General features: G+C 69.6%; 47 protein-coding genes and 1 tRNA gene. 19 read left to right on the top strand and 29 right to left on the bottom strand.

Features of this window, described 5'->3' with window-relative positions:
• Positions 1-91 precede the first annotated feature (91 nt).
• The 8 genes from ABZ532_RS05680 to ABZ532_RS05645 form a co-directional block, all read right to left on the bottom strand.
• The gene (locus tag ABZ532_RS05680; RefSeq protein WP_361279823.1) at positions 92-1297 is read right to left on the bottom strand and encodes a DNA polymerase III subunit delta'; all 1206 of its coding nucleotides are present in this window, start codon (positions 1295-1297) and stop codon (positions 92-94) included.
• A 116-nt stretch (positions 1298-1413) separates the two neighbouring features.
• Positions 1414-4566, bottom strand: coding sequence for a dTMP kinase (gene tmk / locus ABZ532_RS05675; protein WP_361279822.1), 3153 nt, complete (start codon positions 4564-4566; stop codon positions 1414-1416).
• Positions 4567-4706: 140 nt separating this feature from the next.
• Positions 4707-7574, bottom strand: coding sequence for a type I DNA topoisomerase (topA, locus tag ABZ532_RS05670; protein WP_361279820.1), 2868 nt, complete (start codon positions 7572-7574; stop codon positions 4707-4709).
• A 644-nt stretch (positions 7575-8218) separates the two neighbouring features.
• Positions 8219-9745 carry a class I SAM-dependent methyltransferase gene (locus ABZ532_RS05665; RefSeq protein ID WP_361279819.1) on the bottom strand — a complete coding sequence of 509 codons (1527 nt, stop codon included), beginning with the start codon at positions 9743-9745 and terminating at the stop codon, positions 8219-8221.
• A gap of 199 nt (positions 9746-9944) precedes the next feature.
• A complete protein-coding gene (locus ABZ532_RS05660; protein ID WP_361280099.1) occupies positions 9945-10637 on the bottom strand; it encodes a small secreted protein in 693 nt (230 codons plus the stop codon).
• A 294-nt stretch (positions 10638-10931) separates the two neighbouring features.
• Entirely contained in the window at positions 10932-13328 is a 2397-nt protein-coding gene (locus ABZ532_RS05655; RefSeq protein ID WP_361279818.1) for a sodium-translocating pyrophosphatase, read from the bottom strand.
• 306 nt (positions 13329-13634) lie between these two features.
• Positions 13635-14078 (bottom strand): ATP-binding protein, encoded by a 444-nt coding sequence (locus ABZ532_RS05650; protein WP_361279817.1) that lies wholly within the window; start codon positions 14076-14078, stop codon positions 13635-13637.
• A 240-nt stretch (positions 14079-14318) separates the two neighbouring features.
• Complete coding sequence (locus ABZ532_RS05645) at positions 14319-14672, bottom strand: STAS domain-containing protein (protein WP_003967428.1); 354 nt, start codon at positions 14670-14672, stop codon at positions 14319-14321.
• Between the two features lie 81 nt (positions 14673-14753).
• Here ABZ532_RS05645 and ABZ532_RS05640 point away from each other — a divergent pair, with 81 nt between their 5' ends.
• Positions 14754-17249 (top strand): DEAD/DEAH box helicase, encoded by a 2496-nt coding sequence (locus ABZ532_RS05640; protein ID WP_361279815.1) that lies wholly within the window; start codon positions 14754-14756, stop codon positions 17247-17249.
• Between the two features lie 72 nt (positions 17250-17321).
• Here the strand turns inward: ABZ532_RS05640 and ABZ532_RS05635 are convergent, their stop codons facing one another.
• The 7 genes from ABZ532_RS05635 to ssd are packed head-to-tail and all read right to left on the bottom strand — an operon-like array spanning position 17322 to position 22187.
• Positions 17322-17666 (bottom strand): Rv3654c family TadE-like protein, encoded by a 345-nt coding sequence (locus ABZ532_RS05635; protein ID WP_361279814.1) that lies wholly within the window; start codon positions 17664-17666, stop codon positions 17322-17324.
• Positions 17663-18019, bottom strand: coding sequence for a TadE family type IV pilus minor pilin (locus ABZ532_RS05630; RefSeq protein WP_361279813.1), 357 nt, complete (start codon positions 18017-18019; stop codon positions 17663-17665). Before ABZ532_RS05630 ends, ABZ532_RS05635 begins: the two co-directional genes overlap by 4 nt.
• A gap of 55 nt (positions 18020-18074) precedes the next feature.
• Complete coding sequence (locus tag ABZ532_RS05625) at positions 18075-18317, bottom strand: DUF4244 domain-containing protein (RefSeq protein ID WP_361279812.1); 243 nt, start codon at positions 18315-18317, stop codon at positions 18075-18077.
• A gap of 45 nt (positions 18318-18362) precedes the next feature.
• Positions 18363-19154 carry a type II secretion system F family protein gene (locus ABZ532_RS05620; protein ID WP_361279811.1) on the bottom strand — a complete coding sequence of 264 codons (792 nt, stop codon included), beginning with the start codon at positions 19152-19154 and terminating at the stop codon, positions 18363-18365.
• Positions 19151-19948 carry a type II secretion system F family protein gene (locus tag ABZ532_RS05615; RefSeq protein ID WP_361279810.1) on the bottom strand — a complete coding sequence of 266 codons (798 nt, stop codon included), beginning with the start codon at positions 19946-19948 and terminating at the stop codon, positions 19151-19153. The genes ABZ532_RS05620 and ABZ532_RS05615 overlap by 4 nt, the downstream gene beginning before the upstream one ends.
• A gap of 47 nt (positions 19949-19995) precedes the next feature.
• Positions 19996-21141 (bottom strand): TadA family conjugal transfer-associated ATPase, encoded by a 1146-nt coding sequence (locus ABZ532_RS05610; protein ID WP_361279809.1) that lies wholly within the window; start codon positions 21139-21141, stop codon positions 19996-19998.
• Positions 21138-22187 (bottom strand): septum site-determining protein Ssd, encoded by a 1050-nt coding sequence (gene ssd, locus ABZ532_RS05605; protein WP_361279808.1) that lies wholly within the window; start codon positions 22185-22187, stop codon positions 21138-21140. The genes ABZ532_RS05610 and ssd overlap by 4 nt, the downstream gene beginning before the upstream one ends.
• 746 nt (positions 22188-22933) lie before the next feature.
• Between ssd and ABZ532_RS05600 the strand changes: the two genes are divergently transcribed.
• On the top strand, positions 22934-23776 hold the full coding sequence (locus ABZ532_RS05600; RefSeq protein WP_361279806.1) for an HAD-IB family hydrolase: 843 nt from the start codon (positions 22934-22936) through the stop codon (positions 23774-23776).
• A 352-nt stretch (positions 23777-24128) separates the two neighbouring features.
• Here the strand turns inward: ABZ532_RS05600 and ABZ532_RS05595 are convergent, their stop codons facing one another.
• A complete protein-coding gene (locus ABZ532_RS05595) occupies positions 24129-24953 on the bottom strand; it encodes an oxidoreductase (protein ID WP_361279805.1) in 825 nt (274 codons plus the stop codon).
• 102 nt (positions 24954-25055) lie between these two features.
• Between ABZ532_RS05595 and ABZ532_RS05590 the strand changes: the two genes are divergently transcribed.
• From ABZ532_RS05590 to ABZ532_RS05560, 7 genes are all read left to right on the top strand, one after another.
• Complete coding sequence (locus ABZ532_RS05590; RefSeq protein WP_361279803.1) at positions 25056-26063, top strand: ATP-binding protein; 1008 nt, start codon at positions 25056-25058, stop codon at positions 26061-26063.
• A 350-nt stretch (positions 26064-26413) separates the two neighbouring features.
• Positions 26414-28813: a SulP family inorganic anion transporter gene (locus ABZ532_RS05585; protein WP_361279802.1), complete on the top strand. Its 2400-nt coding sequence runs from the start codon at positions 26414-26416 to the stop codon at positions 28811-28813.
• A gap of 231 nt (positions 28814-29044) precedes the next feature.
• A complete protein-coding gene (gene acs / locus ABZ532_RS05580) occupies positions 29045-31000 on the top strand; it encodes an acetate--CoA ligase (RefSeq protein WP_361279801.1) in 1956 nt (651 codons plus the stop codon).
• A gap of 223 nt (positions 31001-31223) precedes the next feature.
• Complete coding sequence (gene nhaA / locus ABZ532_RS05575; RefSeq protein ID WP_361279800.1) at positions 31224-32645, top strand: Na+/H+ antiporter NhaA; 1422 nt, start codon at positions 31224-31226, stop codon at positions 32643-32645.
• Between the two features lie 84 nt (positions 32646-32729).
• Positions 32730-33245, top strand: coding sequence for a phage holin family protein (locus ABZ532_RS05570; protein WP_361279798.1), 516 nt, complete (start codon positions 32730-32732; stop codon positions 33243-33245).
• Positions 33242-34246 (top strand): alpha/beta hydrolase, encoded by a 1005-nt coding sequence (locus tag ABZ532_RS05565; RefSeq protein ID WP_361279796.1) that lies wholly within the window; start codon positions 33242-33244, stop codon positions 34244-34246. Before ABZ532_RS05570 ends, ABZ532_RS05565 begins: the two co-directional genes overlap by 4 nt.
• A gap of 110 nt (positions 34247-34356) precedes the next feature.
• On the top strand, positions 34357-34536 hold the full coding sequence (locus ABZ532_RS05560; protein ID WP_361279795.1) for a hypothetical protein: 180 nt from the start codon (positions 34357-34359) through the stop codon (positions 34534-34536).
• A gap of 83 nt (positions 34537-34619) precedes the next feature.
• Here the strand turns inward: ABZ532_RS05560 and ABZ532_RS05555 are convergent, their stop codons facing one another.
• The 3 genes from ABZ532_RS05555 to nth all read right to left on the bottom strand — a co-directional run bounded on the left by ABZ532_RS05555 (position 34620) and on the right by nth (position 37614).
• Positions 34620-35819 (bottom strand): MarP family serine protease, encoded by a 1200-nt coding sequence (locus ABZ532_RS05555; RefSeq protein ID WP_361279794.1) that lies wholly within the window; start codon positions 35817-35819, stop codon positions 34620-34622.
• Positions 35820-35888: 69 nt separating this feature from the next.
• Complete coding sequence (locus ABZ532_RS05550; protein ID WP_361279793.1) at positions 35889-36581, bottom strand: CoA pyrophosphatase; 693 nt, start codon at positions 36579-36581, stop codon at positions 35889-35891.
• 97 nt (positions 36582-36678) lie between these two features.
• A complete protein-coding gene (gene nth, locus ABZ532_RS05545; protein ID WP_361279792.1) occupies positions 36679-37614 on the bottom strand; it encodes an endonuclease III in 936 nt (311 codons plus the stop codon).
• 193 nt (positions 37615-37807) lie between these two features.
• Between nth and ABZ532_RS05540 the strand changes: the two genes are divergently transcribed.
• Positions 37808-38482: a Crp/Fnr family transcriptional regulator gene (locus ABZ532_RS05540; protein WP_108150862.1), complete on the top strand. Its 675-nt coding sequence runs from the start codon at positions 37808-37810 to the stop codon at positions 38480-38482.
• A gap of 129 nt (positions 38483-38611) precedes the next feature.
• Here the strand turns inward: ABZ532_RS05540 and ABZ532_RS05535 are convergent, their stop codons facing one another.
• The 5 genes from ABZ532_RS05535 to ABZ532_RS05515 all read right to left on the bottom strand — a co-directional run bounded on the left by ABZ532_RS05535 (position 38612) and on the right by ABZ532_RS05515 (position 42209).
• Positions 38612-39499 (bottom strand): prohibitin family protein, encoded by an 888-nt coding sequence (locus ABZ532_RS05535; protein WP_361279790.1) that lies wholly within the window; start codon positions 39497-39499, stop codon positions 38612-38614.
• A 142-nt stretch (positions 39500-39641) separates the two neighbouring features.
• The gene (locus tag ABZ532_RS05530) at positions 39642-40484 is read right to left on the bottom strand and encodes an MBL fold metallo-hydrolase (RefSeq protein WP_361279789.1); all 843 of its coding nucleotides are present in this window, start codon (positions 40482-40484) and stop codon (positions 39642-39644) included.
• Complete coding sequence (locus ABZ532_RS05525; protein ID WP_361279788.1) at positions 40481-41419, bottom strand: NUDIX hydrolase; 939 nt, start codon at positions 41417-41419, stop codon at positions 40481-40483. Before ABZ532_RS05525 ends, ABZ532_RS05530 begins: the two co-directional genes overlap by 4 nt.
• Before the next feature lie 155 nt (positions 41420-41574).
• Positions 41575-42051, bottom strand: coding sequence for a RidA family protein (locus ABZ532_RS05520; protein ID WP_361279787.1), 477 nt, complete (start codon positions 42049-42051; stop codon positions 41575-41577).
• Positions 42051-42209 carry a DUF4177 domain-containing protein gene (locus ABZ532_RS05515; protein WP_361279786.1) on the bottom strand — a complete coding sequence of 53 codons (159 nt, stop codon included), beginning with the start codon at positions 42207-42209 and terminating at the stop codon, positions 42051-42053. Before ABZ532_RS05515 ends, ABZ532_RS05520 begins: the two co-directional genes overlap by 1 nt.
• A gap of 103 nt (positions 42210-42312) precedes the next feature.
• On the opposite strand from ABZ532_RS05515, the gene ABZ532_RS05510 reads away from it, so the two are divergent.
• Entirely contained in the window at positions 42313-43362 is a 1050-nt protein-coding gene (locus ABZ532_RS05510) for an ArsA-related P-loop ATPase (RefSeq protein ID WP_361279785.1), read from the top strand.
• Complete coding sequence (locus tag ABZ532_RS05505) at positions 43359-44666, top strand: ArsA family ATPase (protein WP_361279784.1); 1308 nt, start codon at positions 43359-43361, stop codon at positions 44664-44666. Before ABZ532_RS05510 ends, ABZ532_RS05505 begins: the two co-directional genes overlap by 4 nt.
• 95 nt (positions 44667-44761) lie before the next feature.
• Here ABZ532_RS05505 and ABZ532_RS05500 read toward each other — a convergent pair whose 3' ends face one another.
• Positions 44762-45106: a WhiB family transcriptional regulator gene (locus ABZ532_RS05500; protein ID WP_030353248.1), complete on the bottom strand. Its 345-nt coding sequence runs from the start codon at positions 45104-45106 to the stop codon at positions 44762-44764.
• A 625-nt stretch (positions 45107-45731) separates the two neighbouring features.
• On the opposite strand from ABZ532_RS05500, the gene ABZ532_RS05495 reads away from it, so the two are divergent.
• A complete protein-coding gene (locus ABZ532_RS05495; protein ID WP_361279783.1) occupies positions 45732-47987 on the top strand; it encodes a transglycosylase domain-containing protein in 2256 nt (751 codons plus the stop codon).
• A gap of 99 nt (positions 47988-48086) precedes the next feature.
• Here ABZ532_RS05495 and ABZ532_RS05490 read toward each other — a convergent pair whose 3' ends face one another.
• Positions 48087-48551, bottom strand: coding sequence for a GatB/YqeY domain-containing protein (locus ABZ532_RS05490; RefSeq protein ID WP_361279781.1), 465 nt, complete (start codon positions 48549-48551; stop codon positions 48087-48089).
• Between the two features lie 275 nt (positions 48552-48826).
• On the opposite strand from ABZ532_RS05490, the gene ABZ532_RS05485 reads away from it, so the two are divergent.
• From ABZ532_RS05485 to ABZ532_RS05470, 4 genes are all read left to right on the top strand, one after another.
• Positions 48827-49189 (top strand): hypothetical protein, encoded by a 363-nt coding sequence (locus tag ABZ532_RS05485; protein ID WP_361279780.1) that lies wholly within the window; start codon positions 48827-48829, stop codon positions 49187-49189.
• Positions 49186-50523 (top strand): glycosyltransferase 87 family protein, encoded by a 1338-nt coding sequence (locus ABZ532_RS05480; RefSeq protein WP_361279779.1) that lies wholly within the window; start codon positions 49186-49188, stop codon positions 50521-50523. Before ABZ532_RS05485 ends, ABZ532_RS05480 begins: the two co-directional genes overlap by 4 nt.
• Positions 50418-51347, top strand: a complete 930-nt coding sequence (locus ABZ532_RS05475) for a metallophosphoesterase (protein WP_361279777.1) — start codon at positions 50418-50420, stop codon at positions 51345-51347. The genes ABZ532_RS05480 and ABZ532_RS05475 overlap by 106 nt, the downstream gene beginning before the upstream one ends.
• A gap of 168 nt (positions 51348-51515) precedes the next feature.
• Positions 51516-51589: transfer RNA gene (locus ABZ532_RS05470), tRNA-Pro, on the top strand.
• Between the two features lie 120 nt (positions 51590-51709).
• On the opposite strand, the gene ABZ532_RS05465 is transcribed toward ABZ532_RS05470, so the two are convergent.
• Both ABZ532_RS05465 and ABZ532_RS05460 read right to left on the bottom strand, forming a co-directional pair.
• Positions 51710-51931 (bottom strand): hypothetical protein, encoded by a 222-nt coding sequence (locus ABZ532_RS05465; RefSeq protein ID WP_361279776.1) that lies wholly within the window; start codon positions 51929-51931, stop codon positions 51710-51712.
• 235 nt (positions 51932-52166) lie between these two features.
• Positions 52167-53432 (bottom strand): protein-glutamine gamma-glutamyltransferase, encoded by a 1266-nt coding sequence (locus tag ABZ532_RS05460; RefSeq protein ID WP_361279775.1) that lies wholly within the window; start codon positions 53430-53432, stop codon positions 52167-52169.
• A 636-nt stretch (positions 53433-54068) separates the two neighbouring features.
• Here ABZ532_RS05460 and ABZ532_RS05455 point away from each other — a divergent pair.
• Together ABZ532_RS05455 and ABZ532_RS05450 are read left to right on the top strand one after the other, a co-directional pair.
• On the top strand, positions 54069-54512 hold the full coding sequence (locus ABZ532_RS05455; protein WP_361279774.1) for an HNH endonuclease: 444 nt from the start codon (positions 54069-54071) through the stop codon (positions 54510-54512).
• An 810-nt stretch (positions 54513-55322) separates the two neighbouring features.
• Entirely contained in the window at positions 55323-56486 is a 1164-nt protein-coding gene (locus tag ABZ532_RS05450; protein ID WP_361279773.1) for an NAD-dependent formate dehydrogenase, read from the top strand.
• A gap of 744 nt (positions 56487-57230) precedes the next feature.
• Here the strand turns inward: ABZ532_RS05450 and ABZ532_RS05445 are convergent.
• A partial coding sequence (locus ABZ532_RS05445) for a DNA-directed RNA polymerase subunit alpha C-terminal domain-containing protein (protein ID WP_361279772.1) occupies positions 57231-57671 on the bottom strand: 441 nt, incomplete at its 5' end.

The following is a 57671-nucleotide window of genomic DNA, read 5'->3' as shown; positions in this document are numbered from 1 at the left end:
GGGCGCGATGCCTGATGTCCATTCTGGGAGCCTAGCCGCCGACCAGGGGTTCGTACCTGTTGACGCCCGTTTGGGTGATTGTGGAGGTGCCTCAGCCGGCGCGGAGCGCCATCGTCATCGCCTCCACGGCCAGCAGCGGCGCCACATTCGCATCGAGCGCCTCGCGGCAGGCGAGGACCGCTTCTATCCGGCGCAGGGTCCGCTCGGGGCTGGAACTCCGTGCGATCCGGTCGAGCGAGTCCCTCACGTCTTCGTTGGCGAGGGCGAGCCCGGAGCTCATCTGGAGGGCGAGCACATCGCGGTAGAAGCCGGTCAGGTCGGTGAGAGCCAGATCGAGGCTGTCGCGCTGCGTCCGGGTCCTGCGCCGCTTCTGCCGGTCCTCGAGCTCCTTCATCGCCCCCGCGGTGCCACGCGGCATACGTCCGCCCGCTACCGCGCCGAGCGCCGCCTTGAGGTCCTCGGTCTCCTTGGTGTCGACCTCCTCGGCGAGTTGCTTCGCGTCATCGGCCGCCGCGTCGACCAGCTCCTGGGCCGCCTTCAGACAGCCGCCGATGTCCTCGACGCGCAGCGGAAGCCCCAGGACGCTGGCGCGGCGGGCGCGGGTGCGCTCGTCCGTCGCGAGCCGGCGTGCCCGGTCGATGTGCCCCTGCGTGGCACGGGCAGCCGCCGTCGCCGCGTCCGGTTCGATGCCGTCCCGTCGCATCAGGACATCCGCCACGGCCGCCACGGACGGGGTGCGCAGCGTGAGGTGGCGGCAGCGGGAGCGGATCGTGGGCAGGACATCTTCCAGGGACGGTGCGCACAACAGCCACACCGTCCGGGGGGCGGGCTCCTCGACCGCCTTCAGCAGCACGTTGCCCGCGCCTTCGGTGAGGCGGTCGGCGTCCTCCAGCACGATGACCTGCCAGCGGCCGATCGCGGGCGACAGCTGGGCACGGCGCACCAGGTCCCGTGTCTCCTTCACTCCGATGGAGAGAAGATCGGTCCGGACCACCTCGACATCCGCGTGGGTACCGACCAGGCTCGTGTGGCAGCCGTCGCAGAACCCGCAGCCCGGCGCCCCGCCCAGCGCACGGTCCGGACTGGTGCACTGGAGGGCAGCGGCGAAAGCCCGCGCAGCGGTGTCGCGGCCCGAGCCGGGCGGACCGGTGAACAACCAGGCATGCGTCATCTTCGACGCCTCGGGCGGGCTTTCACCCGCCGCTGTCGCCGTGACGAGAGCATCGGCGTCCCTGGCCGCCGCCGCGAGCTGCTCCTGGACTCGCTCCTGGCCGACCAGGTCGTCCCATACGGTCATGCAGTCGTCACCGCCTTCCGGGCCCTTCCGATGCTTGCGTTGCATTCCCATTGTGGGGCGGGGGTCGGACAGCCTCGTGTGCCTGTGGACAACTCCTGACCCTCCGCGGGCCGGCACTACCTCCGGCGGCGACGGCCACCCTCTCCGGCATCGCCGTCATCGTCATGCCGCCCCAGCAACTCGTCCGCCAGAGTCGGCAGATCGTCCAGCGGGGTCTCCTCCGCCCAGTCCGAGCGAGGCCGGGGCCGTCCCTGCTCGTCGAGCTGCGGCAGTTCGCGCGTACGGTCCTCGCCGCCCGCCGCGGACTGCTCGTCCCGGAAGATGCCAGGCGGCACGCGGTCCGCCGGGTCGGTGGCCCGTACCGGAGGCAGCACGGCCGTCTCGTCCACCGACCGGTCCTGTGCTGCCGCGCCGGTGGCCCGTACCGGAGGCAGCACGGCCGTCTCGTCCACCGACCGGTCCTGTGCGGCGTCAGGGACCTGAGGCAGGACGGTTGTCTCGGTCTCGGCGTCGCGGTCTGGCTTCGCCGTGTCGTTCGACGCCTCGGGCTTCGTCATGTCGATGCGCGGATGCGGCGTCTCCACCGTCTGCGCCATGTCGTCCGCCCTGGGCGACGATGCCTGGGCCGCCGCTTCCGCAGCCGCGGCGGATGCCGCCTCCGCCACCCTGCGCGCCTCCTCCGCGCGCAGCAGGGCCTCCTCCGCCTTGCGCTGCCTCTCGCGGCGGCGCTCCTCGGCCTCCGCGCGCAGCCGGGCCTCTTCCTCGGCCTCCCGCCGACGGCGCTCGTCCTCCTCGCGCTGGACCTTCTCCTCGGCCTCCCGCCGACGGCGCTCCTCCTCGGCCAGGCGGCGTGCCTCCTCGGCGCGCTGCCGCGCCTCCTCCGCCTGCCGTTCGGCCTCGCGCTGGCGGGCTTCCTCCAGCTCGCGGCGCTTGCGCTCCTCTTCCTCGGCCCGCAGCTTGGCCAGCTGCTCCTCGCGCTCACGCGCCAGGCGCTCCTCCTCCGCCTTGCGGGCCGCTTCCGCCTCGGCCTTGCGGCGGGCCTCCTCCTCGGCAGCCCTGCGCGCCTCTTCCCGGGCCTCCACCTCGGCCTCGGAGAGCGGAAGCATCCGGTCGAGCCGGTGGCGTACGACCGTGGTCACGGCCTCCGGCTCCTGGCCCGCGTCCACGACCAGATAGCGACCCGGGTCGGCGGCGGCCAGGGTGAGGAACCCGGCGCGCACCCGCTGGTGGAACTCGGCCGGCTCGGACTCCAGCCGGTCCGGTGCCTCCGTGAAGCGCTCGCGGGCGGTCTCCGGAGACACGTCGAGCAGCACCGTCAGATGCGGTACGAGGCCGTCCGTGGCCCAGCGCGAGATGCGGGCGATCTCGGTCGGCGAGAGGTCGCGGCCAGCGCCCTGGTAGGCGACGGACGAGTCGATATAGCGGTCCGAGAGGACGATCGCGCCGCGCTCCAGCGCAGGGCGGACCACCGTGTCGACGTGCTCGGCGCGGTCCGCCGCGTACAGCAGGGCCTCCGCTCGGTGAGACAGACCGGCCGACGAGACGTCGAGCAGGATCGAACGCAGCCGCTTGCCGATGGGTGTGGCACCGGGTTCGCGGGTGACGACGACCTCGTGGCCCTTGGCACGGATCCAGTCGGCGAGAGCCTCCACCTGGGTGGACTTGCCCGCGCCGTCACCGCCTTCCAGAGCGATGAAGAAGCCGGTCGCGGCGGGCGCCTGCGCCGGGTCGGCTCCGCGGCGTACCGCGTCGGCCAGGTCGCGCCGCAGTGGTACACCGGACCGGTCGTCCGTCTTGGCGAGGACGATCGCCGCGACGGGCAGCAGCAGCGCGCCGACCAGCATCAGGGTGAAGGCGGCGCCGCCGTGGGCGAAGACGAACTCCCCGTTGGCGAGGCGGTGCGGGCCGATCGCCGCGGCGAGCAGCGGCGCGGCGACGGCGGCCAGGCCGATCGAGACCCGGACCACGGCCTGAAGATGCTCGGTGATCCGCGGCCGGCGGTGCTCCTCGGTCTCCAGGTCGATCAGTGCGTGTCCGATGTGCGCGGCGACTCCGGCCGCGAGGCCTGCCAGCACGGCGATGAACAGCGCGGTCGCGGTGTCCGGTACGAGCCCGAGCGCCAGCAGGGCGAGGCCGGTGACGGCGATCGCCAGTGCGAGGAGCCGACGGCGCGACAGTGCGGGCAGGACGCTCTGAGCCCGCCTGATCCCCAGCCCGGTGCCGCCGGTCAGGGCAAGGACGAGAAGGGCGAAGGCGACCGGGCCGCCGCCGAGGTCGCGGGCGTGCAGTACGGCGACCGCCGCGGCCGACGCGATGGCACCGGCGACCGCGGCGCAGGCCAGGACGAGCAGCGGAACCGCACCCGTACGGCCCTTGTCGAGGCCGCTGCCGGTGGACGGGCGGCGCAGGCCCTCGAGTGGGGAGCGGGGACGCGGGGTGGACGCGTCGGGCAGCTCGACGGCATACAGGACGGACATGCAGGCGGCGAAGAGCCCGGCCGCGACGTACGAGCCGAGCGCGGCCTGGTGCAGCGAGAACCACTCGATCCCGGAGCCCAGCAGATTGCTGATCAGCGTGGCGACCAGCAGCACGGCGGCCCCCGCGGGGATCACCACGAACGAGGTACGCAGGGAGAGCCTGCGGAGCGCCTCCTGATGGTCAGGGAGGGGACGTACGGCGGCGCCTTCGAGAGGCGGCGCCGGAAGCAGGGCCGGCGCGGCGCTCTCCCGGGCGACGGTCCAGAAGCGCTCCGCGACCCCGACGACGAAGACCGTGCCGAGGACGTACGCGAGGGCGCTGTCCGGCACCCAGTCGATCCAGAGCGGGGCGATCACCAGTAGGGGGATACGCACCCCGTCGGCGCCGATCATCGTCCAGCGGCGGTCCAGGGGGCCGCTGGGTGCGGTGAGCGCGGTGAGCGGTCCCAGCAGCACCGCGCCGAACAGCAGCGTGGCGAGGACACGGGCGCCGAACACCGTCGCGACGGCGAAGGCCGCCCCGCGGTAACCGCCGCCGAAGGCCCCTTCGGTGACGGCCGCCTGAAGCGCCAGCAGGATCAGCACCAGCAGCGCGAGCGCGTCACCGATGCCGCCGATGAGCTGCGCTCCCCACAGCCGCCGCAACGCGGGTACGCGCAACAATGATCGAACGGCGCGTTCGCGTGAATCCGCGACAAGGGCGTCCGTACCGGATGCCCTCTGGTCGTCTGCCGTGGCTGCTCCAGGGTCGGTGGCGGCGTTCTGGGCCGCCTGCTGCTCGGCTCGCGTCATCCGCCCAGCCTATCCGGAGCATCTGACTCCCCGGGCGCCCCGTCCGAACAAACGGGCGGAGAGCCGAGAGCGTACGCAGAGGGGCCACCGCGTCGCTCTCGACGAGGTGGCCCCTTTGTGCGCGTTCAGCGGCTATGCGTCTATTCGTCAGTGGCGGATTTCGCCGCCGTCTTCTTGGCGGCTGCCGTCGTCGTCTTCTTCGTGGTGGTCTTCTTGGCCGCCGCAGCCGTCGTCTTCTTGGCGGCGGTCTTCTTCGCCGCCGCAGCCGTCGTCGTCTTCTTGGCTGCCGTCTTCTTCGCCGCCGTCTTCTTGGCGGGTGCCTTCTTGGCGACCTTCTTCGCCGGTCCCTTCGCCCGCTTCTCCGCCAGCAGTTCGAAGCCGCGCTCGGGCGTGATGGTCTCGACGCTGTCGCCGGTCCGCAGGGTCGCGTTGGTCTCGCCGTCGGTGACGTACGGCCCGAAGCGGCCGTCCTTCACCACGACCGGACGCTCGCTCACCGGGTCCGTGCCGAGTTCCTTCAGCGGAGGCTTGGCCGCCGCCTTGCCGCGCTGCTTCGGCTGTGCGTAGATCGCCAGCGCCTCGTCCAGCGTGATGTCGAAGAGCTGGTCCTCGGTCTCCAGCGAACGCGAGTCCGTGCCCTTCTTCAGATACGGCCCGTAGCGACCGTTCTGGGCTGTGATCTCGACGCCCTCGGCATCCTGGCCGACGACGCGCGGCAGCGACATCAGCCGGAGCGCGTCCTCCAGAGTGACCGTGTCCAGGGACATCGACTTGAAGAGGGAGGCCGTGCGCGGCTTCACCGCGTTCTTGCCGGTCTTCGGTGTGCCCTCGGGCAGCACCTCGGTGACATACGGCCCGTAGCGTCCGTCCTTGGCGACGACCTCATGGCCCGTCTGGGGGTCCTTGCCCAGCTCGAAATCGCCGCTCGGCTTGGCCAGCAGCTCCTCGGCGAGCTCGACGGTCAGCTCGTCCGGCGCGAGATCGACGGGGACGTCGGCACGCTGGTGGCCCTCCGCGTCCTTCTCGCCGCGCTCCACGTACGGGCCGTATCGGCCCACCCGCAGGACGATGCCGTCGGCCACCGGGAAGGAGGAGATCTCGCGGGCGTCGATGGCGCCCAGGTCGGTGACGAGCTCCTTGAGACCGCCGAGGTGGTCGCCGTCACCGTTCCCGGCTTCGGCGGCGGAGCCCGTGGAGCCGCCCGCAGCCGTGCCCTCGCCGAAGTAGAAGCGCTTCAGCCACGGCACCGCCTGGGCCTCGCCGCGGGCGATGCGGTCGAGGTCGTCCTCCATCCTGGCGGTGAAGTCGTAGTCGACGAGCCGCCCGAAGTGCTTCTCCAGGAGGTTGACCACGGCGAAGCTCAGGAAGGACGGCACGAGAGCCGTGCCCTTCTTGAAGACGTAGCCGCGGTCGAGGATCGTGCCGATGATCGACGCATAGGTCGACGGTCGGCCGATCTCGCGCTCCTCGAGCTCCTTGACGAGGGTGGCCTCGGTGTAGCGGGCCGGAGGCTTGGTGGCGTGGCCGTCCGCCGTGATCTCCTCGGCGGTGAGCCGGTCGCCCTCCGCGACCTGCGGAAGGCGGCGCTCACGGTCGTCCAGCTCCGCGTTCGGGTCGTCCGCGCCTTCGACGTACGCCTTCATGAAGCCGTGGAAAGTGATCGTCTTACCGGAGGCCGAGAACTCCGCGACCCGTCCGTCGGACCCGGTGCCGGCGATCCTGACGGTGACGGAGTTACCGACCGCGTCCTTCATCTGGGAGGCGACGGTCCGCTTCCAGATCAGCTCGTAGAGCCGGAACTGGTCGCCGGTCAGGCCGGTCTCCGCGGGGGTGCGGAAACGATCACCGGAGGGGCGGATCGCCTCGTGCGCCTCCTGCGCGTTCTTGACCTTTCCGGTGTACGTACGCGGCTTCTCGGGCAGGTAGTCGGCACCGTAGAGCTGCGTGACCTGCGCCCGGGCCGCGGTGACGGCGGTCTCCGAGAGCGTGGTCGAGTCCGTACGCATGTAGGTGATAAAGCCGTTCTCGTACAGCTTCTGCGCGATCTGCATCGTGGCCTTCGCCCCGAAGCCGAGCTTGCGCGAGGCCTCCTGCTGGAGGGTGGTGGTGCGGAACGGCGCGTACGGCGAGCGGCGGTACGGCTTCGACTCGACCGAGCGGACCGAGAACGCGGAGCTCTCCAGCGCCGCCTTCAGGGCCCGGGCATTCGCCTCGTCGAGGTGGAGCACCTGGTCGGTCTTGAGCCGGCCGTCCGGACCGAAGTCACGTCCCTGGGCGACACGCCGCCCGTCGACCGAGGTCAGCCGGGCCGTGAAAGCTGCGGGGTCTGAGGCGTCGCCGGTGCGGCCGGTGGCGAAGGTGCCCGTCAGATCCCAGTACTCGGCGGAACGGAAGGCGATGCGCTCGCGCTCGCGCTCGACGACGAGGCGGGTGGCCACGGACTGGACCCGTCCCGCCGACAGCCGCGGCATGACCTTCTTCCACAGGACCGGCGAGACCTCGTAGCCGTAGAGGCGGTCGAGGATACGGCGGGTCTCCTGTGCGTCGACCATGCGCTTGTTGAGCTCGCGCGGGTTGGCCACGGCCTCACGGATGGCGTCCTTGGTGATCTCGTGGAAGACCATCCGGTGGACGGGGACCTTGGGCTTGAGGACTTCGAGGAGGTGCCAGGCGATCGCCTCGCCCTCACGGTCCTCATCGGTGGCGAGGTAGAGCTCGTCGGATGCGGCCAGCTGCTCCTTGAGCTTTCTGACCTGCGCCTTCTTGTCGGCGTTGACGACATAGATGGGCTGGAAGTCATGCTCGACGTCCACGCCGAGGCGCCGGACCTCGCCCGTGTACTTGTCGGGGACCTCGGCGGCCCCGTTCGGGAGGTCGCGGATGTGCCCGACGCTCGCCTCGACGACGTAGCCGGGGCCGAGGTAGCCCTTGATCGTCTTCGCCTTGGCAGGCGACTCGACGATGACGAGTCGGCGGCCGCCCTGTGCGGTCTCGCTGGTCGGGGACAACTTCGCTCTTCTCTCCGGTCGACGCTCGGTGGGTACGTACGCGTGTGACGCATGGCGTACGGCGCACGAGCCGTACTGTCACTGCTGTCGCTGCGGAGTGTGACGGTACAACCCGCCCCCGTGTCAAACGGCAAAAGCCCGCAACGGCCACTCGAACGGTAACCCGAGTCCAGGCATTCCTGCCGCCCGGACCGCCACGCCGGATGTCGGGGCGAAGCGGAACGCCGCGCCTCAGTTCGCTTCCTTCCTCTCCTCGACGTGGCGCCGGGACAGGCTTCTCGGGCACCGGGACCGGCCCATCCGGGCACGTCCGGGCATCGGCCACCCGAATTTCCGGGTGAAGGAGCCGAGGGTTCACCCGGGCGGCGCCAGGGCGTGTCGCGGAGTGCCCGGGTGGCGCTGGTCACTGTCGCGGGGACCTCACCGCAGAAGCCGGACACGCCGGAGACGCGAGGAAACCGGAACCGGAACCGGAACCGGAACCGGAACCGGAACCGGGAAGGAGAGTGAGGGGACGTACCGCTTCCGCCCGGTGGGCTTCCGTCCGGGTGGGCCGAACACATTCGACCCACCGCTCGAACGGTGACCGGAACCAGAAGGGAAGGCCGGGTAACGGTCGCCTGGCCGCCCCTGGGCCCCGGAAGCTACGTCCCGGCCACAGGCGCCGGCACCGGATCCAGGAACCCTTCCGCCACCAGCAGCCTGATGGCCCCCGGTGTGCGGTCCCGCAGCAGCACCGGGTCCTCGCCCAGGAGCTGGGCGATGGCGTCGAGGATCCGCCCGGCGCTGAGCGTCCCGTCGCACACCCCGGCAAAGCCCGCGCAGACATGGTCGACCCTGGTGGCACGGCGCATGCCGCGGTTCTGCCGCAGCACGACGTGCTCGGGGTCCTCCGCACCGGGCGGGCCCACCTGCTCCTGCGTCACCTCAGCGGCGAGCACGAAGGCGTCGGCGAGCAGCGCCGCGTCATCGCGCGACCGCAGATAGTCCTGCCGCTCGAAGTGGGTCCGTACCGCCTCGCCAAGGGGCTGCTCCACCGGGTGCGGCCATTCCTCCACGACGACCGACGGGCGGTCCGAGCCGGACTTGCGCAGCGTGATCCAGCCGAAGCCCACCGCCTTGGTACCGCGCGCCTCGAACTCGTCCAGCCAGGCGTCGTACCGTGCCGCGTACTCCTCGGGAGCCGTCCGGTGGTCGCCGCTGTCCCTGAGCCACAGCTCGGCGTATTGCGTCACGTCCTGCACTTCGCGCTGGACGATCCAGGCGTCACAGCCGCGCGGCACCCAGGAACGCACCCGCTCCTGCCAGTCCTCCCCTTCCACGTGCTGCCAGTTGGCGAGGAACTGCGCGAACCCTCCGGCGTTGAGCCGGTCACCCGCCTGCTGGACGAGCGAACGGCACAGGTCGTCCCCACCCATCCCGCCGTCCCGGTAGGTCAGCCGGGCGCCGGGAGAGATGACGAACGGGGGATTGGACACGATCAGGTCGTACGTCTCCGCCATGACGGGCTCGAAGAGCGAGCCCTCGCGCAGATCGGCATCGGGCGCCCCGGACAGCGCGAGCGTGAGGCGGGTGAACACCAGAGCCCGCGGGTTGAGGTCGGTGGCCGTGACGCGGGACGCGTGCTGGGCCACGTGCAGGGCCTGGATCCCGGATCCGCTGCCCACGTCGAGGGCGGTGGCGGCCGGCGTACGGACGGTGATGCCGGCCAGGGTGGTGGAGGCCCCGCCGACGCCGAGCACCATCGCCTCGCCCCTGCCACTGGCACCCCCGGCTCCGCCGACCGCGCAGCCGAGATCGGAGACGATGAACCAGTCCTGGTTCTCGGGCCCGCTGTAGGGGCGGATGTCGACCGTCGCCCGGACGCCGTCGCCGTCCTCGACCACCCAGCCGTCGCCGAGCACCTCGTCCAGGGGCAGCACGGCGCGCGCCCGGTCGCGGGAGACCGTGTGCTGGAGGAGGAACAACCGGACGAGTGTCTCGAGCGGGGAGTCGCCGCGGGTGGCACGCACCGCGGGGACGGTCTCGCTGCGGGCGAGCGCGGCGTAGGCGGGCGCGCCGAGCAGATCGAGCAGGCCGTCGGCGGTGAAGTCGGCGGCGAGCAGGGCATCGCGCAGCCGGGCGGACTGAGCGGGCGCGGGGAGGGCCCCGGGGAAGCTGATCGTACTCACGCGCCCATTCTCACCCGCGCCGGAGACAGAGAGCCGGCTCATGAGGCTGGAGCGGCCGGAGCAGGGTCATCGGCCGGGCGGGCTGCCGGGTTGACGGACGGGCCAGGGCTGGGCGTGCTGCCGGATTAACGGACGAGCCAGGGCTGGGCGTGGCGTGGGCCCGGCTCACCCGCGGGCCCACCCACAATCTGGGGGACGACTAGTCGCCGGAGGAATCCGGCGTGCCCTGGGACTTCGACGGGCCGCTCGCGTTCGAGGGCTTGGCCGGCGGCTTGGCCGCCGGCTGCGAGGCCTGACCCGCGGGCGTCGAGGCGCCCGAGCCCGGGTTCCCGCTCGCCGTCACCGAGGGCTTGACCTTCTGACAGCCGGGCTGCTTGGCCATCGCCTGCCCGAGCTCGCCGGACTGGAGCTTGGCCAGCGCGTCCTGGTCCATCTTCTCGATCTTGGTCAGCCCGTCGGCGACGTCCTGCAACCCGTCGGCGAACTTCTGCTGGTCCTTGGGGCTGAGCGCGTCGACCTGCTTCTTCAGGTTCACGTAGGCGGCGGCCGTGGCGTTGAGTTCCTTGACCGCGTCCTGCTGCAGCGTCGCGCCGTTCTCGACCGGAGGGCTACCGGCCGACTGCACCGCGGCGGCCAGGGCCTTGTTGGCGTCGGCGATGTCCTGGAAGGCCTTCGAGTCGGCGGCCTGGATGTCGGCCGGCTTGCCGTCGGCGGCGGTCGAGATGATCGACTGCTGGGCGTCGGCCCGCTTCTGGATCTGCGGCTGTGCCTTGTCGCAGACCGTCTTGGCCCAGGCGTTCACCTTGCCGTCGTTGTCGTCGCTGGTGCAGCCCGACAGAGCGAGCACGAGTACCGCGCCGCCCGACAGCGATGCCGCGAGCTTCTTGTTCACCTTCACCGGATCGGTCCCTTCCAAGGCTCTCGGCCCCGGAACATACACGGCAAGAGGACGACAATCGCATCACAGCAGTCCGGACTGCAGGGCTTTGCAGCCATTTGAACCAAGAGATACGAGGCTCTCATCACGTCATGCCGGTGAGCGGCACGCGTGCGAGTGCGCGAACGGGCGGGCGGCGCGCCAATGCGCGCCGCCCGCCCATGGTTTGAACCGGCCCTTCGTGCAGATGGTGAAGTCCTGCGCGAAAGGCCTGCACGAACGTCCGAGTGGAACCTCCGTGCGGGGCTGCTACGAAACGACTGCCGGATCCGGCGACTTCGCCGAGCGTTCGGCCGCGTTGCCGTCGTCGCCCACGGCCACGCTGCGCCGCTTCGACGCGTACACGGCAACCAGGATGACCAGCAGGGCGATCGCGGCGATCACCGCCCGTGCGCCGGCGTTGGCGTCGTCGCCGTAGCTGAACTGCACGACGGCCGGAGCGATCAGCAGCGCCACCAGGTTCATCACCTTGAGCAGCGGGTTGATCGCGGGACCCGCGGTGTCCTTGAACGGGTCGCCCACCGTGTCGCCGATGACCGTGGCGGCGTGGGCGTCGCTGCCCTTGCCGCCGTGGTGGCCGTCCTCGACGAGCTTCTTGGCGTTGTCCCAGGCGCCACCGGAGTTGGCGAGGAAGACGGCCATGAGGGTGCCGGTGCTGATGGCTCCCGCGAGGAAGGCACCCAGCGCACCGACGCCGAGCGTGAAGCCGACCGCGATCGGCGCCAGCACCGCGAGCAGCCCGGGGGTGGCGAGCTCACGCAGCGCGTCCTTGGTGCAGATGTCGACGACGCGTCCGTACTCCGGCTTCTCGCTGTAGTCCATGATCCCGGGGTGCTCGCGGAACTGCCGCCGCACCTCGAAGACCACCGCACCGGCCGACCGGGAGACCGCGTTGATCGCGAGACCGGAGAACAGGAAGACCACGGCGGCGCCGAGGACAAGGCCCACCAGGTTGTTGGGCTGGGAGACGTCCAGGCTGAGGCTCATCTCTCCCGCCCTGGCGCCGACATCGGCGACCGCGGTGGCGATCGCGTCCCGGTACGAGCCGAAGAGCGCGGCCGCGGCGAGTACGGCGGTCGCGATGGCGATGCCCTTGGTGATCGCCTTGGTGGTGTTGCCCACGGCGTCGAGGTCGGTGAGCACCTGCGCGCCCGCGCCCTCGACGTCGCCCGACATCTCGGCGATGCCCTGGGCGTTGTCGGAGACCGGACCGAAGGTGTCCATGGCCACGATGACGCCGACGGTGGTCAGCAGCCCCGTGCCGGCCAGCGCCACCGCGAACAGAGCCAGCATGATCGAGGTGCCGCCGAGCAGGAACGCCCCGTACACCCCTAGGCCGATCAACAGCGCGGTGTAGACGGCCGACTCCAGACCGACGGAGATGCCGGCGAGCACCACGGTCGCCGGTCCGGTGAGCGAGGACTTGCCGATGTCACGGACCGGTCGGCGGCTGGTCTCGGTGAAGTACCCGGTCAGCTGCTGGATCAGAGCGGCCAGCACGATGCCGATGGCCACGGCCACCAGCGCGAGGATGCGCGGGTCGCCGTCGTGCGCCAGGATCGCGGCCTCGGTGACACCGTCCAGGTCCGCGTACGACGACGGCAGGTAGACGAACACGGCGACGGCCACGAGGGCGAGTGAGATCACCGCGGAGATGAAGAAACCGCGGTTGATGGCGCTCATCCCGCTGCGGTCGGCGCGCCGCGGGGCGACCGCGAAGATACCGATCATCGCGGTGACCACGCCGATCGCCGGCACGATCAGCGGGAAGGCCAGACCCAGATCGCCGAAGGCGGCCTTGCCGAGGATGAGCGCGGCGACCAGCGTGACGGCGTAGGACTCGAACAGGTCAGCCGCCATGCCCGCGCAGTCGCCCACGTTGTCGCCGACGTTGTCGGCGATGGTGGCGGCGTTGCGCGGGTCGTCCTCGGGGATGCCCTGCTCGACCTTGCCGACGAGGTCGGCGCCGACGTCCGCGGCCTTGGTGAAGATGCCGCCGCCGACACGCATGAACATGGCGATGAGCGCGGCGCCGAGGCCGAAGCCCTCCAGCACCTTCGGCGCGTCGGCCGCGTAGACGAGCACCACGCAGGAGGCGCCGAGCAGACCGAGGCCCACCGTGAACATGCCGACCACACCGCCCGTGCGGAAAGCGATCTTCATGGCCTTGTGTGCGACCGCCGTCAGATCCTTTTCCGGTTCGCCCTCCGCGGGAGTGGCCTCACGTGCGGCTGCGGCGACGCGGACATTGCTGCGCACGGCAAGACGCATGCCGATGTATCCGGTGGCCGCCGAGAAAATCGCGCCGACCAGGAAGAACACGGAACGCCCGCCACGCTGGGTCCAGTTGTCGGCCGGAAGCAGCATCAGCAGGAAGAACACGATCACGGCGAAGATGCCAAGAGTGCGCAACTGCCGCGTCAGATAGGCATTCGCACCTTCCTGGATGGCTGCCGCGATCTTCTTCATGGAATCGGTGCCTTCACCGGCTGCCAGAACCTGGCGCACCAGCAGCTGGGCAACGACCAGCGCCGCCAGCGCAACGGCCGCGATCACAATGACGATCATCCGATTTTCATCGGTGAGTACCGCAGCAGCGAGAGAAGTGGGGTGGTCGATCAGGTGTGGGTTGAACAGCCCCGCCATTCGTCCTCCTTGACGTTCAGCGCGCAAGATGTGGACGGATTCTAGGGAGCGGAACCTGATCAAAACAGGGCGCGGCAAACGGAATTGACCTTCACTTGCTCCTCAGCAAAAAGATCGCGCTCCGAGATACGCACCGAAAGCGGTAATGCCGCAAAAGCATTGACGCTTGATCAATGATCTAGATAAATGAAAAAGACCCTGCTCAGCAGGGTCGGTCAGATGAATGATCATATGCCGCACGGCATATGCATGACGGGGGTCTATGCGGCTGACGGGTCAAAGGGTGCGCGGTCTCAGGATCAACGGTCACGAAGTGACCGTGGCCGGATTGATCGGCCAGCTCATCCTGATGACACCGCCATCGACTCCGGACGTCACCTCGACATCGTCGACGAGCCCGCTGATCACCGCGAGGCCCATCTGGTCCTCACCGCTGCCGTCCGAGCCGTCATCGGCTCCCGCGGCGGAACCCGACGCCGCCCCGCCCTCGTCTCCATCGGCAGGCACCTCGTCGACGACCTCGATCGAGAAGGTCTTCTCCTCCTCGGTCAGCAGCACCCTCACGGGGGCGGTGAGGCCGTTGACGCGGTGCAGCCCCACGGCGCGGCTGCACGCCTCACCGACGGCGAGCCTGACCTCATCGAGCACGGTCTCGTCGACCCTGGCCCGGCGTGCCACGGCAGCGGCGACCAGACGGGCCGTCCTGACGTGCTCGGGCTGAGCGCTGAAGCGCAGTTCGACGGTGGCCATGCGGTCCCCCTTGGACGTACGAGCGTGCGATGGTGCTTTCGGGCCTGCTTCTCAGGGCCCGGGCGACTGTGCCCGGGCCCGGGCCCACATCTCAGAAATCTCCGGTACTCCCCAGACACTTCGGGGCCTCCAGCGGTCTCCGGGAGTGCTCAGGATGCCCGGAGTCGCCGGGGTTCCCCGGAAGCCTCCGGACCTGGGGCGGTCCGGAGGTCTCCGGGGTCTCCGTGTCTTCCGGCCGACTCAGTCGGTCGCGGCGACGGCCTCGTCGACCGTCGTGTGGATGGGAAACACCTTGGTCAGACCAGTGATCCGGAAGATCTTGAGAATGCGCTCCTGGTTGCAGACCAGGCGCAGAGAGCCTTCGTGCGCACGCACACGCTTGAGACCGCCCACCAGGACGCCGAGGCCGGTCGAGTCGAGGAAATCCACACCTTCCATGTCGACAACCAGGTGGTAGCTGCCGTCGTTCACCAACTCGACCAACTGCTCGCGCAGCTTGGGCGCGGTATACACATCAATCTCGCCACCGACCTCAACGACCGTGCGGTCGCCACCAGGGCCGGACACATTGCGAGTCGACAGGGACAGGTCCACGGATCCTCCAGCACCTTGCTATCGAGCGGTCGCCCCTCCGGGTCTCCCCGACGGAGCCAGGGGGGCGCATCGCCAGCCGCGATGGCATTCAATCACTTACCAGCAGCCATGCACGACGCCTTGGGACCATTGTCCGTCACGCCGGTGACACACTCGGTGCCGATGGCCAAGAATCACCGTTCCAGACGACCCGCCGAGAGCGGGGAGACCCGCCGCCCGTCCCCCGGTACGGTCCTCGACCGGCTCACCGCAGGGGCGGGCCGGGCTGCGCGCATCACTCATACGGAGCACTTGCCCCCAAGGCCGGGCCGCCATGCGGTCTGGCCCCATCGCATCCGCGCGGAAGTGATCGCCGCGATCGAGCAGGCGGGTATCGAACACCCCTGGGTCCACCAGGCGACCGCCGCCGAGCACGCCTTGGACGGCGAGTCGGTCGTGATCGCCACCGGTACCGCGTCCGGCAAGTCCCTGGCCTATCTCGCCCCCGTGCTCAGCACCCTGCTCGACGGCGCCGAGGCCCCCAACGGACGCGGCACCACGGCCCTCTACCTCGCCCCGACCAAGGCCCTGGCCGCCGACCAGCGGCGGGCGGTGAGAGAACTCGCCGCCCCGCTCGGCAACCGGGTGCGACCGGCCGTGTACGACGGCGACACGCCCGTCGAAGAGCGCGAATGGGTCCGCCAGTACGCGAACTACGTGCTCACCAATCCGGACATGCTCCACCGCGGGATACTCCCCTCACATCCCCGCTGGTCCTCCTTCCTGCGCTCGCTGCGCTATGTGGTCATCGACGAGTGCCACACCTACCGGGGCGTCTTCGGCTCCCATGTGGCCCAGGTGCTACGGCGGCTGCGGCGGATATGCGCGCGGTACGGCGCCGACCCCGTGTTCCTCCTCGCCTCCGCCACGGCGGCGGAACCGGCCGCCGCCGCCCGCCGCCTGACCGGTGTGCCCGTCACCGAGGTCGCCGACGACGCCTCACCGCGCGGTGAGCTCGTCTTCGCCCTCTGGGAGCCCCCTCTCACCGAACTGCACGGCGAGAAGGGCGCCCCGGTCCGTCGCACGGCCACCGCCGAGACCGCCGACCTGCTCACCGACCTGACGGTCCAGGGCGTCCGTACGGTCGCGTTCGTGCGGTCCCGGCGCGGGGCCGAGCTGATCTCCGTCATCGCCCAGGAGCGCCTGGCCGAGGTGGACCGCTCACTCGCCCGGCGGGTCGCCGCCTACCGGGGCGGCTATCTGCCGGAGGAACGCCGTGCCCTGGAGCGCGCCCTGCACTCGGGCGAACTCCTCGGGCTGGCCGCCACCACGGCTCTGGAACTCGGGGTGGACGTCTCGGGGCTCGACGCGGTCGTGATCGCCGGCTACCCGGGCACCCGGGCATCGCTCTGGCAGCAGGCGGGCCGGGCCGGCCGCTCGGGGCAGGGTGCCCTCGCCGTGCTGGTCGCCCGCGACGACCCGCTCGACACCTTCCTCGTCCACCACCCGGAGGCGCTGTTCCGGCAGCCGGTGGAAACGACCGTCCTCGACCCGGACAACCCTTACGTGCTCGCCCCGCACCTGTGCGCCGCCGCCGCTGAGCTGCCCCTGACCGAAGACGACCTCACGCTGTTCGGCCCCGCCGTGACCGGGCTGCTTCCCCAGCTGGAGAGCGCCGGGCTGCTGCGCAGGCGCACCTCGGGCTGGTACTGGACCCGTCGTGAGCGGGCGGCCGACCTCACGGACATCCGGGGTGAGGGCGGGCGCCCGGTGCAGATCGTCGAGGCCGCGACCGGCCGGCTGCTCGGCACCGTCGACGAGCCCGCCTCGCACACCGCCGTGCACGAGGGAGCCGTCCACCTCCACCAGGGCCGTACGTATCTGGTGAAGCGACTGGACCTGGACGACTCGGTCGCCCTCGTCGAAGAGGCCAACCCGCCGTACTCCACCACCGCGCGTGACACCACCTCCATCTCCGTCCTGGACACGGACACCGAGCTCCCCTGGGGGGCCGGACGGCTGTGCTTCGGCTCCGTCGAAGTCACCAACCAGGTCGTCTCCTTCCTCCGCCGCAAACTGATCACCGGGGAGGTGCTCGGCGAGACCAAGCTCGATCTGCCCCCGCGCACCCTGCGTACGAGAGCCGTGTGGTGGACGGTCACCGAAGACCAGCTGGAGGCCGCGCGGGTGAATCCCGAGCAGCTCGGCGGCGCCCTGCACGCCGCCGAGCACGCCTCCATCGGGCTGCTCCCGCTCTTCGCCACGTGCGACCGCTGGGACATCGGCGGGGTCTCCGTGCCGATGCATCCGGACACCCTGCTGCCCACGGTCTTCGTCTACGACGGCCACCCGGGTGGCGCGGGCTTCGCCGAGCGGGCCTTCCACACCGCCCGTGAATGGCTGACCGCGACCCGTGAGGCCATCGCCTCGTGCGAGTGCGAGGCAGGCTGTCCGTCCTGCATCCAGTCCCCCAAATGCGGCAACGGCAACGAGCCACTGCACAAGCGGGCCGCTGTGCGCCTCCTGACGGTCCTTCTCAGGGACGCGCCGGCCGACGCGGGCCCCGGTGGCCAGGAGGACTCCGCGGAGCGTTCCTGAGTCCCCTGAAGGGCTTCAGGGAGGTGCTGTCCCCCTGCGCCCCCCGTGCCCCCCGAACCCCTGGTCCGCGGGTCACGGGGGTCCTGCGCGGGATCTGACCTCCGGTGAGAAGGGACCGAGGCCGACGCTCACGGTCACATCGGCGATCTCCCCGTTCACCGTGCACCTGACCAGAGCGGTCCCCTGGGCATCAGCCACCCGAGCCGCGGCCTCGCATGCCCGCGGTGTGCCTCCGAGGGCACGGTCGGCTGCGGCGATGGCCGCGAGATCCGCGGCTGCGCCCGCCTGATGGCGGGCGATCACCGCTCGCCCCAAGGCCAGCCCCGCGGCGAAGACCACACACAGCGCACACGTCGCCATGGCTACCCACACGGTCGCCGAACCCCTGTCGCCCCCCGCTCTCATGGCTTCGTTCATGGCGCCTCCTCGCCCACGCTGTCCTCGGCGAGCGCGGCGGCCTGAGCGGTCAGGTCGAGCATCAGGGACCCCGGGCCGGGTGCGGGAGCCTTCACACGCACCCGCCAGAGGTCTCCCTCCCGTCCGATGAGGACCTCGGCTCCCGGCGGGGCGGCCGACCGTGCGGCGGCCAGTGCCGCTCCCCGCGGCTCCGATCTCGCCGCCGCCCTGGCTCCTGCCCTGGCGGCATCCACGCACTGGATCTGCGCGGCTGCCGCCATCAGGGCCCACAGAAGGGCCATGGCGAGGAACACCAGCGCTGGAACGGCCAACGCCGCCTCCGCCGTCACGGCCCCTCGGTCCCGCAACAACATCCGCGGTCCCCCCACGGCTGCCTCAGCAGCGGCGCTCCCGGTGGCCGCGGGGATCTCAGAACTGCGCACTGAGCGCCCTTCCGATCACCGATTCGAGCGCCCCGGAGACGGTGCCGCTCGTCACGATCTTGTAGAGAACCGCCGCGAAAGCACACGCCGCGATCGTGCCCATGGCGTACTCCGACGTGGTCATCCCCGCGTCGGCGTGGGGCCGTCGGGTGGCGAGCCATGTCCGCACGACGGCTACCGCCCGGGTCGTCCCGGTCACCCAGTCCTTCATCCGTGCCTTAACGCTCATGCCAATCCCCTCGTCTCATCGTGTAGTTGCTGTGCCAGTCGCGCTTCAGCGAGCGCTCAGGAGCCCGTTCGCCAGGCCGATCACCACCGGGGCGACCCCGATCGCCAGGAACGCGGGCAGAAAGCAGAGCCCTACGGGTGCCGTGATCAGGACCTGGGCGCGCTGGGCGCGCGCCGTGGCGGATCTGGCCCGCTCAGCCCTGAGGCCCGCGGCCAGCCGCGAGACTGGCTCCGCCGCAGGTGCCCCCGACGAGCCGGCCCGCTCAAGACACCGGGCCAGTCCGCCCCCTCCCGGTATTTCGCCGAACCGCCCCCACGCCCGGGCCGGTTCACCACCGAGCCGCAGCTCCGCCGCGGCCATCGCCAGCCGCTCGCCCACCGGCCCGCCCAGGGACTCCCCCACGGCTTCCGCCGCCTCGCGCGGCCCCGCACCCGCGGAGATACAGGCAGCCAGAAGATCGGCGGCGAGCGGGAGTTGCTCCGCCGCACGGTCCTGCGCCACAGCTTTGTCCCGCGCCCGGCCCTGCTGCCATCTCCGGACGCCATAGGCCCCGGCAGCGCCCAGCAGTGAACCGGTCACGGGGCCGACCAGGGCAAAACCCATCACCACCGCGCTCGCGGGCAGAGCCCACTGCCGAGCCCGCGCCCCGTATCGAGGCATCCGGTCCCGCAGTCGCTCAGGCGGCACCGGCCTGGGCACAAGGGCGTCGAACCGCCGGCGCAGCCGACGCTCACGCCGCCGGTCTGCCAGTGCCAGGACCAGCCAGACCACGGCCGCCGCCGCCAGAGCGCGCAGCTCCGGCCGTGTCCCCAGGCTGTGGACGAAGGCGCCGCTCAAGGCCGCGCCCCCGCCCTCACGATGCGCCCCGCCCAGCAGAGCCCTGCCGCCTCGAGCAGCCCGCCCACCAGCAGACAGCCCGCCCCGGCCGGTGTGTGCAGCAGCACCTTCAGCGGGCCGGCCCCGAGAGCCGAGCCCAGTGCCAGCCCCACCACCGGAAGCATCGCCAGGACCAGGACCGTCGACCAGGCTCCGGCCAACTGGGCACGCAGCCCCTCCCGTTGCTCCCGCTCACCGCGAAGTGCGCCCTCCAGTCGGTCAAGTCCGGTGGCCAGCCCCGCTCCTCCGTCCACCGACACCAGCCAGCAGGCAGCCAGTCCGGCGAGCCCGCCCGCCCCGGGCTCCTGGGCCGCCCGGCGCAACTGCGCCGGCACATCCCCGCCGAATCGTGCGGCGGCGAGCACGGCGGCCTCGGCCCCGCCCAGAGCTCCCGTGGCCCGGCCGAGGGCCAGCAGCGCCTGCCCGGGCTGGCGCCCGGCTCTCAGCTCACCGGCGATCCCACCGCAGAGCGCGATCACCGCGTCGGCTCTGCGCTCCTTCGCACGCCTGCCCTCCGCGACGCGCAACTGGCGTCCCACCACGGGCACCGCGAGGGCTCCCACGAGCAGCGGCAGCGGCGAATCGCCCAACAGCGCCAGCAGCACTGCCCCCGGCAGACAGAGCCACTCCCGCCGGAAGCACCGAACGATCCACCGGCGGAACTCCCCGCCCCAGCTTGACGCGAGCGCTGCGGTGTCCCCGTCAGGGAGCACCAGCCGAGCCCGTCTGACGGCAGGGTCTCCGATAACCGACATCCAGACCGCAGCACCGGCACAGACCGCGGCACACAGCGCCGCCGAGGTCACCACGCACCCCCGATCAGCGCCCACAGCCGCTCCCAGCCGCGCTCCCGCACGAAGCCCGTGGCGCCCCAGCGCAGCGCGGGTACGGTCACCACCAGCCCCGCCGTGTCCCGCTCCAGCACATGAACCTCGGCGACCCGTCGACACCCGTGCCGGTCCCGTACGAGATGCACCACGACCGACAGGGCCGCGGCCAGTTGGCTGTGCAGCGCGGCCCGGTCCAGACCCGCGGCCGTGCCCAGGGCCTCGAGCCTGGCCGGCACGTCGGAAGCCGTATTGGCATGAACGGTGCCGCTGCCGTCGTGTCCCGTGTTCAACGCCGCCAGCAGATCCATGACTTCGGCGCCCCGGACCTCGCCGACGACCAGCCGGTCCGGCCGCATCCGCAGGGCCTGCCGCACCAGATCCCGCAGGGTGACCTGGCCCGCCCCCTCCTGGTTGGCCGGACGGGACTCCAGCCGGACGACATGTGGGTGGTCGGGTCGCAACTCCGCTGAGTCCTCGGCCAGTACGATCCGCTCACGCTCACCCACGAGACCGAGCAGCGTGGACAGAAGCGTCGTCTTGCCCGTGCCGGTGCCGCCGCTGATCACGTAGGAGATACGCGCCGCGGTCAGCGCCTTGAGCAGCCGGTCGCCACCCGGTGGAACGGTGCCCACCGCGACGAGCTCGCTCAGGGAGAAGGCCTTGGGGCGCACCACCCGCAGCGAGAGACAGGCGGCGCCGACCGCCACCGGGGGCAGCACCGCGTGCATACGCGTCCCGTCGGGAAGCCTGGCGTCCACCCAGGGGCGGGCATCGTCCAGCCGCCGCCCGGCCACGGCCGCGAGCCGCTGCGCCAGTCTGCGCACGGCCCCCGCGTCGGTGAAGGTGACGCCGGTGAGTTCGAGTCCGCCGCCGCGGTCCACCCAGACCCGGTCCGGGGCGGACACCAGCACGTCCGTCACCGCCGGGTCGGCGAGCAGCGGCTCCAGCGGTCCCGTCCCCACCAACTCGCACCGCAACTCCTCGGCCGCTCCGAGCACCTCCGCGTCGCCGAGCAGCCGCCCCTGCGCCCGGAGGGCCGCCGCCACCCTGGCCGGCGTGGGCTCGGCACCGCTCTCCGCCAGCCGCTGCCGCACCGCTTCGAGCAGCGCCGCGGTCACCTGGCACCACCTGCTGCGTGGGCCCGCTCCCAGAACGCCGAGCAGAACCGGGCCAACGGCCCACGCGATCCGGCCCCGGGTGGGACTCCGCCGTTCAGGTCGGCGCTCAGCCCGGTGTCCCACGGCAGTTCGCCCACCAACGGCAGTCCGAGTGCGTCGGCCACCCACCTCTCGTCCAGCCCCGCCGCGTACGGCCCGCGCACCACCACCCGCAGGTCGGAGAGCACCATCCGCACCGCCGACGCGACTCGACGCGCCGCCGCGACCGCACGAAGCTCCCCCGGCACCACCAGCAGCCCGGCATCGAGCTGCGCCAGGGCCTCCGCGGCGCTTTCGTCGACCCGACGGGGCAGGTCCACGACCACCACTCCACCCCGTCGGCGAGCTGCCGCCAGCACCGCGCGCATCGCCTCCCGGGGCACCGCGACCATGTCACCGCGGTCCCAGCTGAGCACCCGCAACCCGTGCGCCGCGGGGAGGGACTCCTCCAGCGCACCCCCGGCCACGCGGCCCTTCGACGCGGCGAACTCCGGCCAGCGTCTGCCCTCGGCGTGCTCTCCGCCGAGGAGCACGTCGAGGCCGCCGCCCAGGGGATCACCGTCGACGAGCATCGTCCGCCATCCCTGCCGGGCCGCGGTGACGGCGAGAGCTCCGGCGAGCGTGGACGCTCCGGCCCCTCCGCTGCCTCCGATCACTCCGACGGTCAACGCGGGCCTGCCCACCCCTTCGGCGACATCGGCGATGCGGTCGACCAGCCAGCCCTCGGCATCCGGAAGCCGCAGCACACAGTCCGCGCCGATCTCGACGGCGGACCGCCAGACGCCGGGGTCTTCCCGGTCATGTCCGACGAGCAGCACTCCGCTCCTGCGGGACGCTCCTCTGCAGCGGGCGGCCGCGTCGTCGCCGACCAGGACGAGCGGGGCGCTGTCCCAGCTTCCCCTCCCCCGTCCTTCAGGCACCGTGTGGTGGACCTGGGGATCGACGCCGGCGGCGGCGCACAGCCTCAGGAGATCGTCGAGCAGCTCCGGGTCCTCGGTGAGGATCAACGGACCTTCGCGCCGCTCGCCCCCAGCGGGGCACGGACCGGGTGGTTCCGACGCACCAGAGGTGCGGTACGCGCGAGACACGTCGATACGGGAACCGGAAGCGCCAGGCTCACCGGATCCGAGGGACGGACCGGACCATGCGGATGCCGCATGCGGACGGGCCACAGGCAAGGGCGAGGATGCCGTGGGCGCATCGGATGGGCTGGACGTAGCGGATGTGAGCGAACCCACCATGATTTCTCCGACTCTCACCGCGCAGTGCGGGTGGATGCCAGAGGGTCGGCGCACCGGCCCTCATCAGTGATTCCTTCGGCCCGTGAACTTCGTGGCCGGAATCACCGTGCAGCGCGCCGGAAAATCATGTGGATCTTGCTCGAAATCTGTGGACGGCCCACCACTTGTGAATATCTCACTCACCCATACCAGTGACTTCCGGTATGACTTCCAGAGCGCAGCGCCATAACTACACAGCGTGACAAAAGCGGAGGGGTGCGCGGGCGGCACAGCGGAGCACTGCGGAACACCGGGAAGAGCCGAACGATCCGGCGAGAGGGACGAAAACGCGTCCGGACATGCGACGACCCCCGCCGGGGGGGAGAGCGGGGGTCGTCCCCACGGCCGACTCGGGGGGGGAGGAGCCGGACCGGGTTAGCACGGTCGCGAACGATCCGTGACTTCCATGGTGTACCCGAGAGCCTTCTCAGGCAAACCCACACGCCGCAGCTTACGCCGAATGGTGGGCGCCTATGCTCGGCTTCGTGGAAAACCACTCCTTGCCGCGCGCAGCAGCGTTCTTTGACCTGGACAAGACGGTCATTGCGAAGTCATCGACGCTGACCTTCAGCAAGTCCTTCTACCAAGGAGGACTGATCAACCGGCGCGCCGTACTGCGCACCGCCTACACGCAGTTCGTCTTCCTCGCAGGCGGCGCCGATCACGACCAGATGGAGCGGATGCGTCAGTATCTGTCAGCACTCTGCAAAGGCTGGAACGTCCGCCACGTCAAGGAACTCGTCGCCGAGACCCTCCACGATCTGATCGACCCGATCATCTACGACGAGGCGGCCTCCCTCATCGAGGAACACCACACCGCCGGACGGGATGTCGTGATCGTCTCCACTTCCGGCGCCGAGGTGGTCGAGCCGATCGGCGAGTTGCTCGGCGCGGACCGCGTGGTCGCGACCCGCATGGTCGTCGGCGATGACGGTTGCTTCACCGGGGAGATCGAGTACTACGCCTACGGCCCGACCAAGGCCGAAGCCGTGCGGGAGCTCGCCGAGTCCGAGGGATACGACCTGTCGCGCTGCTACGCGTACAGCGACTCCGTCACCGATGTCCCCATGCTGGAGTCGGTGGGCCATGCCCACGCGGTCAACCCGGACCGCGCCCTGCGCCGCGAGGCGGTCTCACGCGGCTGGCCAGTGCTCGTCTTCAACCGCCCGGTGCGTCTGAAGCAGCGCCTTCCCCGCTTCACCATGCTGCCGCGGCCCGCCCTGCTCGCCGCGGCAGCGGTCGGCGCGGCAGCGGCCACGGCGGGGCTCGTCTGGTACGTCAGCCGACGGCGCGGCAGCGCCGATGCCCGTATTTGAACCTAAAAGTAAAGAAGTGCAGGGAGGGGTTCCGCTTGCCCGGCCGCTGGAGTACAAAGGACTCAACGGCCCGCGAGACCTGGGACATCCGAGAGGATCACCTTCTACGCAGCAAAGGCCCCACGGACCGAAGCATGGCCGATCAGCACCCACGCGACGTCGACCCGTCGATTACGGGCCAGCCGCACCAGGTGACGGACAAAGTTTCCGGCCTGATGGGCAACATATCGAGGACGCTTGGTAACTGAGCGGACATGCCAGCGGCGGTACCAATTCCGGTACCGCCGCAACCTTTTGCCCACTCCCCGTGGCAGCCGGTCTCAGCTGGACCTCGTCGCCCGGGGGAGAGGATCTAGGCGGCGCCGCGCTGGAGCGCCTCGCAGACCGCCGTCGACTCCCGTACGCCCAGCTCGACGGCCCGCCCGCAGTGCGCGATCCAGGCCGCCATCCCCTCCGGGGTTCCTGACAAGTAGCCGTCAAACGCGCCAGCGTAGGCGGCCCGTCCGAGTTCCGCGTGACCCACCTCGGCGGGGCAGATCGACTTGGGGTCGAGACCGCTGCCCACGAGGACGATGCGTTCGGCCGCCCTGGCGATCAGTCCGTTGTACGACGCGAACGGGCGCAGTGCGAGGAGTTCGCCATGTACGACGGCGGCCGTCACGAGGGCCGGGGCCGAACTGCCCTCGATCACCAGCCCGGAGAGCCCGTCCAGACGAGCCGCCACCTCGTCGGCATCCGGCAGCGGAGCGCTGATCAGCGGCTCGTCGGCCGTTTCACCCGTGAGTCGCGGACGACCGACCGCCGCATCCGGCGCGACACCTCCCGCGGCCACCAGATGAAGCCGCGCCAGTACCCGGAGAGGGGACTGCCTCCAGATGGAGAGCAACTGGCCGGACTCGGCGGACAGCCTGAGAGCGGCACCGACGATCTGGGCCTCGTTCTCTGCACCGAAGTCGCTACGCCGGCGCACCTCCTCCAGCGCCCAGTCGGCCCCCGAGAGCGCCGCGGAACCACGGGCGCCGCGCAGTGCCGCCTCGGATGCGACCTCGTTACTGCGCCGCCGCATGACCCGGTGGCCGTAGACACGGTCGACGGCCTTGCGCACGGAATCAACAGCGTCACCGACCCCGGGCAGGGTGCCGAGCGCGGCCAAGGGGTCAGGGGCGTTCGTACTCATAAGTAGGGAGGCTACGCGTCTCGGCGGTCCGCCCCACATTGGAGTGGTCTTCTTCACGCACGGCCAGCACCGAGAGCAGTCGAGCGACTACCTTAGGTGAACATGAAGATCGCTTTCGTAGGGAAGGGCGGCAGTGGCAAGACCACGCTGTCCTCACTGTTCCTTCGCCATCTCGCCGCGCAGCGGGCCCATGTCATCGCGATGGACGCCGATATCAACCAGCACCTCGGCACGGCGCTCGGCCTCGACGAGGACGAGGCGGCGGCGCTGCCGGCCATGGGGGCGCACCTTCCTCTGATCAAGGACCACCTGCGCGGGACCAACCCGAGGATCGCGTCGGCCGACACCATGATCAAGACAACGCCCCCGGGCGAGGGGTCACGGCTGCTTCGGGTCCGCGAGGACAATCCGGTCTACGAGGCCTGCGCGCGGACCATGCGGCTGGACGGCGGCGAGATCCGGCTGATGGTGACGGGCCCGTTCACCGAGTCCGACCTCGGGGTGGCCTGCTACCACTCCAAGGTCGGGGCCGTGGAGCTATGCCTCAACCACCTCGCCGACGGCCCGGACGAGTATATGGTGGTCGACATGACGGCGGGGTCGGACTCCTTCGCCTCCGGACTGTTCACGCGCTTCGACATGACGTTCCTCGTCGCCGAACCCACCCGCAAAGGCGTCTCGGTCTACCGGCAGTACAAGGAGTACGCACGGGACTTCGGGGTCGCCCTCAGAGTGGTCGGCAACAAGGTGCAGTCTCCGGATGACGTCGACTTCCTGCGCGAGCAGGTGGGTGAGGACCTGCTGGTCACGATCGGGCAGTCGGATTGGGTACGCGCGATGGAGAAGGGCCGCCCGCTCCACTTCGGCCAACTGGAGGAGCAGAGCCGTCAAGCGCTGTGCGTCCTCCAAGAGACGGCGGACGGGTCATACGGGAACCGCGACTGGGAGCGCTATACCCGCCAGATGGTCCACTTCCATCTGAAGAACGCCGAGAGCTGGGGCAACGCGAAGACCGGGGCCGATCTGGCGGCACAGGTGGACCCCTCGTTCACCCTCGGGGAACCCGCCGTGGCAGCCGACGCACCCGAACCCGCGCCTCAGCCTGCGTAACGCGCCCGGCCGCGGCGGGGCAAGGGCCCTCGCCGGGCCGGCCAGGGGCCGGTGTGCGCATACCCCCGCCCCGCAGACATACGGACGCGGACCGCGGGACCGCTGATCACGGGACCCCAAAGCGGACTGCCCGATTCCTCACCCCGCCGAGTGAACCAATGCCCCATTTGCCCGGAAAGTCATGCCGTCGTCTTTACTCTGCATTACGATCCATTTACTCAGAGTTGAGACTCTGTCCGATTCGCGGTCTTGCCCAAGGCTCCCGGTCAGAGGATCCCGCCGCTGATACGCCGTGACCCACGGCCGCGCCCCACACACCGCGACCGCGCCGCCCCGGAGGAGACGGGACCATGTCTGCCTACTTTCCCTCGCGCACGCACGACGAAGAGCACAGCGACCACAGCCCCCACAGTCCGCCCGACAAGCACGACAAGCACACACGACTCGGTGGCGGTCGCGGCGACCGGGGGCCCGGCACCGGTTTCCGGATCGCGGGCGCCGACATCTCCGCCTCGATCAGCGTCTTCTTGATCGCCCTGCCGCTCTCGCTCGGTATCGCTCTGGCCACCGGGGCACCGCTGCAGGCCGGCCTCGTGGCGGCTGCGGTCGGCGGTGTCGTCGTGGGCTTCTTCGGCGGGGCTCCGCTCCAGGTCAGCGGCCCCGCCGCAGGTCTCACCGTGATCACCGCCGACCTCATCCAGCGGTACGGATGGCGAACGACATGCGCCATCACCGTACTTGCCGGGCTCAGTCAGCTCGCCCTGTCGGCCCTGCGTGTGGCCAGGTCCGCGCTGGCCGTCAGCCCGGCGATCGTCCACGGCATGCTGGCCGGCATCGGTGTCACCATCGCCATGGCCCAGCTGCACATCGTGCTCGGCGGCACCCCTCAGAGCTCCGCGATCGACAACGTCCTCGCCCTGCCCGGCCAACTGGCCGGCCTGCAACCGGCAGCGCTGTCGGTCAGCATCCTGACCATCACGGTGCTGCTCACCTGGCCGCGCGTGCCTGGCGGGATGGGACGGCTGGTGAGAAAGGTGCCTGCCGCTCTGGCATCGGTCGTTGCCGCGACGGCTCTGGCCGCGATCGCAGGGCTCAGTCTGCCCCGGGTCGACCTGCCGTCGTGGAGCAGTCACGCCCTGCCAGGGCTGCCGGAAGGCCCGGTGCTCGGGCTGATCGCCGCCGTCCTGACCATCACTCTGGTCGGCAGCGTCGAGTCACTCCTGTCCGCCGTTGCCATCGACCGGCTGGCCGCGGCCCGCAAGGAGCCCGCCGTCCGCGTCCCACGCGCCGACCTCGACCGGGAACTGCGGGGGCAGGGCGCGGCGAATGTCGTCTCCGGCGCGCTGGGCGGACTTCCGGTCACCGGTGTCGCCGTGCGCAGCACCGCCAATGTCTCGGCGGGTGCCGTCAGTCGACACTCAGCCATGCTGCACGGTGTATGGATCGCCATCGCCGCACTGCTGCTGGTGCCCGTACTCGATCTGATCCCGCTGGCCGCGCTCGCCGCCCTGGTCATGGTCGTCGGCATCCAGATGGTCAACATCACCCATCTGCGCAGCGTGAAGCGGAACCGCGAAATGCTGGTGTACGTGGCCACCATGGGCGGCGTCGTCCTCACCGGCGTCCTGGAGGGCGTGGCCGTCGGTATCGCCGTGGCGGTGGCCTTGGCGCTGTATCGGCTGACCAGGGTGCGGATCGGCGTGGGGCAGCGGGACGGCGTCCACCGGGTGCGAGTGCACGGTCAGTTGACGTTCCTGGCCGTGCCGAGACTGAGTCGCACGCTCAGCAAGGTGCCGCATGGCTCCGAGGCCGTGGTGGAGCTGGACGGTTCGTTCATGGACCACGCGGCCTACGAGGCCTTGCACGACTGGCAGACCACCCATGAGGCACACGGCGGAGCCGTCGAGTTCACCGGGCGTACGGGGGGACGGATCGCCGAGCCCGCCTTGGAGTCGCACGCCTGCTGCCGTCCCTGGACTCCCTGGCGGAACCACCACTGCGGAGAGCACCCGGTCTCCGACTCACCCGAACAGCGTACGGAGCATGCCCAGCATCAACTGGCCAGCGGACTGAGCTCCTTCCAGCGCAACACGGCTCCGCTGGTACGGGAGGAGCTGGCACGGCTGGCCCGCGAAGGACAGCGCCCTTCGCAACTGTTCCTGACCTGCGCAGACTCCCGCCTAGTCACCAGCATGATCACCGCCAGCGGCCCGGGGGATCTGTTCACCGTGCGGAATGTCGGCAATCTGGTTCCCAAGCCCGGCGAACAGGGCGGGGACGACTCGGTCGCGGCGGCGATCGAATACGCGGTGGACGTGCTGAAGGTCGATTCGATCACGGTCTGCGGCCACTCCGGTTGCGGGGCCATGCAGGCCCTGATGAAGGGCACGCCGGACGACGAGGACCAGGCGACTCCGCTGCGGCGCTGGCTACGGCACGGGCAGCCCAGTGTGGAGAGGATGAACTCGCCTCACCACTCCTGGGCCCGGATCGCAGGGAGGCTGCCGGCCGACGCGGTGGAGCAGCTCTGTCTGACGAATGTCGTCCAGCAGTTGGAGCATCTGCGGGCGCATGACGCCGTGGCGCGAAGGCTGGCCGATGGCACGCTCCAGCTGCACGGAATGTACTTCCATGTGGGAGAGGCGCAGGCGTATCTGCTGGCGGACGGCGAGGAGTGCGGCGACCGCACCGATGAGGTGTTCGACCGGGTGACCTCCGAACCGTCAGCCCTGGAGCAGGTGCACGCCTGAACCTCCAGGGTGCGACGTCCGTGGGAACGTGTGGCCTCTCTTCTCCATCCACCCGGAGGAGAGAGGTCGTCCCGTCCGGACGTGTGAACGTGCAGATCTACAGACGGGAGCCGCCTCAAGATCATAGGTCTACACCATTTCCCCGCGGGCCCTTGTCTCCCGGGCATCTGGCTGATGAGCTATGGCCTGGGACACATAGGTACATAGGACGCCCTGGGAAAGGGAGAACTCGTGAGCAACGAGAGCCTGGCCAACCTGCTCAAGGAAGAGCGGCGGTTCGCGCCGCCGGCCGATCTGGCGCGGGACGCCAATGTGACGGCCGAGGCGTTTGAACGGGCCGCGGCGGACCGGCTGGGGTTCTGGGCAGAGCAGGCACGGCGGCTGAGTTGGGCCAAGGCGCCGACGGAGACGCTGGACTGGTCGAACCCGCCGTTCGCGAAGTGGTTCGGGGACGGCACGCTGAACGTGGCGTACAACTGCGTGGACCGGCACGTCGAGGCGGGTCTGGGCGAGCGGGTCGCGATCCACTTCGAGGGCGAGCCCGGCGACAGCCGCGCGGTGACCTATGCCGAGCTCAAGGACCTGGTGTCCAAGGCCGCCAATGCGCTGACCGAACTGGGCGTGAGCGCCGGGGACCGCGTCGCGATCTATCTGCCGATGATTCCCGAGGCCGTGGTGGCGATGCTCGCCTGCGCCCGGATCGGCGCCGCGCACTCGGTGGTGTTCGGCGGCTTCTCGTCCGACGCGGTGGCCTCCCGGATCCAGGACGCCGACGCCAAGCTCGTCATCACCGCAGACGGCGGCTACCGCCGCGGCAAGCCCAGCGCGCTCAAGCCCGCCATCGACCAGGCGCTGGCATCCTGCCCGCAGGTTGAGCATGTGCTGGTCATCCGCCGCACCGGCCAGGACACCGCCTTCACCGAGGGCCGTGACCAGTGGTGGCACGACATCGTCGAGCGCCAGTCCGCCACGCATGAGCCCGAGGCATTCGGCGCCGAGCACCCGCTGTTCATCCTCTACACCTCCGGCACCACCGGAAAGCCCAAGGGGATCCTGCACACCAGCGGCGGCTACCTCACCCAGGCCGCGTACACGCACCACGCCGTCTTCGACCTCAAGCCGGACCGCGATGTCTACTGGTGCACCGCCGATATCGGCTGGGTCACCGGTCACTCCTACATCGTGTACGGCCCCCTGGCGAACGGCGCCACACAGGTCATCTACGAAGGCACCCCCGACACCCCGCACCAGGGCCGCTTCTGGGAAATCATCCAGAAGTACGGGGTCACGATCCTCTACACCGCCCCGACGGCGATCCGCACCTTCATGAAGTGGGGTGACGACATCCCCGCCAAGTTCGACCTGTCCAGCCTGCGCGTCCTCGGCTCGGTCGGCGAGCCCATCAACCCCGAGGCCTGGGTCTGGTACCGCGAGCACATCGGTGCCGGCGCCACCCCCGTCGTCGACACCTGGTGGCAGACCGAGACCGGCGCGATGATGATCTCGCCCCTCCCCGGCGTCACCCACACCAAGCCCGGCAGCGCCCAGCGCCCGCTCCCCGGCATCAGCGCGACGGTGGTCGACGACAACGGCCAGGAAGTCGCCAACGGCCACGGCGGTTACCTCACCCTGACCGAGCCCTGGCCTTCGATGCTCCGCACCATCTGGGGAGACGACCAGCGCTTCATCGACACCTACTGGTCCCGGTTCCAGGGCCAGTACTTCGCCGGCGACGGCGCCAAGAAGGACGACGACGGCGACATCTGGCTCCTCGGCCGCGTGGACGACGTCATGCTCGTCTCCGGGCACAACATCTCCACCACCGAGGTCGAGTCCGCCCTCGTCTCCCACCCCAAGGTCGCCGAAGCAGCTGTCGTCGGCGCCGCAGACGACACCACCGGCCAAGCCATCGTCGCGTTCGTGATCCTTCGTGGCACCGCCCAGGAGGACGAGGGCCTCTCCGCCGAGCTGCGCGACCATGTCGGCGCCACCCTCGGCCCGATCGCCAAGCCCAAGCGCATCCTCCCCGTCGCGGAGCTTCCCAAGACCCGCTCCGGCAAGATCATGCGCCGTCTGCTCCGTGATGTCGCGGAGAACCGGCAGCTCGGCGATGTCACCACCCTTACCGACTCCACCGTCATGGACCTCATCCAGTCCAAGCTCCCCAGCGCACCTTCGGAGGACTGAGGCCGGCCGCGCAGAGTCCGCTTTTCCCGGGGCACCCGGAGCGACAGGCCGGGTGCCCCTTTTACACCTAAGGTGAAGATCACCGGATTCACCCTTGCGCATCAGGGCGACTTCTTAGGTAAAGTAACGACTGCGTCAACAACCCAACAAAGAACCTCAGGTGCGCCGGGAAGTCTGGTCGGCATGTGCTTCGCCCTGCCTATCCGACCGGAGGTCTCCACCCGTGGCCGCGCCCCCACCCGCACCGACGCCCGCCAACCAGGCCTCGGGACCGCGTAAGTTCCTCGGACGTCTCTCCCTCCCCGAGCGGAACTTCGTGGCTGAGGCGCTGCGCGCCGAGACCGTCGGGGGCATCCTGCTGCTGGCCGCCGCGATCGCCGCGATCATCTGGGCGAACACCCTGGGTGCCTCCTACGAGGCTGTGAGCGACTTCCATTTCGGCCCCGCGGCACTCGGCCTCGACCTCTCCGTGGAGCACTGGGCGGCGGACGGACTGCTCGCCATCTTCTTCTTCGTCGCCGGCATCGAGCTCAAGCGGGAGCTGGTCGCCGGTGAGCTGCGCGACCCCAAGGCCGCCGCGCTTCCCGTCGTCGCCGCCATCTGCGGTATGGCCGTGCCCGCTCTCGTCTACACCCTGGTCAGCATCGCGGGCGGCGGTTCCACCGCGGGCTGGGCGGTGCCGACCGCGACCGACATCGCCTTCGCCCTCGCCGTACTCGCCGTGATCGGCACCTCGCTGCCGTCCGCCGTACGGGCGTTCCTGCTCACCCTCGCCGTCGTCGACGACCTCTTCGCGATCCTGATCATCGCGATCTTCTTCACCGCGGACCTGAACTTCGCCGCACTGGGCGGGGCAGTCGTGGGACTCGGCGTGTTCTGGCTACTGCTGCGCAAGGGCGTGCGCGGCTGGTACGTGTACATCCCGCTGGCTCTGGTGATCTGGGGCCTGATGTACAACAGCGGCGTCCACGCCACCATCGCCGGGGTCGCCATGGGCCTCATGCTGCGCTGCACCAGGCAGGAGGGGGAGCCGCATTCCCCCGGTGAGCACATCGAGCACCTCGTACGACCGGTCTCGGCCGGAATCGCCGTACCGCTGTTCGCCCTGTTCTCCGCCGGTGTCAGCGTCTCGGGCGGCGCACTCCAGGAGGTCTTCACCAGGCCGGAGACTCTCGGCGTGGTGCTCGGCCTGGTAGTCGGCAAGACCATCGGCATCTTCGGTGGCACCTGGCTCGCCGCCCGCTTCACCAAGGCCGAGCTCAACGAGGACCTGGCCTGGGCCGATGTCTTCGCCGTGGCCTCACTGGCCGGCATCGGATTCACCGTCTCGCTGCTCATCGGCGAGCTCGCCTTCGCCACCGACACCGCCCTGATGGACGAGGTCAAGGCCGCGGTGCTGGCCGGTTCGGTCATCTCCGCCGTCTTCGCCTGTGTACTGCTGAAGCTGCGGGTACGCACCTACCAGGCGCTGTGCGAGGAGGAGGAGCGCGACGAGGACCACGACGGCATCCCGGACATCTACGAGCAGGGCAAGCCGGAGTACCACCTGAGGATGGCCGCGCTCTACGAGGCGAAGGCCGCGGAACACCGCCGCAAGGCGGAACTGGCGGGGGCATGGCGCGGCGACGGCGACAGTCCGGCATGATCTGACTACAGATCTCAACGGATACGCAGATACGCAGTGAAGACGACCGAAACCGAAGCAGAGATGATGAAGAGGGAGTCAGCGATGAGCGACCCCGGCAGCGGCGCACCGAAGACCGCCGGCACCGTCGAAGTCACCGGCGACACGGTCGGACCGGTCCGGCTGATCGGCCCCGACCGGACACTCGGCCAGCTGGTCGCCACGGCGACCGCCGAGATGTCGGCCCTGGTGCACGACGAGATCGCACTGGCCAAGGCGGAGCTCCGCCAGGACGTCAAGCGCGGGGTGACCGGTGGTGCGGCCATCAGCGTGGCGGGAGTGCTCGCACTGTTCTCGCTGCCGGTGCTGAGCTTCGCCGCCGCCTACGGGATCCACAATCTCGGCCTCGGTCTCGCCTGGTCATTCCTGATCGTCGGAGCGGCGTTCCTGCTGATCGCGGGGCTGCTGGCATTGATCGCCACGTCCAAGTTCAAGAAGGTGAAGCCTCCGGAGAGGTCCATCGCCTCTGCGAAGCAGACCGCCGCTGTCCTGGGGAACGTCAAGCCGCACCCCCGTCAGGACCAGGAGGCGTCCACAGCTGTGGCACGCTCATCTGCATGACGGTCCCTGAATCAAGCCCCGACGGTCCTGGCGGCCCCGGCGCCCGCGGCAACGCTCCCAGCAACGGCGCGGGCTCCGGCAATGGCTCGGGCTCTGGCGGCCCCGTGCGTATCGAGGGCCCCTGGACCCATCGGGATGTCGCGGCCAATGGCGCGCGCTTCCACATCGCCGAGCTGGGCGACGGGCCGCTGGTGCTGCTCCTGCACGGCTTTCCTCAGTTCTGGTGGACCTGGCGGCATCAGCTCACGGCACTCGCCGACGCCGGGTTCCGGGCCGTGGCCATGGACCTGCGCGGTGTGGGCGGCAGCGACCGTACGCCGCGGGGCTACGACCCGGCGAACCTCGCGCTCGACATCACCGGTGTGGTGCGTTCGCTGGGCGAGCCGGACGCCGCGCTGGTCGGGCACGACCTGGGCGGCTACCTCGCCTGGACCGCGGCGGTGATGCGCCCCAAGCTGGTGCGCAGGCTCGTGGTCTCGTCGATGCCGCACCCGCGCCGCTGGCGTTCGTCGATGCTCGGCGACTTCGCGCAGAGTCGCGCCGGTTCGTACATCTGGGGCTTCCAGCGGCCTTGGCTGCCCGAGCGTCAACTCGTGGCTGATGACGCGGAGCTGGTGGGCCGTCTGATCCGGGACTGGTCCGGGCCGCGGCAGCCGGATGACGACGCGATCGAGGTGTACCGGCGGGCGATGTCCATTCCCTCGACGGCGCACTGCTCGATCGAGCCGTACCGCTGGATGGTTCGCTCACTCGCCCGCCCGGACGGCATCCAGTTCAATCGCCGGATGAAGCGCCCGGTACGGGTGCCGACGCTCCATCTGCACGGCTCCCTGGACGCAGCGGTGCGTACGCGCAGCGCCGCGGGATCGGGTCAGTACGTCGAGGCGCCGTACCGCTGGCGGCTCTTCGACGGCCTTGGCCACTTCCCCCATGAGGAGGATCCGGGGGTGTTCTCCAAGGAGCTCGTCGGCTGGCTCAAGGACCCCGAGCCCGACCGCTAAGCGGACCGCCGACGAACAGACGTACGACGAACGGGTATTGCCTCGCGCATAGGCCAATTGGCGGGCCGGGATGCGATTACCGACCTTGGGGCCCGGGCACACGTCGGGGTATGGGCTGGACGCACGACTACGCTGACACAGCACGCAACTCCCGCTCGGCCTCCGCGCCGATCGGCTACGAGAGGGGCGGCTCGCAGACGCAGGGCCACGATCCCCGGCTCGGGATCCCCCGTATCCTCCGGCGCCGGGCCCGCTGGGTCTCGGCACGGCTGCGCCATCCGCGCGGCTGACGCGACAGCATTCCGGCGGTCGAGCCGGCAGGTCGTCGTATCCGTGTCCGACGGGGGCGCCGCGAGGCGGCGCCCCGTAGATGTCACAAGGCGCAGCCCTGGCTGTCGACCTGCTGGTTGGCCCGGGTGCCAAGCGTGATGTCATCGCGGATCTCGTCGGCCGTCAGCGCGTAGCCGGTGTTGGCGTCGTCACGCGACCGGGCGAAGATCACCCCGTAGACCTCGCCCTCCGGGGTGAGCAGCGGCCCGCCCGAGTTCCCCTCGCGGACGGTCGTGAACAGCGAGTAGACATCGCGGCGCACCTCGCCCCTGCGATAGATGTCCGGGCCGTCGGCGTCGATACGGCCACGGACCCGGGCCGACCGCACGTCGTACCCGCCGTTCTGCGGGAAGCCCGCGACGATCGCACTGTCACCCGTACGAGCGTCGGTCCCGGTGAACGGGAGCGGAGTGGCCTTGAGGTCCGGGACGTCGAGTACGGCGATGTCGCGCTGCCAGTCGTAGAGGACGACCTTCGCGTCGTAGAGGCGGCCCTTACCACCTATCTGGACGGTCGGCTCGTCGACGCCACCCACGACATGCGCATTGGTCATGACCCGGCGCTCGGCGAACACGAAGCCGGTGCCTTCCAGGACCTTGTTGCAGCTCGTGGCCGTGCCGACGACCTTGACGATCGAACGCTGGGCGCGCGTCACCACCGGGCTGCTGACAAGCGCCGGATCGGGCGCGCGCACCTCGGTGATGGGTTCCTTGGCGAACGGGCTGAAGACCTGCGGGAAGCCGTTCTGCGCGAGGACGGAGGAGAAGTCGGTCGTCCAGGTGGCGGCCTCGGCGGGCAGCACCTCGGAGACCCCGAGGAGGACCTTCGAGTTTCGGACCTCCTTGCCGAGGGTCGGCAGGGAGGTGCCCGCGAGGGCGGAGCCGATGAGCCAGGCGACAAGGAGCATCGCGACCACGTTGACCAGCGCACCGCCCGTGGCGTCCAGGGCACGCGCCGGGGACCACGTGATGTACCGGCGGAGCTTGTTGCCGAGGTGGGTGGTGAAGGCCTGCCCGACCGAGGCGAAGACAATCACGATCACGACGGCGACGATAGCGGCTGTGGTGGAGACCTCGGCCTCATCGGTCAGCTGGTCCCACACGACCGGCAGCAGGTAGACGGCGATGAGTCCGCCGCCGAGGAAGCCGATCACCGAGAGAATGCCGACGACGAAGCCCTGGCGGTACCCGACGATCGCAAACCACACGGCGGCTACCAGCAGCAGGATGTCCAGCACGTTCACCGTCGTTTGCCTCGCAGTTTCGTTGTCCGGCACTCCGTCCGGCTGGGGTTCGGCACGTGAGCAACGGTCTCATGGCCGCCAATCGAGCGGGACCTGCTTCCCGCGGTCCCAGGGGCGCTCCCAACCGGCGAAATGCAGGATCCGGTCGATCACCCCCGCCGTAAAACCCCAGACCAGCGCGGATGCGACCAGGAACGCGGGTCCCCGGAAGCCGCTGGGATGGACGGCCGTCGCCCGATTTGCCGGATTCGTGAGATCCGCCACGGGAACGGTGAAGACCCGGGCGGTCTCCGCGGGGTCGACGGCGGCGACCGGACTGCGGTCGCGCCACCAGCCGAGGACGGGTGTGACGACAAAGCCGCTCACCGGGATGTAGAGCCGGGGCAGCACGGCGAAGAGCTGTACGCCGGCCGGATCCAGACCGGTCTCCTCCTCGGCCTCCCGCAAGGCGGCGCGCAACGGGCCGGACGTGGCGGGGTCACCGTCCACGGGATCAAGGGCGCCGCCGGGAAAGGAGGGCTGCCCGGCATGCGAGCGCAGGCTGCTGGCGCGCTCCATCAGCAACAGCTCGGGCCCCTGCGCGCCTTCGCCGAAGAGCACCAGCACGGCGGACTGACGACCGCCGTCGTCGGGGGGAAGAAAGCGGCTGAGCTGCTCGGGAGCGACCGTCCTGACGGCCTCGGCCACCGGGAGCAGCCAGTCGGGCAGCCCTTCGCTCGTCACGGCCAGCTCGCCGTCGTACATCTCGTCCGTGCGTGTCATGAGCACCCCCGTCGTGTGCAACGCGTACCGCGTCCAGGATCGTTCCTGACCCCGGTCCGCTGCCCGCGGCCGGCCCCGGACAGGGAGCCGGACAGTGTCATGAAGCGCCCAGCGGAGGGGCGGGTTTGCCGGGATAGTCCGGCGGCGGATTCAACCGCTGGCCCGGATAGCCGCCCATCTCGTACTTGAGCAGCTTCTTCGCCTTTTCCGGGTCCGTCTCGCCCTCGCCGTACGACGGGCACAGGTGGGCGATCGGGCATGCACCGCAGGCGGGCTTGCGTGCGTGGCAGATGCGGCGGCCATGGAAGATGACCCGGTGGGAGAGCATCGTCCACTCACTCTTGGGGAAGATCGCCGCGATCTCGGCCTCGATCTTGACCGGATCCTCCTGCGTGGTCCACTTCCACCGGCGGGCGAGCCTCATGAAGTGGGTGTCCACGGTGATCCCGGGGACGCCATAGGCGTTGCCCAGCACTACGAACGCCGTCTTACGGCCCACTCCCGGCAGCCCGACCAGGTCTTCCAGGCGCCCCGGGACCTCGCCGCCGAAGTCGTCACGAAGGGCGGTGGACAGGCCGATCAGGGACTTGGTCTTGGCCCGGAAGAAGCCGGTGGGCCTGATGAGCTCCTCCATCTCCTCCGGAACGGCCGCGGCCATGTCCTCGGGAGTGGGGTATCTGGCGAAGAGCGCGGGAGTCGTCTGATTGACGCGCAGGTCGGTGGTCTGGGCGGACAGCACCGTGGCCACCAGCAGCTGGAAGGGATTCTGGAAGTCGAGCTCAGGGTGGGCGTACGGATACACCTCGGCCAGCTCACGGTTGATGCGCCGGGCGCGCCGGACCATCGCAAGCGGGGACTCCGGCTTCGCGGCAGCCTTCCTGGCGGCGACCGCCTTCGAAGAGGAGGGCTTCCTCTTTGCCTCTTTTGCTACTTTTGTCGGCGTGGGCGAATCATGTTCGCCCACAGCGGAATCTTGCTCCCCTGGCACTCTTCCGGCCCCCTTGGCCTGCACTCCCACCGGCGAATTGGACACCCGGCCAGCCTAAAGGCCGCCACCGACATCCGCCCCGGGCATGGCCGATCACCACCCGAATCGACCCCTGAAGCACAACGGGACACGCCGGTGCGTCAGACTTGTGATGGATCCTTGTGATTGATCGCACTGTTTTGCTGTGCGGCATCATGGGGAGCACCGTCCCCTGAGCAGGTCGACAAGGAGAGAACTCGTGGACGACGTTCTGCGGCGCGCCCCGCTCTTCGCGGCGCTCGATGACGAGCAGGCCGCGGAGCTCCGCGCCTCGATGAGTGAAGTGACACTCGCCCGCGGCGACGCGCTCTTCCACGAGGGCGACCCCGGGGACCGCTTGTACGTGGTCACCGAGGGCAAGGTGAAGCTGCACCGCACCTCGCCCGACGGCCGCGAGAACATGCTGGCGGTGCTCGGCCCCGGCGAGCTGATCGGCGAGCTCTCGCTGTTCGACCCGGGTCCGCGTACGGCCACGGCCAGCGCGCTGACGGAGGTCAAGCTGCTCGGCCTCGGCCACGGCGACCTCCAGCCCTGGCTCAACGCCCGCCCCGAAGTGGCCACGGCACTGCTGCGTGCCGTCGCGCGCCGACTGCGCAAGACCAACGACCAGATGTCCGACCTGGTCTTCTCCGACGTCCCGGGCCGTGTCGCCCGCGCCCTCCTCGATCTGTCGCGCCGCTTCGGCGTGCAGTCCGAGGAAGGTATCCACGTCGTTCACGACCTGACCCAGGAGGAGCTGGCCCAGCTCGTCGGCGCCTCCCGCGAGACGGTCAACAAGGCACTCGCCGACTTCGCCCAGCGCGGCTGGCTGCGCCTGGAGGCGCGCGCCGTGATCCTGCTGGACGTGGAGCGCCTCGCGAAGCGCTCGCGCTAGCAACGTCGGCGGGCATCGGCCCAGCGACGGCTCGGTGCCGACACACACGGAAACGCGCGGATGGGCGCCCCCGGACTGATTCGGGGGCGCCCATCCGCGTTTCGGTTTCGGGTTTCGGGAGAGCTGAGGTCAGCGCTTCGTACCGTCGACGATCAGCGGGTTTCCGCTGCCACCGCCGCAGGGGACCGCGTAGACCGGGTTCTTGGCAGCTGCCTCCCGGAAGGCGTCGATGCACTGGTTCATGATCACCTTGTCCGTGAGCGAGTCGTTGAGGATCTTGTTCGCCCTGGCGATGCCCTCCGCCTCGATACGGCGGCGCTCGGCCTCCGCCTTGGCCGTACGAGCAGCCTCGGTCGCCCGCTCCGTCGCCTGCTGCTGCTGGATCTTGCGATCGATCTGGCCCTGGAGACTGTCCGACGGCCGCACATTGCGCAGGTTCACCGTGGTCACTTCAATACCGCGCGGGGCCAGCCGCTCCTTGATCAGACCACCGATCTCGGTGTTGATCTTCTCTCGGGCCGAGGCGTAGCCCTGCTCACTCGTGTAGCGGGCGAACACGTTGCGGATGATCTCCCGGCTGTCCGGGTAGACGAGCCGCTGCTGGATGGCGTCCTCGCTGCCCGCCAGCCGGTAGAGTTCCACGGCCTTCGCGGGGGTCACCGCCCATTTCACGGTCACCTCCGCGTACATCACGCCGCCCTGGCTGGACCGCACCTCGACCACCTCCTTGTCGGAGAGATTGAGGTCGACCGGACGGGTGGAGAAGGTCGTGACGTTGGTGAACGGCGACCTCAGATGCATGCCGGAGGTCAGGGGCGAGCCGACCTTTCCAAAGGTCACGGGCACACCGACCTCGTACGCGCTGACGACGTAGACACAGCTGGTGATGCCCGCGAACAGACCGGCGATCAGCGCGGCCGCCGCGCCTATCCTGAGCCCGCGGCGGCCGTCGTTGCCGCGGGATACGACGAACAGCACCACGGCGGCAATGACGAGCAGGATGAACAGGACGAACACCGTGATTCCCCCCAGGGATGAAATGCCGAAAGTAAGCGGAGCGTAAGACACGGCGGGGCGCCGCCCACAGGTGGGGGAGGTCTTCGCGAGTGAGGGGATTCAGCCGCCTTGCCAACCCGGATCAGTCGCCGTCGGTCTGGGCTCAGCCCGTCTCCGGAATCAGGCCGTGCTCCCGCAGGTACTCGATCTGCGCGCGCACCGAGAGCTCGGCAGCCCCCCACAGCGACCGGTCGACGTCGGCGTACACATGCGCCACCACGTCGGCCGCCGTGTGGTGGCCGTTCTCCACGGCCGTCTCGACCTGGGCGAGTCGATGTGCGCGATGGGCGAGATAGAACTCCACCGCGCCCTGCGCGTCCTCCAGGACCGGACCATGCCCCGGGAGCACCAGGTGCACCCCGTCGTCGACGGTGAGCGAGCGCAGCCGCCGCAGTGAGTCGAGGTAGTCCCCGAGGCGGCCGTCGGGGTGGGCGACCATCGTCGTGCCGCGCCCCAGGATCGTGTCGCCGGTCAGGACGGCGCGGTCGGCGGGCAGATGGAAGCAGAGCGAGTCGGAGGTGTGGCCAGGCGTCGGGACCACCCTCAGCTCAAGACCACCGGTGCGGATCACATCGCCGGCCGCGAGCCCCTCGTCGCCGAGGCGCAGCGCCGAGTCGAGGGCACGCACCTTTGTGCCGGTCAGCTCGGCAAACCTGCCCGCGCCCTCCGCATGGTCCGGATGTCCGTGTGTCAGCAGGGTCAGCGCGACCCGCTTCCCCGCCTTCTCGGCCATCGCGATGACATTCCGCAGGTGCGCGTCGTCGAGCGGCCCGGGGTCGATGACGACCGCGAGTTCGGAGTCGGGCTCGGCGACGATCCAGGTGTTGGTGCCGTCCAGGGTCATCGCGGAGGCGTTGGGAGCCAGGACGTTCACCGCCCGCGCGGTCGCCGGCCCTGACACGACGGCGCCGCGCGGCTGGCCGGGGAGGGCTGCGGCGTCGCTCATCGGGGGTCTCCAGCGGCTCCGGCAGATCCGGCAGATCCGTTCGGTTCGACGGGAGAGGGGGGCGGCATGGGCGAGGCGGGAGCGGTGGGGATGTGCTTGGTGAACTCGTCGTGGCCGGGCCAGCTCAGCACGACTTCACCCGCCTCCAGCCGCGCCTGCGCGAGGACGGGCGTGAGGTCCTGGCCGACCGCCGCCGCGAGGGCGTCCGCGGCGGCTCCGTACCGTACGAGCACCCGCAGGGTCGCGATCGTCGGCGGCATCATCAGCAGCTCGCCCTTGTCATACCCCGCGGCGGCGTCCACCGGCCGGATCCAGACCGTGCGGTCGGCCTCCGTCGAGGCGTTCCGGGTCCGCTGGCCCCGCGGGAGGGCGGCGACGAAGAACCAGGTGTCGAAACGGCGTGGCTCGAACTCCGGGGTGATCCAGCGCGCCCAGGCGCCCAGCAGATCCGAGCGCAGCACCAGGCCCCTGCGGTCCAGGAACTCGGCGAAGCCCAGCTCCCGGTTGACCAGCGCGGCCCGGTCCGCCTCCCAGTCGTCCCCGGTGGTGTCCCCGATGACCGTGTCCGCGGTCTCGCCGGCGAGCAGGACGCCCGCCTCCTCGTAGGTCTCGCGTACCGCCGCGCACACGATGGACTGCGCGGAGGCCTCGTCCTCGACTCCGAGCCTGACCGCCCATTCGGCCGGGGAAGGGCCGGTCCAGCCCACCGGCCTGGCGTCCCGCTCGTCCACTCCGCCGCCCGGGTAGGCGTACGCACCTCCGGCGAAGGCCATGGAGGCGCGACGGCGCAGCATATGGACGTGCACGCCCTCGGAGGTGTCCTTGAGCAGCATGACGGTGGCCGCGCGCCTCGGGCTCACGGCGGCGAGCTCGCCGGCGGCGAGCGCCCTGATCCGCTCGGGCCATTCCGGTGGGTACCACTGACCATTGGACATGGGCGGATGCTATGCGCTTACGCGTGGATGTTCGAGGGGTGGCCGACACGCACGACAAGCGGGGCGTCCGGGAGGGACGCCCCGCTGTACGAACCACTACGGACCATTCAGTCCGCGCAGCCCTGCACGAGCTGCCCAGCCCCTGGACGAGCTGCTCAGTCCTGGACGAGCTCGACCTGGACCTCGACCTCGACCGGGGCGTCCAGCGGCAGCACCGCCACGCCCACCGCGCTGCGGGCGTGCACCCCCTTGTCACCGAGCACCGCGCCGAGCAGCTCGCTGGCACCGTTGATGACGCCCGGCTGGCCGGTGAAGTCGGCAGCGGAGGCGACGAAGCCGACGACCTTCACGACCCGTGCGATGCGGTCCAGGCTGCCGGCGACGGACTTCACGGCGGCGAGCGCGTTGAGCGCGCAGGTGGCGGCCAGTTCCTTGGCCTCCTCCGCCGTCACCTCGGCACCGACCTTGCCGGTTACCGGGAGCTTGCCTTCCACCATGGGGAGCTGCCCCGAGGTGTAGACGTACGGCCCCGACTGCACGGCCGGCTGGTAGGCGGCCAGCGGCGGGACGACCTCCGGGAGCGTGAGGCCGAGCTCGGCGAGCTTCGCCTCTACGGCGCCCGCCCCGGCCATCAGACCCTCTCCCGCTTCAGGTAGGCCACGAGCTGCTCGGGGTTGTTCGGCCCGGGGACGACCTGGACGAGCTCCCAGCCGTCCTCGCCCCAGGTGTCCAGGATCTGCTTGGTCGCGTGCACGAGAAGGGGCACGGTCGCGTATTCCCACTTGGTCATGGAGCCGACTTTAGCCGCCCGGGCGCACGGTCTCGTGACGCGGGACCACAAGGGTCCTGGGTCTCGTGCGTAGCGCACGGGCCGACTGGTTAGGCTCGAAGACGTGAGCAGGCTTCAGGTCGTCAGCGGCAAGGGCGGTACCGGTAAGACGACGGTCGCCGCCGCCCTTGCGCTCGCCCTCGCCACCGAGGGGAAGCGCACACTTCTTGTGGAGGTCGAGGGCAGACAGGGCATCGCACAGCTATTCGAGACGGAGGCGTTGCCGTACGAGGAACGCAAGATCGCGGTCGCTCCGGGTGGTGGCGAGGTCTTCGCGCTGGCCATCGACGCCGAGCGGGCGCTGCTCGACTACCTCCACATGTTCTACAAGCTGGGTACCGCGGGCCGGGCGCTGAAGAAGCTCGGTGCGATCGACTTCGCGACCACCGTCGCTCCTGGTGTCCGGGACGTGCTGCTGACCGGCAAGGCCTGCGAGGCCGTACGTCGCCGCACCTCCGACTCGAAGAACGGCCAGGGCCGTTACGCCTACGACTACGTCGTGATGGACGCCCCGCCCACCGGCCGGATCACCCGATTCCTGAACGTCAACGACGAGGTGGCGGGGCTGGCCAAGATCGGTCCGATACACAATCAGGCCCAGGCCGTGATGCGGGTCCTCAAGTCCCCCGAGACCGCTGTCCACTTGGTGACCCTGCTGGAGGAGATGCCCGTCCAGGAGACCGCGGACGGCATCGCCGAGCTCCGTGAAGCGGATCTCCCCACCGGGAACGTGATCGTCAACATGGTGCGGCCGCACATTCTGGACGAGGAGGCGGTCCGTACGGCGGCGACCGCCGCCCGTCGCAAGGACATCGCCAAGTCGCTGACGGCTGCCGGGGTGAGCGGGGCGGCCAGGCTGGTCGGCCCGCTACTCGAGCAGGCCGCCGAACACGCGCAGCGTGTGGAGCTGGAGCGCGAGCAGCGCACCGCGCTCGGCTCGCTGGGTCTGCCGACGTATGAGCTGCCGCTGCTGAGCGAAGGAGTCGACATCGCCGGGCTGTACCAGCTCGCCACCGAGCTGCGGAAACTGGGCGTGAACGGCGACACCGGTATGAACGGTGACGTCGGCGACAGCAGCGACAGGGACAACGGGAACAGCTGGGAGAACGGATGACGCCGCCGTCCATGACACAAGGCAGCTCCCTGGAAGACGGGCCGTCACTCGCCATCGACCCGCTGCTCGACGACCCGGGCACCCGCATCATCGTGTGCTGCGGCGCGGGCGGCGTGGGCAAGACCACGACTGCGGCCGCCCTGGGCGTACGGGCGGCGGAGCGCGGGCGCAAGGCGGTCGTGCTGACCATCGACCCGGCGCGCAGGCTCGCCCAGTCGATGGGTATCGATCTGCTCGACAACATCCCGCGCCGGGTCGACGGCATCCCGGGCGAGGGCGAGCTGTACGCGATGATGCTGGACATGAAGCGGACCTTCGACGAGATCGTCGAGGCGCATGCGGATCCGGCGCGGGCCCGCGCGATCCTGGAGAACCCCTTCTACCAGTCCCTGTCGGCAGGCTTCGCGGGCACGCAGGAGTACATGGCGATGGAGAAGCTGGGGCAGCTCCGGGCCCGCGAGGAGTGGGACCTGATCGTGGTCGACACGCCGCCGTCGCGCTCGGCCCTGGACTTCCTGGACGCTCCCAAACGGCTCGGGTCGTTCCTGGACGGCAAGTTCATCAAGCTGCTGATGACCCCTGCGAAGATGGGCGGCCGGGCCGGGATGAAGTTCCTGAACGTCGGCATGTCGATGATGACCGGCACGCTCGGGAAGCTGCTGGGCGGTCAGCTGCTGCGGGACGTCCAGACCTTCATCGCTGCCATGGACACGATGTTCGGCGGCTTCCGTACCCGCGCGGATGCCACCTATCGCCTGCTCCAGGCGCCCGGCACCGCGTTCCTGGTGGTCGCCGCCCCGGAGCGGGACGCGCTGCGCGAGGCTGCGTACTTCGTGGAACGGCTGGCGGCGGAGGAGATGCCGCTGGCTGGGCTGGTGCTCAACCGGGTGCACGGAAGCGGGGCTGCCAGCCTGTCGGCCGAGCGGGCGCTTGCCGCCGCGGAAAATCTTGATGAGGCCGGCATTGTGGATCAGGAGCCCGGGAAGACTGGTGTTCGTGGCTCCACGGGCACCTCTCCCACCGTGGAGTCCAGTCCTGAGGACTCAGAAGCCCCCGTACGTTCTCCTACGGCTCCCACCGCTCCCACGGAACAACTGACCGCGGGTCTGCTGCGCCTGCATGCCGAACGGATGCAGGTGCTCGCCCGTGAGCAGCGGACCCGCGACCGGTTCAGGACACTCCATCCGGAGGTCGCAGTGGCCGAAGTGGGGGCCCTGCCCGGCGATGTGCACGACCTCGCGGGGCTCAGAGCCATCGGTGAGCAGCTCGCGACCGGTGGTGCTCCGGCCGGAGCTGCGCGCTAGGCAGCCGGACAGGCGTGGGGGCTTGCCGAGCACACGCCCCGCCCGGACCGGACGGGACCTGACCGACAGCCGAGCCGACTGCCTGCTTCGACTACCTACCCGACTGCCGCATACGTCTCGTACGTCTCGTCGTCCTCCAGGCCCACGGGCAGGAGGCCCGCGCTCCGCTCGTACTCGGTACGCGCGGTCTCAAGGAGCCTGCGCCAAGAGGTGACCGTGGGGCGCCTGCGCAGCAGTGCGCGCCGCTCCCTCTCGGTCATTCCGCCCCAAACGCCGAATTCGACACGATTGTCGAGCGCATCAGCCAGGCACTCGGTACGCACCGGACATCCGGTGCATACTGCCTTGGCCCTGTTCTGCGCCGCTCCTTGCACGAACAGTTCATCCGGATCGGTAGTGCGGCAGGCTGCCTGCGCACTCCAGTCGGTTACCCAGCCCATTCCGGCGCCGTCCTCTCCCGAATCGAGGCTCCCCCACGGCGGCAAGCGGCATATTCACCGCTGCCAGTTGAGGACGTTACGGAAGGCGGGCACAGCGCAACACCCCCTTCGGGCCCAATCTTGAATGGCCCGAACGGACTATGGGTACGCGGCAGATCACCCAGGGGAGTGAGCGGAGGGCATAAGCGACTATTCCGGCATTCAGCCTGACTTTCATGAAGGCGCGCCTGGGAACAGCTTGGGAAATGCCCTGAGCTTGCCTTGAAGGTGTCCGCAGGGGGCGGCGGGGGTATTGATACGCGACCGCATTGCCGTGACAGTTGAGGGCAGCTTAGGCCAATGCCTGTCTGCGTGTCCGGAGAATGAGAACGTCGGCATCACGGGTCACACGTGTCACTCCTCACCGGTCACACCAGGACGCCGCCCCACAGCCGTTCACTGTCGCCCCGCTGCTCGCACACACACGGCAGCCCCTGGCTGCCGGTCACACCAGACCATCTCCTTGCCGTTCGAGTCGCGTAAACCTCGAACCTCCTGGCCTCGGATGTCACGGTCTGGTACTCGAACACCTCCAGAGGCCCCCCGCTCCTGCGGCACGCCCCGCATGACGGATTAGGCTGCCCCCATGGCAAACAAGCGCTCGGGCGGAGGTCTGACAGGGACCCAGCAGGCCGCCAAGTTCATCGGCGTCAGTGTGCTCTCCGGAGCAGTGATGGCGGGCCTCGCCCTGCCTGCCGCCGGCGCACTGGGTCTCGCGGCCAAGGGGACCGTCGAGGGTTTCGACACGATTCCCGCCAACCTGAAGACGCCCCCGCTCAGTCAGCGCACCACGATCCTGGACGCCGAAGGCGACCAGATCGCCACCGTCTACTCCCGCGACCGCACGGTCGTCCCCCTCAAGGACATCTCCCCTCATATGCAGCGGGCGATCGTCGCGATCGAGGACGCGCGCTTCTACAACCACGGCGCGGTCGACCTGAAGGGCCTGCTGCGTGCGGCCAACCGGAACGCCCAGGGGGGCACCGTCAAGCAGGGCGGCTCCACCCTCACCCAGCAGTACGTCAAGAACGTCTTCGTCGAGGAGGCCGGGGACGATCCGGACAAGGTCGCCCAGGCCACCCAGCAGACCATCGGCCGCAAGGTCCGCGAGCTCAAGTACGCGATCCAGGTCGAGGAGGAGCTCGGGAAGAAGAAGATCCTCGAGAACTACCTCAACATCACCTTCTTCGGCCAGCAGGCGTACGGCGTCGAGGCGGCTTCCAAGCGCTACTTCTCCAAGTCCGCCAAGGACCTGAACCTGGAGGAGTCGGCTCTGCTGGCGGGGATCGTGCAGTCCCCCAGCAAGTACGACCCGGTCAACGACAAGAAGACGGCCACCATTCGGCGCAACACGGTGTTGCAGCGGATGGCCGACGTCCGTGCCATCTCGCAGCAGGAGGCGGACAAGGCCAAGGCCAAGGCGATCACGCTCAACGTCAGCAGGCCCAAGAACGGCTGCATCACGTCCGTCGACGGTGCGGGCTTCTTCTGCGACTACGTGCGCAAGACGGTGCTCTCCGACCCGGCGTTCGGAAAGTCGGCGGAGGAACGCCAGAAGCTGTGGGACCTCGGCGGTCTGACCATCAGGACCACGCTCGACCCGCAGGCGCAGAAGGCCGCCAACGAAGCCGCCACGGCGAAGGTCAACAAGGACGACAAGGTCGCGGCGGCCGTCGTCCAGCTCCAGCCGGGCACCGGCAAGATCCTGTCGATGGGGCAGTCGCGCCCGTACGGCCTCGATCAGAACCGTCACGAGACAGTGCTCAACCTGTCCGTCGGCAGCAAGATGGGCGGCACGACCTACGGCTTCCAGGTCGGCTCGACCTTCAAGCCGATCACGGCGGCGGCGGCGCTGGAGAAGGGGCTCAGCCCGGCCCAGTCGTTCTCCAGCGGCTGGAAGATCTCCATGCCCATGAGCTCCTTCACCGAGTGCTCGGGCGCCCCTGCCGGGAGCGGCACCTGGCCCGTGCAGAACGAGCTGGAGTCGGAGACCGGCAGCTGGGACATGACGAGCGCTCTCGGCAAGTCCATCAACACCTACTTCGCCAAACTGGAGCAGATGACCGGGCTCTGCGAGACGGTCGAGATGGCGAAGAAGGTGGGCTACAAGACGGGCAACGGCAAGAAGATCACAGAGAACCCCTCGATCACCCTCGGCTCCATCGAGAGCACCCCGCTGTCGATGGCCGCCGTCTACGCCACCTTCGCCAACCGCGGCACGTACTGCTCGCCGGTCGCCATCGAGTCGGTGACCACGGCGGAGGGCAAGAACCTCAGGGTGCCGAAGTCCGAGTGCTCCAAGGCGATGAGCGAGCACACCGCGGACACCGTCAACCAGATGCTCAAGGGCGTGGTCGAGGACGGCACCGGCACCCAGGCCGGGCTCAGCGACCGGGACAACGCGGGCAAGACGGGTACCACCAACGATCGTAAGGACGCCTGGTTCGTCGGATACACGCCGAACCTCTCCACCGCTGTGTGGGTCGGTGACGACGTCGGCGAGAAGACGCCGATGTTCAACATCCGGATCGGCGGCCAGTACTACGACAAGGTCTGCGGTGGCTGTCTGCCGGGCCCGATCTGGAAGATCGCGATGACCGGGGCGCTGGACGCGTCCGAGACCCCGTCCTTCACCGCCGTCGACCTGCCGCGCGGTGAGGCGCGCGACGGAGACGAGCAGGAGCGCGACGGAGACGGCGACCGGAAACGGCGCAAGCGCGACCGTGACAGGGGACGTGACGACGACGGCGACCAGGGCCCCATCCCCGGTATCTCCCTTCCGCCCGGCATCATCGGCGGCTCGGACGGCGGGCCCGCCAACGACACCGGGGGCCGGGACTAGGAGCTGCGGAGTGGGGCGGGAGTTCTACTCCCGCCCCACTCCGCAGGCCCTTGGCGGAGGGCTCCTGGATCCTGTGAAAACCTCACAGAGGCTTCCTGATCAGCCCGCCAGCAGCTTCTTGACCGCAGCCGCGACCCGGCCGCCCTCGGCCTTGCCTGCCACCTTCGGGTTCACGATCTTCATGACGGCACCCATGGCGCGAGGCCCCTCGGCACCCGCCGTACGAGCCTCCTCGACGGCCTGTGCCACGACGGCGTTCAGCTCGTCGTCCGACATCTGCTTCGGCAGGTAGGCGTCGAGGAGCTCGCCCTCCTGCCGCTCCCGCTCCGCCTGCTCGGTACGACCGCCCTGAGTGAAGGCCTCGGCCGCCTCGCGGCGCTTCTTGGCCTCCTTGGCGATCACCTTCTGGACCTCGTCATCGGAGAGCTCGCGCGCCTCCTTGCCCGCGACCTCCTCCTTGGTGATCGCGGCGAGGGTCAGCCGGAGCGTCGACGAGCGCAGTTCGTCGCGCGCCTTGATCGCGTCGGTGAGGTCATCGTGAAGCTTGGACTTGAGCGTGGTCATGCCCTTGATTGTGGCAGGTACGCGCCCTGCGCCGCCCGCGCATTTCGCCATGCCGGCCGGCCTTCGCGTATCCACCCACGCGGCTGGCGGGACTGGTGCCGCCACAGCGGGAACGGCTACGGCCGCGGCCCCAGCTGCACAGCGGCGTGCCCTCCACCCCGGATCCGTCACGCGGCCGAAGGACAGGAGCCGGGCTGGAGAGCGCCGGTAGCAGCCTCCCGGAATTCACCGTTCCAGCCTGGCAGCCAGCCGATACCGCCACTACGGTGCTCGCCGTGATCGCCTTCTGGCGGTGGCACCACCGACGCCGCCCGGTCTACGCGCTCGGTCCGGGCCTGACCGCACTCGCCCTCCTCAGACCGGCGTTCCGCCCTTGGTATGTACTGTGGGGGCTGTTCCTGATCGCCGCCGCCGCGCCCAACGGCTCGGTACGGCTGCGTCGCGCCGCGGCCGTGGCAAGCGGTGTGCTGGCGCTCGCCGTACTGCCGAGCGGATTCGCACCCCACCGCGCACAGTTGATGCTCGCTGTCGGCGGCGGCGCGGCAGCCGTACGCGTGTCGTGGTGCGCCAACCGGCCGGCCGCCCGGGGTTCCTCGGGACCGCGCCGCCGTACCGAACTGCTGGGGAGCCCCGCATGAGACCGCCGTCCACCGCCCTGGGCAGGGTCTCCGCGGCATTCGCCCTCACTGCCGTTGTCGCAGCTTTTCTCATCTTCGTACCGCTGCACCGCCACTGGTTCGACCTGAAGGTCTATTACGGCGCCGTCGGCTACTGGGGGGAAGGCGGCCGGATCTACGACTACCTCAAGCCAGGCACGCACTACGGCTTCACCTACCCGCCCTTCGCGGCGCTGGTCATGCTGCCGATGATGGCGGTCGGCTGGTACAGCGCCATAGCGATCAGCCAGTCGCTGAACATCGTGGCTGCGGCGGTCATCCTCTACATCTGCGCCGATGCCACGATCCGTCGCGAGGGCTGGACCCGGTGGTTCACTTATGCCGTCCTGGCCTGCCTCTTCGCCTGGATGGAGCCGGTGCGCGACACCGCGAGCTTCGGCCAGGTCAATCTGCTGCTGCTGGCGCTCGTCCTCGCCGACGCCTGGCTGCTGACCTCGGCCACGGCGCGGGCCCGCCGACTGCACCGGCTGGCAGGGCTCGGCATCGGGCTCGCCGCCGCGATCAAGCTCACCCCGGCGATCTTCATCGTCTATCTGCTGGTCACCCGGAGGCTGCGGGCGGCCGGTACGGCCATCGCCGTCGCGGGCGGGGCGACCGCACTCGCCGCCTGGGCGGACCGGGAAGCGTCACGGACGTTCTGGACCGAGGCGATGTGGAACACCGACCGTGTCGGCTCTCTCGCCTTCGTGTCCAACCAGTCCTGGCAGGGCATGCTGGCCCGGCTCACCGAGCCCTTCGCCGAGCCGAGCCGAGCCATCTGGGCCCTCGGCGTCCTGCTGCTGCTGTCCCTGTGGGTCTGGCGCGCCAGACGCGCCGTCGCGGCCGGTGACGAACTGGCCGGCTTCGCCCTGACGGGTATCACCGCCTGCCTGGTGAGCCCCGTCACCTGGGTGCACCACCTGGTGTGGCTGATCCCCGGCATAGCGGTGCTCGTGGACGCCGGGCTGCGCTCCGCGCCGGGCGGGGAACGGCGCAAGCGGCTGCTGCTGGCCGCCGCGACCAGCTATCTGCTGCTCTGCAGCAGCATCGTCTGGCTTTGGCGATGGAACCAGGGCGGCATCCCCGGCATCATCGGCAGCAACGCCTATGTATGGATCTCCCTGGCCCTGCTGCTCCTGCTTCCCTTCCGGGCAGTCAGGGACGGGTACGGGTCGCATGACCACACGGGCCTGTCTGCAACGATGGACGCATGCGCGCACGCTACGGAGTCCCCCTCACCATCACGGCCGTCGGCGCCGCAGGCCTCGCCTACGCCGCCGGATACGAAGCCCGCTCCTTCCGGCTCCGGCGTGTGACGATCCCCGTCCTGCCCCGTGGGATGCGCCCCCTGCGTGTGCTCCAGGTCTCCGACATCCACATGGTGTGCGGCCAGAACAAGAAGCGCGCCTGGCTCCAGTCGCTGGCGAGCCTGCGACCCGACCTCGTCGTCAACACGGGCGACAACCTCTCGGACACCGAGGGCGTACCCGAGGTACTGGACGCGCTGGGCCCGCTCTTCGACTTCCCCGGCGTCTACGTCTTCGGCTCCAACGACTACTACGGCCCGAGGCTGCGCAACCCCGCCCGCTACCTGCTCGAGAAGGCCCAGGGCCGCCACGGCCTCAACGGCAACGCTCCCGCGGTCGGCGTCGTCCACAATCCGTGGGAGGACCTGCGCGACGCCTTCGACGCGGCAGGCTGGCTGGGCCTGAGCAACGCACGGGGCCGGCTCAAGCTGGACGGCGGCATCGAGCTCGCCTTCACCGGCCTGGACGACCCCCACATCAAACGGGACCGCTACGCCCACGTCGCCGGCGGCCCGGCCCGGGACGCCGACTTCTCCATGGCCGTCGTCCACGCCCCCTACCTGCGCACCCTGGACGCCTTCACAGCCGACGGATACCCCCTGGTCCTCGCCGGCCACACCCACGGCGGCCAGCTCCGCATCCCCTTCTACGGCGCCCTGGTCACCAACTGCGACCTCGATACGGACCGAGCCCGGGGCCTGTCCACCCATACATCGACCGGCCGGACCGCATACCTCCACGTCTCCGCAGGCTGCGGCACCAACCGCTACACCCCGGTCCGCTTCGCCTGCCCTCCGGAGGCCACCCTGCTGACCCTGACCCCGCGCCCTTAAGTACCCGCCCTCGACCCGCCCACCGGCTCCCCCGCCGGCCCACCGGATCGGCCCACCGGATCGGGACGACCTGCAGCGACGTGCCACCTGGTAGCCCGGAAAACCGGATTTCGTCTCCGGGCGCTGGTGGGCTAAAGTAATCGACGTCGCCGCGAGAGCGAGCGACATCGGGGTGTAGCGCAGCTTGGCAGCGCGCTTCGTTCGGGACGAAGAGGTCGTGGGTTCAAATCCCGCCACCCCGACGCTAAAATACCAGGTCAGAGCCGGTGTCTTGCAAAAGACACCGGCTCTGCTTGTTTCTCCCCACCCTCTCGGGAGAATCCTGGGAGGAATCTCCGCCGAAACGGCTCCCCCGCTCGCTCCTACGCGCGGCCCCGCAGCAGCGCGTCGAGGACGGCCACGGGCGACCCCGGCGCCATCCGCCGGCGCGCGTCGAGCGACTCCTCCCACATGCCGGTCAGACCGCCGAGAAGCTCCCGGCGCATCTCCGCGGTGATGTGGGAGTACCGGGCCTGGACCGACCCGTCCTCGTGCCCCGTCCGCTCGTCCTTCACCTTCGGCGGCGTCCTCAGCTCATCCGTCATCGTCTTGTGGCTGTGCCGCAGCCCGTGCGGCGATGGGGACCATCGGGTGGGAGAACCGCGGGATTCTGCGGTCCGGCTGCCGGCGCTGCTTACGGGGGGTACCAAGGGCGAGGCTCCCCGGAACACGGTTCCGGGGAGCCTCGCCCTTGGTGGATCAGGAGAGCGGTCGCCCTGCCCTCAGCACGCTGGCAGAAGGCACTCCTGGGCGCCAAGAGTGTACGGGAGCGGCGGACGGTTACCGCCAGCCCTGCGTCACCTTGTCGGGTGCGGTGTTCCAGCTCTTCGGGATGAAGGTGACCATGTAGGCGCCGCGGTCGAAGTCGGCGTAGCCGGACGACCAGTTCTGGAACCTGCTCTCGTACACGTTCATCGGACCCATGTCGCCATTGGGGTTGTGGAAGTGGTTGGCGTGGGTCCAGATCGTCTTGTCGGCAGCGGGCTCCTTCTGGTCGCCGAACCAGCCGTAGTCGAAGTTGACGAAGCTCTCGCCGGGCTTGGTGGCGCTGCGCGAGGTGTTCCGGTCCTTCGACATGTCGACGAGGCCGGTGGCCTGGCTGGGGCGGAAGCCCTCGGGGTCGCCGAACTTCCTCTTGTCGGCGGAACTGCGCGGGTCCTGGGCACTCCAGAAGTGCTTCGAGTAGATGACGGCCTTCATCTTGGAGGGATCGGAGTTTCCTCCGTTCTTGTCCCTGAACGACGGCGTGTTGCGCAGCGCCGCGTAGAAGTTCGAGCGGCCGTCCTCGTTGACCAGGGCGTCGTTCGTCTTGCCGAGCTCCGCCTTGAGTTTGGTGAGGTAGGCGTTCTCGTCGCCGGAGCCTTCGAGGGCCTTGTTCATGACGGACGCGACATCGCGAGCCCGCTTGAAGCCCTTCTCCTCGTCGAAGCTCTGCTTGGCTATGCGCCCCTCGAATTCGGCCTGGGTTTCACCGGGGTGGGGGCTGGTGTTCTTGACAGCGTCCTTGTACTTGTTCTCGTCGAAGAACGCAAAACCCAGCTTGTTCGTCGGGTAGTTTCCGGAATTCACCCACGTGACGCCGACGCAGCCGTAGGCGAGTGCCTCTCGCTGCGCTTTGGTCATCTGCTGCCGCTGACCGTCGCGCTGGCTGTACACCTGCTGCCACTTGCGTATGTAGTTGCCGACCGCGGTCGAGGCCCTGCCTCCGTAAACCTGGTACGGGTCGGGCATCCGGTCCAGCGGCTCCGCCGGCGGGGTCTCCATCCCGCCGCCCGCCGTGGCCCTGGAGGGCGCGGAGGCGTTCGGCGGCACGGATCCCGTGGGCTTTCCGGGCTGCCCGAGGCTCAGCGCCTTCTCGTTCAGGGTGTTGATGCGCACGACATCGGCCGCGGTGAGTCCGTGGTTTTCGGCGTAGGAGCGCACCGCCTCCCCGGCGGGAACCCCGGTGGGAACTTCGGCGGCGTGGCCGACCGATGGGACGAAACCGGCGGTGCACATCACTACGGCCACAGCGGTGAAGGTGAGGGACTTCGAGCGTCTGTACATGAAGGTCAAGAACTCCACTACGGTGAAATCGAATGAACGGAGGCGTGAGTGTGCGAGAGGGCAGCTGCTTAGGAACGGCGTGCCAGGCGGGAGCGCGTGCGGAACTCGCGCCCACCGGGAATGGCACTTCGTGGCATCTAGCGGCGCCTCAAGGCGCCTGGGAGGCTTATGCGGCGGCTATTGCCGAACACATTTCTTACTCCCGAACAGATAGTCAGATCGCACGAGGAAGGATGATGTCCTCCGCTCCACCCCCCTGCCAACTCCCCGCCGACGCCCGGCTGCAGAATCGGCCACGCCGCCGGATGGCCGCTATCCGGACAGGCGTCCGAGCCTGCCGGAGAGGTGCGCGGGCAGGGCGCCCCGGCGTTCCCCCTCCGTACGAGGACCTGCGGCACGGCCGGTCTCGACGCCCCTAATGCCGGACAGCGCAGTAACTGAGCGGTCACTGACGGGCAAGAATGCAGCTCAGTGGAGGTGATACGGGCGCCCAAGCTCCGGTCCACGGGCCCTGGGACACCGGCCGGAGCGACCGATACCCCCGACGGAACCGTCAGTTCTCCGCCACCGCTCCGGCGCTCCTCATCGCTCCGCGGGGCCTGCCACCCACCCTTGCCCCACACGAAACGGCCGATAATGACCCATCACGGGGCCCTGCAGGTAGCCGACCAGGAGGCATACGAGGACACCCCCGTCCCGCCGACGGTCCAGCAGACGCTACCCATCGCGGACCCGGCGCCGACCGGCGTGAGCACGCCGCAGCCGCTGGCCGGGAACGAGAGCCCGGAGCGCGTGACCAGCAGCGTCCAACGCATCGTGCGGAGCAGCACCGTAAAGCGGCAGGTGAAGGCTTGGCACGACCAGGCCTGCCAGATTTGCGGCCTGCCGGTCGAGCGACCGGGCGGCAAGTACAGCGAGGGTGCGCACATTCAGGCGCTCGGTAGTCCGCACAGCGGGCCCGACACAACTGAAAACGTGCTCTGCCTCTGCCCGACCTGCCACGTGCTCTTCGACGGGGGTGCCATCGTCCTCACCGACGACCTCACCATCGTCCGGACGGGCAGCCGGGCGGGAAGCTGAGGACCTCCCCCCAAGCACGGCATCAACCCTGCGTGTGTTGCTCTACACCGCGAGCGGTGGCGCCACTAGCTTCGGCTACGGGACAGGGCGTCCGCGTCGGTCTGAAGCGGCACTGCCACGCTGGGAGAACTATGGGGGAAAATTCCGGCAAGGAGACCCTTGGAAGCCTCCTGGAGCCAACGCTCTCCGAGGCTCTGACCTGCATATTTCTTGAGACAGTCGTGTGGACGTGCGGCTCGAACCTCATTCGGGACGAAGAGGTCGTGGGTTCAAATCCCGCCACCCCGAGAGTGAAACACCAGGTCAGGCCGGGTGCTGATAGATCAGCACCCGGCCTGACCTGTTTCTCAGGCGGCACGCCTCAGCACGCTTGGAGCCTCCGCCCCGCGTGCCGGAATCCCGGGCCAGGCTCAGCAACCACCGGAACCGGGTGCTCATCCTGACTGCCGCACCTGGGGTACCGCCCCGTTGCGCCCGGCTGAAAGAGCCAAGTAGCAAACATGGTCCGCAACAACTGGCACTGGGGGATCGACGCGCGACATGTCGATTGTGCCCCGCCATCCGCTACAAGCCGAAGAGGTGCTCACTTGTACGGACATCGCGAGGGGTCCCGCTTCCGTAGCGCCGCGGGGATAGATGGAAAAGGCTCACTGAAATAGCCGCATCCCCATCCACCGGAAGGCCTCCCTATTACCTCTGGGGGTGCAGCGTCGACGCACACTCGATAGGATTCAAGATCGTCGGCGTTCGATGGGTTTACCGGTGATCCACCCATCACCGGAGCAGTGGCCCTACCGATGGAGGACGGCCATGGCAAAAATCCTTGCGGTGCTCTACCCGGACCCCGTGGGCGGCTATCCCCCCGACTACGCCCGCGGCGGGATTCCCACCATCACCGGCTATCCGGACGGTCAGACCGCGCCGACCCCACAGGCCATCGATTTCACCCCGGGGCACCTCCTCGGCTGCGTCTCGGGAGAACTGGGGCTGCGCCGGTTTCTGGAAGACCGGGGTCACACCTTCGTCGTCACGAGCGACAAGGAGGGGTCTGACTCCGACCTGGACCGTGAGCTTCCCGACACCGACGTGGTCGTCTCGCAGCCATTCTGGCCCGCCTATCTGACCCCCGAACGCATCGCCGCGGCTTCCCGGCTCAGGCTCGCGATCACCGCGGGGATCGGCTCGGATCACGTCGACCTGCCGAGCGCCATCGCTCACGGCATGACCGTGGCCGAGGTGACATTCAGCAACAGCATCAGTGTGTCGGAGCACGCGGTGATGCAGATTCTCACCCTGGTGCACAACTACATGCCCGCTCACGAGTGGGTGACCACCAAGAAGGGCTGGAACATCGCCGACAGCGTCTCGCGCTCCTACGACCTCGAAGGCATGGACGTCGGCGTCCTCGGCTCCGGCCGAATCGGCAAGGCGGTACTGCGCCGCCTCAAGCCGTTCGGCGTCACGCTGCACTACTGCGACGTGCACCGGCTGGCCAAAGAGGTCGAGGAGGAGCTGGAGCTGACCTGGCATCCCGACGCCCGTTCGCTGGCCGCCTCCGTCGATGTGCTCTCGATCCATGCTCCGCTGCATCCACAGACGAGGAACCTCTTCGACGACGAGCTGATCGGGATCATGAAGCGCGGCTCGTACATCGTCAACACCGCACGGGCGCTCATCGTCAACCGGGACGCCGTGGTGCGGGCTCTCAGCAGCGGCCAACTGGCCGGTTACGCCGGGGACGTCTGGTACCCGCAACCGCCGCCGCCCGACCACCCCTGGCGCACCATGCCCTACGAGGCGATGACGCCGCACGTGTCCGGATCGACCCTCTCAGCGCAGGCGCGCTACGCGGCCGGTACGCGGGAAATCCTGGAGTGCTGGCTCGACGGGCGCCCCATCCGCCCGGAGTACCTGATCGTCGAAGGCGGTGGGCTCGCCGGGACGGGAGCGAGTTCCTACACAGTCACTCAATGACCGACACGGGCGGGGGATCTTCCGGCGGAGAAGAAATCAGCTGACGATTCAATAGAGACCCAGCACCCGGCCGCGAGTCGGTTCACGCACGATTTGCCGGGCGGGAGTTCGAAGCCTTCGCCACCGAACATCTCGGCGCCCACCTGGTGCTCGCTGGCACAGTGACGCAGGCCAAATCGCTCCTGACCACATCTCCATGTGGGCGATCGAGAGCGAGGAGAAGGCACGCGAGATCGCGGCGGCCTTCCATGCCGCTCTGCACGGTCTCCAGCAGCTTTACATCACTGTTCCGAGCCGGCACGGACGGGCCTGGCCTCCGAGGCTCCGGTTGACGCTCCATGGAGAAATCCTGGAGACGATCTTGAGGTTAGGTCCCTGAAGCGCCAGCGGAACCGACACAGCCCAACGCTCTGGCCCCACCTTTCACATAGGGCACAGGTGAGCGATCTCCCAGGAACTGATTCGGGACAAAGAGATCGTGGGTTCGAATCCCGCCGCCCCGACAGCTGAAACACCAGGTCAGGGCCGGTCTTCCTGCAAGGAAGACCGGCCCTGATTCGTTCCCCGGCATACGTGGCCAGTCGTGCGTCCCGGTAGAGACGGCGGCCGCCTTCGCCACCCTTGATCAGGCCCGGAGGGCTTGGGCGCCTGTTTCTCCGCCGGTGGGTCTACGGGGAGCCAGGTGCGGGAGGCCGGTGCTCAACGCTGTTCCGGCCTACCCTGGTTCCCCGCGACCCGGTGCACTCAGTACTGCTCGGTCTCCACGAAGCCCGCGTCCGCGCTGTCGTCGGCGCCGAAGGCGTCCGCGGCGGCGGTCGGGTCGAATCCGGGCGGGCTGTCCTTGAGGGCCAGGCCCATGCCGGCCAGCTTCGCCTTGACCTCGTCGATCGACTTCGCACCGAAGTTGCGGATGTCGAGCAGGTCGGCCTCGGAGCGCGACAGAAGCTCACCCACCGAGTGGACGCCCTCGCGCTTGAGGCAGTTGTAGGAGCGGACCGTGAGCTCGAGCTCCTCGATCGGCAGCGCCAGGTCGGCGGCAAGGGCGGCGTCCGTCGGGGACGGGCCCATGTCGATGCCCTCGGCGTCGATGTTGAGCTCACGGGCCAGACCGAACAGCTCGACCAGGGTCTTGCCGGCCGACGCCATGGCGTCACGCGGACGCATGGCCTGCTTGGTCTCGACATC

Source organism: Streptomyces sp. NPDC019396, assembly GCF_040632375.1.
Lineage (GTDB): Bacteria > Actinomycetota > Actinomycetes > Streptomycetales > Streptomycetaceae > Streptomyces.
Note: the sequence above shows the minus strand (reverse complement) of the source record. Positions and strands in the feature narration are given on the sequence as shown.

What these genes read in the sequence shown, in the direction of transcription:
- ABZ532_RS05650 (WP_361279817.1), bottom strand. Translation starts at nt 14,078, where the DNA reads ATGGCCACCGTCGAACTGCGCTTCAGCGCTCAGCCCGAGCACGTCAGG.
- ABZ532_RS05550 (WP_361279793.1), bottom strand. Translation starts at nt 36,581, where the DNA reads ATGACACGCACGGACGAGATGTACGACGGCGAGCTGGCCGTGACGAGC.
- ABZ532_RS05590 (WP_361279803.1), top strand. Translation starts at nt 25,056, where the DNA reads ATGAAGATCGCTTTCGTAGGGAAGGGCGGCAGTGGCAAGACCACGCTG.
- ABZ532_RS05625 (WP_361279812.1), bottom strand. Translation starts at nt 18,317, where the DNA reads ATGAGCGTTAAGGCACGGATGAAGGACTGGGTGACCGGGACGACCCGG.
- ABZ532_RS05520 (WP_361279787.1), bottom strand. Translation starts at nt 42,051, where the DNA reads ATGGCCGGGGCGGGCGCCGTAGAGGCGAAGCTCGCCGAGCTCGGCCTC.
- ABZ532_RS05455 (WP_361279774.1), top strand. Translation starts at nt 54,069, where the DNA reads ATGACCCATCACGGGGCCCTGCAGGTAGCCGACCAGGAGGCATACGAG.
- ABZ532_RS05635 (WP_361279814.1), bottom strand. Translation starts at nt 17,666, where the DNA reads ATGAACGAAGCCATGAGAGCGGGGGGCGACAGGGGTTCGGCGACCGTG.
- ABZ532_RS05595 (WP_361279805.1), bottom strand. Translation starts at nt 24,953, where the DNA reads ATGAGTACGAACGCCCCTGACCCCTTGGCCGCGCTCGGCACCCTGCCC.
- ABZ532_RS05500 (WP_030353248.1), bottom strand. Translation starts at nt 45,106, where the DNA reads ATGGGCTGGGTAACCGACTGGAGTGCGCAGGCAGCCTGCCGCACTACC.
- ABZ532_RS05505 (WP_361279784.1), top strand. Translation starts at nt 43,359, where the DNA reads ATGACGCCGCCGTCCATGACACAAGGCAGCTCCCTGGAAGACGGGCCG.
- ABZ532_RS05655 (WP_361279818.1), bottom strand. Translation starts at nt 13,328, where the DNA reads ATGGCGGGGCTGTTCAACCCACACCTGATCGACCACCCCACTTCTCTC.
- ABZ532_RS05680 (WP_361279823.1), bottom strand. Translation starts at nt 1,297, where the DNA reads ATGACCGTATGGGACGACCTGGTCGGCCAGGAGCGAGTCCAGGAGCAG.
- ABZ532_RS05640 (WP_361279815.1), top strand. Translation starts at nt 14,754, where the DNA reads ATGGCATTCAATCACTTACCAGCAGCCATGCACGACGCCTTGGGACCA.
- ABZ532_RS05560 (WP_361279795.1), top strand. Translation starts at nt 34,357, where the DNA reads ATGGGCTGGACGCACGACTACGCTGACACAGCACGCAACTCCCGCTCG.
- tmk (WP_361279822.1), bottom strand. Translation starts at nt 4,566, where the DNA reads ATGACGCGAGCCGAGCAGCAGGCGGCCCAGAACGCCGCCACCGACCCT.
- ABZ532_RS05460 (WP_361279775.1), bottom strand. Translation starts at nt 53,432, where the DNA reads ATGTACAGACGCTCGAAGTCCCTCACCTTCACCGCTGTGGCCGTAGTG.
- ABZ532_RS05600 (WP_361279806.1), top strand. Translation starts at nt 22,934, where the DNA reads ATGCTCGGCTTCGTGGAAAACCACTCCTTGCCGCGCGCAGCAGCGTTC.
- ABZ532_RS05475 (WP_361279777.1), top strand. Translation starts at nt 50,418, where the DNA reads ATGCGCGCACGCTACGGAGTCCCCCTCACCATCACGGCCGTCGGCGCC.
- ABZ532_RS05490 (WP_361279781.1), bottom strand. Translation starts at nt 48,551, where the DNA reads ATGACCACGCTCAAGTCCAAGCTTCACGATGACCTCACCGACGCGATC.
- ABZ532_RS05630 (WP_361279813.1), bottom strand. Translation starts at nt 18,019, where the DNA reads ATGTTGTTGCGGGACCGAGGGGCCGTGACGGCGGAGGCGGCGTTGGCC.
- ABZ532_RS05585 (WP_361279802.1), top strand. Translation starts at nt 26,414, where the DNA reads ATGTCTGCCTACTTTCCCTCGCGCACGCACGACGAAGAGCACAGCGAC.
- ABZ532_RS05570 (WP_361279798.1), top strand. Translation starts at nt 32,730, where the DNA reads ATGAGCGACCCCGGCAGCGGCGCACCGAAGACCGCCGGCACCGTCGAA.
- ABZ532_RS05615 (WP_361279810.1), bottom strand. Translation starts at nt 19,948, where the DNA reads ATGTCGGTTATCGGAGACCCTGCCGTCAGACGGGCTCGGCTGGTGCTC.
- ABZ532_RS05495 (WP_361279783.1), top strand. Translation starts at nt 45,732, where the DNA reads ATGGCAAACAAGCGCTCGGGCGGAGGTCTGACAGGGACCCAGCAGGCC.
- ABZ532_RS05515 (WP_361279786.1), bottom strand. Translation starts at nt 42,209, where the DNA reads ATGACCAAGTGGGAATACGCGACCGTGCCCCTTCTCGTGCACGCGACC.
- ABZ532_RS05450 (WP_361279773.1), top strand. Translation starts at nt 55,323, where the DNA reads ATGGCAAAAATCCTTGCGGTGCTCTACCCGGACCCCGTGGGCGGCTAT.
- ABZ532_RS05465 (WP_361279776.1), bottom strand. Translation starts at nt 51,931, where the DNA reads ATGACGGATGAGCTGAGGACGCCGCCGAAGGTGAAGGACGAGCGGACG.
- ABZ532_RS05525 (WP_361279788.1), bottom strand. Translation starts at nt 41,419, where the DNA reads ATGTCCAATGGTCAGTGGTACCCACCGGAATGGCCCGAGCGGATCAGG.
- ABZ532_RS05480 (WP_361279779.1), top strand. Translation starts at nt 49,186, where the DNA reads ATGAGACCGCCGTCCACCGCCCTGGGCAGGGTCTCCGCGGCATTCGCC.
- ABZ532_RS05530 (WP_361279789.1), bottom strand. Translation starts at nt 40,484, where the DNA reads ATGAGCGACGCCGCAGCCCTCCCCGGCCAGCCGCGCGGCGCCGTCGTG.
- ABZ532_RS05565 (WP_361279796.1), top strand. Translation starts at nt 33,242, where the DNA reads ATGACGGTCCCTGAATCAAGCCCCGACGGTCCTGGCGGCCCCGGCGCC.